This window comes from Lactobacillus kullabergensis (assembly GCF_000967195.1).
GTDB classification, from domain to species: Bacteria; Bacillota; Bacilli; order Lactobacillales; family Lactobacillaceae; genus Lactobacillus; species Lactobacillus kullabergensis.
The window spans coordinates 456,761-504,953 of the sequence record NZ_KQ033871.1; the positions used below are offsets into that span (position 1 = coordinate 456,761).

General features: G+C 35.1%; 46 protein-coding genes, 2 tRNA genes, 1 pseudogene and 1 other annotated feature (1 of these 50 only partly in view). Of the genes and pseudogenes, 44 read left to right on the forward strand and 5 right to left on the reverse strand.

The features are described from left to right. The 15 genes from JF76_RS02800 to JF76_RS02870 form a co-directional block, all read left to right on the forward strand. Nucleotides 1-23 carry the end of a CDP-glycerol--glycerophosphate glycerophosphotransferase gene (locus tag JF76_RS02800; RefSeq protein WP_045927713.1) on the forward strand. It extends 1,120 nt beyond the left edge of the window, so only the last 23 of its 1,143 coding nucleotides appear in the window; its start codon lies off the left edge, out of view; it ends in the stop codon at nucleotides 21-23. Nucleotides 24-26: 3 nt separating this feature from the next. Next, entirely contained in the window at nucleotides 27-1,457 is a 1,431-nt protein-coding gene (locus tag JF76_RS02805; RefSeq protein ID WP_045927714.1) for an oligosaccharide flippase family protein, read from the forward strand. Between the two features lie 3 nt (nucleotides 1,458-1,460). Further along, nucleotides 1,461-2,159, forward strand: coding sequence for a glycosyltransferase family 32 protein (locus JF76_RS02810; RefSeq protein WP_045927715.1), 699 nt, complete (start codon nucleotides 1,461-1,463; stop codon nucleotides 2,157-2,159). A 1-nt stretch (nucleotide 2,160) separates the two neighbouring features. Continuing rightward, nucleotides 2,161-2,616, forward strand: a complete 456-nt coding sequence (locus tag JF76_RS02815; RefSeq protein ID WP_045928908.1) for a SprT family protein — start codon at nucleotides 2,161-2,163, stop codon at nucleotides 2,614-2,616. 110 nt (nucleotides 2,617-2,726) lie between these two features. Further along, nucleotides 2,727-3,401 (forward strand): MarR family winged helix-turn-helix transcriptional regulator, encoded by a 675-nt coding sequence (locus JF76_RS02820; protein ID WP_045927716.1) that lies wholly within the window; start codon nucleotides 2,727-2,729, stop codon nucleotides 3,399-3,401. Between the two features lie 86 nt (nucleotides 3,402-3,487). Then, nucleotides 3,488-5,239, forward strand: coding sequence for an ABC transporter ATP-binding protein (locus tag JF76_RS02825; protein WP_045927717.1), 1,752 nt, complete (start codon nucleotides 3,488-3,490; stop codon nucleotides 5,237-5,239). A 72-nt stretch (nucleotides 5,240-5,311) separates the two neighbouring features. Next, a tRNA-Leu gene (locus JF76_RS02830) sits at nucleotides 5,312-5,397 on the forward strand. 164 nt (nucleotides 5,398-5,561) lie between these two features. Continuing rightward, complete coding sequence (locus tag JF76_RS02835) at nucleotides 5,562-6,209, forward strand: glycoside hydrolase family 73 protein (protein WP_045927718.1); 648 nt, start codon at nucleotides 5,562-5,564, stop codon at nucleotides 6,207-6,209. A gap of 80 nt (nucleotides 6,210-6,289) precedes the next feature. Beyond that, a complete protein-coding gene (gene pcrA / locus JF76_RS02840; protein ID WP_045927719.1) occupies nucleotides 6,290-8,542 on the forward strand; it encodes a DNA helicase PcrA in 2,253 nt (750 codons plus the stop codon). A 47-nt stretch (nucleotides 8,543-8,589) separates the two neighbouring features. Then, nucleotides 8,590-10,602, forward strand: coding sequence for an NAD-dependent DNA ligase LigA (ligA, locus tag JF76_RS02845; protein WP_045927720.1), 2,013 nt, complete (start codon nucleotides 8,590-8,592; stop codon nucleotides 10,600-10,602). 13 nt (nucleotides 10,603-10,615) lie between these two features. Next, the gene (locus tag JF76_RS02850; protein WP_045928909.1) at nucleotides 10,616-11,755 is read left to right on the forward strand and encodes a CamS family sex pheromone protein; all 1,140 of its coding nucleotides are present in this window, start codon (nucleotides 10,616-10,618) and stop codon (nucleotides 11,753-11,755) included. A 14-nt stretch (nucleotides 11,756-11,769) separates the two neighbouring features. Next, nucleotides 11,770-12,072 (forward strand): Asp-tRNA(Asn)/Glu-tRNA(Gln) amidotransferase subunit GatC, encoded by a 303-nt coding sequence (gene gatC / locus JF76_RS02855; protein ID WP_045927721.1) that lies wholly within the window; start codon nucleotides 11,770-11,772, stop codon nucleotides 12,070-12,072. Then, entirely contained in the window at nucleotides 12,072-13,511 is a 1,440-nt protein-coding gene (gene gatA / locus JF76_RS02860; protein ID WP_045927722.1) for an Asp-tRNA(Asn)/Glu-tRNA(Gln) amidotransferase subunit GatA, read from the forward strand. Before gatC ends, gatA begins: the two co-directional genes overlap by 1 nt. 3 nt (nucleotides 13,512-13,514) lie before the next feature. Next, complete coding sequence (gene gatB / locus JF76_RS02865) at nucleotides 13,515-14,945, forward strand: Asp-tRNA(Asn)/Glu-tRNA(Gln) amidotransferase subunit GatB (protein WP_045927723.1); 1,431 nt, start codon at nucleotides 13,515-13,517, stop codon at nucleotides 14,943-14,945. A gap of 30 nt (nucleotides 14,946-14,975) precedes the next feature. Then, the gene (locus JF76_RS02870; protein ID WP_045927724.1) at nucleotides 14,976-15,896 is read left to right on the forward strand and encodes a diacylglycerol kinase family lipid kinase; all 921 of its coding nucleotides are present in this window, start codon (nucleotides 14,976-14,978) and stop codon (nucleotides 15,894-15,896) included. Nucleotides 15,897-15,963: 67 nt separating this feature from the next. Here the strand turns inward: JF76_RS02870 and JF76_RS02875 are convergent, their stop codons facing one another. Next, nucleotides 15,964-16,674 (reverse strand): Bax inhibitor-1/YccA family protein, encoded by a 711-nt coding sequence (locus tag JF76_RS02875; protein WP_045927725.1) that lies wholly within the window; start codon nucleotides 16,672-16,674, stop codon nucleotides 15,964-15,966. Between the two features lie 173 nt (nucleotides 16,675-16,847). Between JF76_RS02875 and rlmD the strand changes: the two genes are divergently transcribed. The 6 genes from rlmD (at nucleotide 16,848) to JF76_RS02905 (ending at nucleotide 21,307) form a co-directional block, all read left to right on the forward strand. Beyond that, nucleotides 16,848-18,200 carry a 23S rRNA (uracil(1939)-C(5))-methyltransferase RlmD gene (rlmD, locus tag JF76_RS02880; protein ID WP_045927726.1) on the forward strand — a complete coding sequence of 451 codons (1,353 nt, stop codon included), beginning with the start codon at nucleotides 16,848-16,850 and terminating at the stop codon, nucleotides 18,198-18,200. Between the two features lie 191 nt (nucleotides 18,201-18,391). Beyond that, nucleotides 18,392-18,931: a TetR/AcrR family transcriptional regulator gene (locus JF76_RS02885; RefSeq protein WP_052697053.1), complete on the forward strand. Its 540-nt coding sequence runs from the start codon at nucleotides 18,392-18,394 to the stop codon at nucleotides 18,929-18,931. Continuing rightward, nucleotides 18,928-19,509: an NAD(P)H-dependent oxidoreductase gene (locus JF76_RS02890; protein WP_045927728.1), complete on the forward strand. Its 582-nt coding sequence runs from the start codon at nucleotides 18,928-18,930 to the stop codon at nucleotides 19,507-19,509. Before JF76_RS02885 ends, JF76_RS02890 begins: the two co-directional genes overlap by 4 nt. A 188-nt stretch (nucleotides 19,510-19,697) precedes the next feature. Continuing rightward, nucleotides 19,698-20,450: an AbrB/MazE/SpoVT family DNA-binding domain-containing protein gene (locus JF76_RS02895; RefSeq protein ID WP_052697054.1), complete on the forward strand. Its 753-nt coding sequence runs from the start codon at nucleotides 19,698-19,700 to the stop codon at nucleotides 20,448-20,450. 117 nt (nucleotides 20,451-20,567) lie between these two features. Beyond that, nucleotides 20,568-20,948 carry a YbgA family protein gene (locus JF76_RS02900; RefSeq protein ID WP_045927729.1) on the forward strand — a complete coding sequence of 127 codons (381 nt, stop codon included), beginning with the start codon at nucleotides 20,568-20,570 and terminating at the stop codon, nucleotides 20,946-20,948. Then, nucleotides 20,945-21,307 (forward strand): TIGR02328 family protein, encoded by a 363-nt coding sequence (locus JF76_RS02905; protein WP_045927730.1) that lies wholly within the window; start codon nucleotides 20,945-20,947, stop codon nucleotides 21,305-21,307. Before JF76_RS02900 ends, JF76_RS02905 begins: the two co-directional genes overlap by 4 nt. A 134-nt stretch (nucleotides 21,308-21,441) precedes the next feature. Here JF76_RS02905 and JF76_RS02910 read toward each other — a convergent pair whose 3' ends face one another. After that, a complete protein-coding gene (locus JF76_RS02910; protein WP_045927731.1) occupies nucleotides 21,442-21,900 on the reverse strand; it encodes a DUF3021 domain-containing protein in 459 nt (152 codons plus the stop codon). After that, entirely contained in the window at nucleotides 21,897-22,331 is a 435-nt protein-coding gene (locus tag JF76_RS02915; protein WP_045927732.1) for a LytTR family DNA-binding domain-containing protein, read from the reverse strand. Before JF76_RS02915 ends, JF76_RS02910 begins: the two co-directional genes overlap by 4 nt. 597 nt (nucleotides 22,332-22,928) lie before the next feature. On the opposite strand from JF76_RS02915, the gene JF76_RS02920 reads away from it, so the two are divergent. The 11 genes and pseudogenes from JF76_RS02920 to JF76_RS02960 all read left to right on the forward strand — a co-directional run bounded on the left by JF76_RS02920 (nucleotide 22,929) and on the right by JF76_RS02960 (nucleotide 34,176). After that, nucleotides 22,929-23,615 (forward strand): hypothetical protein, encoded by a 687-nt coding sequence (locus JF76_RS02920; RefSeq protein ID WP_045927733.1) that lies wholly within the window; start codon nucleotides 22,929-22,931, stop codon nucleotides 23,613-23,615. Between the two features lie 499 nt (nucleotides 23,616-24,114). Then, nucleotides 24,115-24,390: pseudogene (locus tag JF76_RS10540) on the forward strand (DUF7010 family protein). Nucleotides 24,391-24,439: 49 nt separating this feature from the next. Continuing rightward, nucleotides 24,440-24,652, forward strand: coding sequence for a DUF7010 family protein (locus JF76_RS10545; RefSeq protein ID WP_379854151.1), 213 nt, complete (start codon nucleotides 24,440-24,442; stop codon nucleotides 24,650-24,652). Nucleotides 24,653-24,673: 21 nt separating this feature from the next. Then, nucleotides 24,674-25,957 (forward strand): KAP family P-loop NTPase fold protein, encoded by a 1,284-nt coding sequence (locus JF76_RS02930; protein WP_045927734.1) that lies wholly within the window; start codon nucleotides 24,674-24,676, stop codon nucleotides 25,955-25,957. A 133-nt stretch (nucleotides 25,958-26,090) separates the two neighbouring features. Next, the gene (locus tag JF76_RS02935; protein ID WP_045927735.1) at nucleotides 26,091-27,668 is read left to right on the forward strand and encodes a type I restriction-modification system subunit M; all 1,578 of its coding nucleotides are present in this window, start codon (nucleotides 26,091-26,093) and stop codon (nucleotides 27,666-27,668) included. 16 nt (nucleotides 27,669-27,684) lie between these two features. Beyond that, nucleotides 27,685-28,848, forward strand: a complete 1,164-nt coding sequence (locus JF76_RS02940) for a restriction endonuclease subunit S (protein WP_052697055.1) — start codon at nucleotides 27,685-27,687, stop codon at nucleotides 28,846-28,848. Between the two features lie 18 nt (nucleotides 28,849-28,866). Continuing rightward, nucleotides 28,867-31,875 (forward strand): type I restriction endonuclease subunit R, EcoR124 family, encoded by a 3,009-nt coding sequence (locus tag JF76_RS02945; protein ID WP_045927736.1) that lies wholly within the window; start codon nucleotides 28,867-28,869, stop codon nucleotides 31,873-31,875. A gap of 216 nt (nucleotides 31,876-32,091) precedes the next feature. Then, complete coding sequence (locus JF76_RS02950; protein ID WP_045927737.1) at nucleotides 32,092-32,976, forward strand: restriction endonuclease; 885 nt, start codon at nucleotides 32,092-32,094, stop codon at nucleotides 32,974-32,976. Between the two features lie 54 nt (nucleotides 32,977-33,030). Next, the gene (locus tag JF76_RS02955) at nucleotides 33,031-33,291 is read left to right on the forward strand and encodes a hypothetical protein (protein ID WP_045927738.1); all 261 of its coding nucleotides are present in this window, start codon (nucleotides 33,031-33,033) and stop codon (nucleotides 33,289-33,291) included. 217 nt (nucleotides 33,292-33,508) lie between these two features. Then, nucleotides 33,509-33,649, forward strand: a complete 141-nt coding sequence (locus JF76_RS10550) for a type II toxin-antitoxin system YafQ family toxin (protein WP_084600323.1) — start codon at nucleotides 33,509-33,511, stop codon at nucleotides 33,647-33,649. Nucleotides 33,650-33,825: 176 nt separating this feature from the next. Further along, on the forward strand, nucleotides 33,826-34,176 hold the full coding sequence (locus JF76_RS02960) for a YbaK/EbsC family protein (RefSeq protein ID WP_279625416.1): 351 nt from the start codon (nucleotides 33,826-33,828) through the stop codon (nucleotides 34,174-34,176). A 70-nt stretch (nucleotides 34,177-34,246) separates the two neighbouring features. On the opposite strand, the gene JF76_RS02965 is transcribed toward JF76_RS02960, so the two are convergent. After that, complete coding sequence (locus tag JF76_RS02965) at nucleotides 34,247-35,068, reverse strand: MurR/RpiR family transcriptional regulator (RefSeq protein ID WP_045927739.1); 822 nt, start codon at nucleotides 35,066-35,068, stop codon at nucleotides 34,247-34,249. Nucleotides 35,069-35,207: 139 nt separating this feature from the next. On the opposite strand from JF76_RS02965, the gene JF76_RS02970 reads away from it, so the two are divergent. The 10 genes from JF76_RS02970 to JF76_RS03015 all read left to right on the forward strand — a co-directional run bounded on the left by JF76_RS02970 (nucleotide 35,208) and on the right by JF76_RS03015 (nucleotide 46,194). Then, nucleotides 35,208-35,909 carry an N-acetylmannosamine-6-phosphate 2-epimerase gene (locus JF76_RS02970; protein WP_045927740.1) on the forward strand — a complete coding sequence of 234 codons (702 nt, stop codon included), beginning with the start codon at nucleotides 35,208-35,210 and terminating at the stop codon, nucleotides 35,907-35,909. Between the two features lies 1 nt (nucleotide 35,910). Next, a complete protein-coding gene (locus JF76_RS02975; protein WP_045927741.1) occupies nucleotides 35,911-37,974 on the forward strand; it encodes a glucose PTS transporter subunit IIA in 2,064 nt (687 codons plus the stop codon). A gap of 1,047 nt (nucleotides 37,975-39,021) precedes the next feature. Beyond that, nucleotides 39,022-39,261, forward strand: a binding site (T-box leader). Nucleotides 39,262-39,309: 48 nt separating this feature from the next. After that, nucleotides 39,310-40,494, forward strand: coding sequence for a metal-dependent hydrolase family protein (locus JF76_RS02980; protein WP_045927742.1), 1,185 nt, complete (start codon nucleotides 39,310-39,312; stop codon nucleotides 40,492-40,494). Nucleotides 40,495-40,585: 91 nt separating this feature from the next. Next, the gene (locus JF76_RS02985) at nucleotides 40,586-40,957 is read left to right on the forward strand and encodes a hypothetical protein (RefSeq protein WP_045927743.1); all 372 of its coding nucleotides are present in this window, start codon (nucleotides 40,586-40,588) and stop codon (nucleotides 40,955-40,957) included. Nucleotides 40,958-41,113: 156 nt separating this feature from the next. Then, nucleotides 41,114-42,115, forward strand: coding sequence for a D-2-hydroxyacid dehydrogenase (locus tag JF76_RS02990; protein WP_045927744.1), 1,002 nt, complete (start codon nucleotides 41,114-41,116; stop codon nucleotides 42,113-42,115). Nucleotides 42,116-42,239: 124 nt separating this feature from the next. Next, complete coding sequence (locus tag JF76_RS02995; protein ID WP_045927745.1) at nucleotides 42,240-42,947, forward strand: GH25 family lysozyme; 708 nt, start codon at nucleotides 42,240-42,242, stop codon at nucleotides 42,945-42,947. Then, nucleotides 42,944-44,179: a DEAD/DEAH box helicase gene (locus JF76_RS03000; RefSeq protein ID WP_045927746.1), complete on the forward strand. Its 1,236-nt coding sequence runs from the start codon at nucleotides 42,944-42,946 to the stop codon at nucleotides 44,177-44,179. Before JF76_RS02995 ends, JF76_RS03000 begins: the two co-directional genes overlap by 4 nt. Further along, nucleotides 44,176-45,504, forward strand: a complete 1,329-nt coding sequence (locus tag JF76_RS03005) for a PTS sugar transporter subunit IIC (RefSeq protein ID WP_045927747.1) — start codon at nucleotides 44,176-44,178, stop codon at nucleotides 45,502-45,504. Before JF76_RS03000 ends, JF76_RS03005 begins: the two co-directional genes overlap by 4 nt. A gap of 53 nt (nucleotides 45,505-45,557) precedes the next feature. Beyond that, nucleotides 45,558-45,630, forward strand: a tRNA-Arg gene (locus JF76_RS03010). 123 nt (nucleotides 45,631-45,753) lie between these two features. Continuing rightward, nucleotides 45,754-46,194, forward strand: a complete 441-nt coding sequence (locus JF76_RS03015; protein ID WP_045927748.1) for a hypothetical protein — start codon at nucleotides 45,754-45,756, stop codon at nucleotides 46,192-46,194. 167 nt (nucleotides 46,195-46,361) lie between these two features. On the opposite strand, the gene JF76_RS03020 is transcribed toward JF76_RS03015, so the two are convergent. Continuing rightward, nucleotides 46,362-46,598, reverse strand: a complete 237-nt coding sequence (locus JF76_RS03020; RefSeq protein WP_045927749.1) for a DUF2188 domain-containing protein — start codon at nucleotides 46,596-46,598, stop codon at nucleotides 46,362-46,364. Nucleotides 46,599-46,770: 172 nt separating this feature from the next. On the opposite strand from JF76_RS03020, the gene JF76_RS10490 reads away from it, so the two are divergent. Together JF76_RS10490 and wecB are read left to right on the forward strand one after the other, a co-directional pair. Then, nucleotides 46,771-46,905: a hypothetical protein gene (locus JF76_RS10490; protein ID WP_261982431.1), complete on the forward strand. Its 135-nt coding sequence runs from the start codon at nucleotides 46,771-46,773 to the stop codon at nucleotides 46,903-46,905. Between the two features lie 102 nt (nucleotides 46,906-47,007). Then, on the forward strand, nucleotides 47,008-48,150 hold the full coding sequence (gene wecB, locus JF76_RS03025) for a non-hydrolyzing UDP-N-acetylglucosamine 2-epimerase (RefSeq protein ID WP_045927750.1): 1,143 nt from the start codon (nucleotides 47,008-47,010) through the stop codon (nucleotides 48,148-48,150). Nucleotides 48,151-48,193: the final 43 nt, after the last annotated feature.

Below are 48,193 nucleotides of genomic sequence, written 5' to 3' on the forward strand. Positions count from 1 at the left end.
AGTCGTTAAAAAATAGAGGGTAAGTTGTGAAAAGAACATTTTTAAACATTCTATATAATGCGGTTTACCAAATATTTTTGGTATTAGTACCACTAATAACCGTGCCTTACCTTTCCCGAATTTTGGGCCCTAAAACATATGGTATTTATAGTAATGTGAATAATATTGTTCAGTTCTTAATGATATTCTGTACCCTGTCTGTGTCATATATTGGTATGAGGACCATTTCGCAGATTAGAGCTTTTGGCAGTGGTCAAGATTTAACCAAAGCCTTTTGGGGATTGTGGTACTTTCAGGCCATAGCTGGATTCGTCACAATAGTGATAGTGATTGTTGTTACCAGTTTTTTCCATATTAAGTACGGTCAATATTTGTTATTAATGGTGCCTTACCTTATTTCAGCACAAATAGATATTTCCTGGTTCTTTCAGGGACTGGCCGATTTTGGCCGGGTGGTTTTAAAAAATACTGCCGTTAAGCTAGTATCTGTTATATTGATTTTATTATGGGTTAAAAATCCGGGTGATCTTTGGAAGTATATGTTGATTATGTCGGTTTCAACTATGTTAGGATCATTTGTCTTTTGGTTTGACATTCACCGCTATGTTGGTGGGCCGGTCAAACACTTTTATCAATATCGCGCGACTGTTAAAGCAATTATTACTCTCTTGATTCCGCAAATTGCCACGCAAATTTACACTTCACTCGACAAGCCTATTTTAGGACTTTTTCAAAATTCGACGCAGGTTGCCTTTTATGACAACTCCCAAAGAATTTCCAACATGGTTTTGGGAATTGTAACCAGTATTTCCTTAGTGATTATGCCTAAAATGGCGGGTGAAGGTAAAAAAGAACAACGGATAGTTTTAAAAAAATCCCTGGAAGCGACAGTGATGCTGGGAACTTTGTTTGCAGTTATTATTATGGCGAATACTAAAGAATTTGTGCCTTTCTTTTTTGGACATAAATTTATCCCGATGACGCCGTTAATGTTTTTCTTCACTTTGACTATCATAATGATTCCAACTGGTGGGGTTTTTGCCAATCAATTTGCCCTTGCCAATCATCGAGACCGAGATTATGCTATTCCCGTTATAGTGGGAGCTATTTTAGAAGTAGTATTAAGCTACTTTTTGGATCAACTGTACGGTGCAACAGGTGCTATGATTGCAATTTTAATAACTGAATTTATAGTTTTGCTTTTACGACTATGGATTGTTCGTGATGGCTATGATTTTAAATATTCTTTTCGTGAAATTCCTAAATATTTCCTAATTGCAATTATTGTTTTGACAGCGGGGATGCTTTTGCCACAATTGTTTTCATCAGCATTTCTTAATATGCTAGTCAAATCAATCATTATGTTTGTTTTGTATATAGCTCTAATGTTCTTGTTGAAACTAGACTTTAATCAAGACATAATTTTGTTATTGAAAAAATTTTTTACCAGAGGTTAATAAATGATTCCCAAAATAATTCATTATGTGTGGGTAGGGGGTAACCCTAAACCACAAAATATTCAGCGTTGCATGAAGACCTGGTCAAAGCACTTGCAGGATTATCAAATTATTGAATGGAACGAACACAATTTTGATATTCACGAAAATAAATATGTAGAACAAGCATATCAAGCTAAAAAATGGGCCTTTGTTTCAGATTACATTCGAGCTAAAGCAGTCTATGAAATGGGCGGTATCTATATGGATACGGATGTTTTAGTTTTGGATAATTTACACGATTTGTTAAATAATAAAGCTTTTGTCGGTTTTGAAAATAAGGAGAATCCCTTCACAGCAGTATTTGGCGCAGAAAAAGGTCATCCACTGATTAAAGACATGCTTTCTTATTATGATGACCGTAATTTTACGTTTGACAAACAAGACCAATTAGCAGGAGTCAATACTGTATCGGTGTCTGACATTTTAAAAAATAAATATGGTGCTCAGCCTAATAACAAGGAGCAGCAATTGCAGACCGGTATACACGTTTATCCTGACGGTGTTCTTTGTAATCCTTCTGCGCAGTCAAAGACTATCCATGTTTTTACCGGAACATGGATGGAAGGAGCTAAGCCACTGAAAAGAAAAATAGTGACAGCTCTTAAAGTCAGGATCAAAACGAAAAAAGAGGCAGCTCTTTATGCCAGATTTTTCAGGTAACATGACGGAAGAAGAATTACAGAACCTGGTGGCAGAAGTTTCTCTTAAGTATTTTGGCAGACAGTTTAAACACCAAGTAAAAATTAATAAGCGCATGACAACAACTGGTGGTCGGTATCATTTGGATGATCACCACATTGAAATTAATGCGCATTTTTTAGTGCCGCAATATTATCAAGAATTGATTGGCATAATTAAGCACGAATTGACGCATTACCACTTACATTTAAATCACAGAGGATATCGTCATCAAGACCATGATTTTAAAGTTTTACTTAATAAAGTTGGTGGTTCAAGGTATGCCCCGGACATAGGTCTTAAACGCAAAAGAAAAGCAAAATATTTGTATGTTTGCACTATATGCGGTCAACAGTTTGTGCGGGTTCGGCGCGTTAATGTACGTCGTTATGGCTGTGGCAAATGCGGCGGCAGGTTAAGATTAGTCAGCTATAGATAAAATAATAAAATTTATTTTGACATTTTGTTTGACAAACTGTTAGGTATCAAACTATAATTTAATTGTAAATTATATTAGGTACCTAACTTTTTATTTAAAGGAACTTAATTATGAGTCAAACAAGTGATCAATTAATGAGACAACTTCATTTTATTTTGCGGGCTAGTCGTTACTATATGTTTCAAAACAAAGAACCGATATCGGGACAAAAACGGGTATTGGCTGTTTTAAAACTTGAAGACGGTTTAACCCAAAATTATTTAGCTGAAATTTTGGCTTTGAAACCTGGGTCTTTAGCTGAATTATTGAAAAAAATGGAACTAAAAGGAGATATTTCACGTGAAGTTGATGAGCAGGACAAACGAGTTAAACGTGTTTATCTCACAGCAGCTGGGAAAGAAAAGGCTGCCAAGCTGGCTGAATTAAAAGACAAGCAAGATACCGAGCCTTTCTTTGCCGGTTTGACTGCGGAAGAGCAGGAGCAATTTGGTCAATATCTGCAAAAAATTGCTGCTGGCTGGGATGAAGATTTTAAGGAAAAAGCCACTGATTTTGTTGATCCTGCCTACCGTATGGAAAGGATTAAAAAATGGCGTAAATATGCTGCAGACCATGACTTCTCCAGGTCTGATATGCGAGACATGTGCCGCCACATGTATAGGAAGCATCACTGCCATCATGACTTTGAACCAGGTGATTTTACCAAAAATTGTTACAATTATGATAAGATGCATAAATATGATAGGGACTTTTGGCGCAAATTCTGGCATAATGAAAATGAATGATTATAATTAGCAAGATAAAATAAAGAGCTTTTCAATTATTGAAAAACTCTTTTATTTAGTCTAACTAAGGAAAGCCGGTATCTTTTATGGCATTCAAGTCACTTAAAGATAAAACACAAGGTGTTAAATTCAGTGATTTTTTAAACTTGCTAAAAAGTTTGAATGTTAAAAAATCGTTATTTGCACTAGGGCTGTTTCTCAGTCTGGTCACAAGTGTAGCAAATTTGGTCTTACCACTATTAACCAGAGAATTAGTGGATACGAGCAAGTGGGATAATTTTAATTATTCGAGCCTAATTATTATTATCATTGTGTTTGTCCTGCAATTAATTTTAGGAACAGTTGGCGGATTTGTTCTGCGCTATTTTGGTGAAAGTGTAGTTAAGAGCCTTCGTGAACGCTTATGGGGACATCTTTTAAAACTACCTGTAAGTTATTTTGATGTTACCAAAGTAGGTGAAAGCAGTTCTCGTTTGGTTAATGATACGGGAATTATTAAAGATTTGCTGGCTTCTCAATTCCCTAACTTTATTACTGGCGCAATTCAACTCTTTTTCTCATTAATCATTTTATTTGTGATGGATTGGCAAATGGCCACCTTAATGTTTACTGTAATTCCTATTGTGGTAGTAATTTTATTGCCAATTGGTCGCATTATGGTCAGACTTGGTCGCAAATTGCAGTCAGAAACAGCTAAATTTAACGGTGATGTCAGTGAAAAATTGTCTGAAGTACGTTTAATTAAATCCAGTAATGGCGAAAAGTATGAACAAGAATCGGGTAACCACAGGATCAAGAAGATTTTTACTATTGGCGTATTGGACGCTCGTGTTGAAGCTATTTTGCAGCCGATTATCATGACTTTGATGATGGCGGCTTTTGCAGGCATTCTGGCATTTGGCATTATTCGCGTAGGTCAGGGTTCTTTGACCAGTGGTTCTCTTGTAGCATTCTTACTATATCTGTTTAACGTGATTGCACCAGTTGCTAATTTTGCAACTTTCTTTTCACAGATACAAAAAGCCTTGGGTTCAACTGAACGCATACAAGCAATTTTACAAATTGAACCTGAAAAGAATTTAAGTCATCGTACTTTTGATTTGAGTAATAAAACATTGACAGCACAAAACGTTAGCTTTAACTATGTTAAAAATGAACCCGTTTTACAATCTATTTCATTTGTTTCAAAACCTAACTCTGTCATTGCCTTTGTGGGACCTAGTGGTGGTGGCAAATCTACGATTTTTGCCTTACTAGAACGCTTTTATCAGCCTGAAAGTGGCAAATTCACTATTGGGGATGAAAATATTCAAGATATTGACCTGGCAAATTGGCGCTCCCAAATAGGCTATGTTTCTCAGAACAGTGCTATTTTTTCCGGAACGATCCGGCAAAATTTGGTTTACGGTTTAACCAGAGATATGACTGACGATGATCTTTGGCATGGACTCGCTTTGGCTTATGCCGATCAATTTGTGCGTGAATTTCCTGATCAAATGGAAACTGAAATTGGTGAACGGGGAATTAAACTATCTGGTGGTCAGAAACAACGTTTAGCTATTGCCAGAGCCTTTTTGCGTAATCCTAAAATTTTGATGCTGGACGAAGCGACTGCCAGCCTTGATTCAGAATCTGAGGGAAAGGTGCAACAAGCACTTGATAAACTAATGGTCAATAGAACAACCTTGGTTATTGCACACCGCCTGGCTACAATAGTTAATGCTGATCAAATTTATTTTGTAGAGAACGGTAAAATTACAGGTCATGGTACTCACCACGAATTAATGCAAAATCACAGTTTGTATGCCAAGTATGTAAATGAGCAAATGGTCAATTAAAGCTTTTTAGCTAAAATGAGTAAGAAAAGTCTTGTGTTAAATTTAATTTTGGGTTATAGTATTGAATGTGCTGCGGGCATGGCGGAATGGCAGACGCGCAAGACTAAGGATCTTGTGATCGCTTTTAGATCGTGGAAGTTCGAGTCTTCTTGCCCGCATTTTTTAATGGAGCTTTGGCTCCATTTTTTTGTATACTTAATTATAAATGAGCAAAATTGTTATGTCAGCTTACTACTTTTATTTTAAAAATTAATTACATTGCATAATTTATATCCAAGAGAGGTTATACTTAAGAAGAGATTTTTAAAGCAAGGGAAAACAAATGGCGAGAAAACGAAAAAGCAAAAAATTATCTAATACAGCGATCATCATTCGAACATTTATAATTCTATTTTTATTGATTATTGCTTTTGCAACTTTTCGTTATTATCGCAGACAGGCAATTCAATCAGAGCAGATTAGACAGGAGCAGCTTGCTCGAGAACAGGCCAGGCAGAAAATCATCAGGCAACACAAAGCTTTTATCAGAGAAATAGGTCCGATAGCTAAAGAAGTGGATAAATCCTTTGACCTTTTGCCAAGTATTACTATCGCTCAGGCTTGTCTTGAAAGTGACTATGGCAAAAGCGACCTTTCACAAAAATACAATAATCTGTTTGGCGTCAAAGGAAATAATCCTAATACTTCGGCAGTACTTAAAACCAAAGAGTTTGAAAAAGGTAAATGGATAGTTGTTAAAGCTCGCTTTCAAATCTATGATTCCTATGAAGCTTCTATAAGGGCTCATGCGCGCTTGTTCCAAAAGGGGACAACTTGGGATGCAAAACAATATCGTCACGTTTTAGCTGCTAAGAACTATCAAACGCAGGCTCGAGCTCTAGTTAAAGACGGCTATGCGACTGACCCCAATTATGCGGACAAATTGATTAAGTTAATCGAAGAGTATGATCTTGCGCGTTTTGATAAATAGAATGCAATCAACTCAAATTATGGTCATGATTTTTGGTACAATAGAATAGTTAAAAAATTTTTGGGGTGAAAGAATTCAAAATGAGCGCAGAATCAATTTTAGCAGGTTTAAATCCACAGCAGAAAAAGGCAGTACAAATCACCGAAGGACCATTATTAGTGGTTGCAGGAGCAGGTTCAGGGAAAACTTCTGTTTTAACCAGAAGAATTGCTTACCTTGTTGCTGAAAAAGGGATTGCGCCATGGAATATTTTGGCTATCACTTTTACCAATAAGGCTGCCACTGAAATGAGAGAGCGTGAGCATAAATTATTGGGACAGCAGGCTGACAGTATTTGGATGTCTACTTTTCACGCTCTTTGTGTGCGAATATTACGGCGAGACGCAGAAAAAATTGGTTATACCAGTAATTTTTCGATTGCTGATTCGGCAGAACAGCTCACTTTAATTAAACATATTCAAAAAGAACAAAATATTAATCCTAAAATGTACGAGCCACGCAGAATTTTGTCTGCTATTTCTAATGGCAAAAACGATTTACTCACTCCAGATGCATATTCTGCCAGTGCTGCTTCACCTTTTGAAAAAGTAACTGCGCAAGTGTATCAAGAATATCAAAAACGCTTAAAGAATGATCAAATTATGGACTTTGATGATTTGATCATGCAGACTTTAGTTCTGTTTAAAACCGATCCCGTTGTTTTACATTATTACCAAAATAAGTTTCGTTATTTACTGGTTGATGAGTACCAGGATACCAACCAGGCCCAGTATGAATTGTGTCATGCATTAGCTGCACAATATAAAAATATTTGCGTGGTGGGAGATGCGGATCAGTCTATCTATGGTTGGCGTGGCGCTAATATGGAAAATATCATGAATTTTGAAAAAGATTATCATGATGCAGGCGTGCAAACCGTTAAGCTGGAACAAAATTACCGTTCAACTGGACATATTTTGGCTGCCGCTAACGCAGTCATTAAGAATAATAGTAACCGTAAAGCTAAAAAATTATGGACAGACCAAGGTGAAGGTGCAAAAGTAACTTATTATCGCGCTCAAAGTGGCGACGATGAAGCGCACTTTATCATTTCTAAAATTCAAGAAGAGGTAAAAGAGAAAAAACGTTCCTACCATGATTTTGCGGTATTATATCGTACTAATGCCCAGTCTAGAACGGTCGAAGAGTCATTCGTAAAGTCGAACGTGCCTTACCAAATTGTCGGTGGTCATAAGTTCTATGACAGAAAAGAAATCATGGACATTATGGCTTATCTGAAGTTAGTGGCTAATCCCAGTGATTCCATGAGTTTTAACCGCATTATTAATACCCCTAAGCGCGGTATTGGACCGGTTAGTGTGCGGCGTTTTATGGACTTTGCCCGTGATAATAATTTATCAATTCTAGGAGCCTTTGATCACCTTAATATGTCGGGTGTTACTGCACGGGCAGCGGCCAAACTAAGTGATTTTGGTGCTAAATTACGTGATGCAATTAATTTTGCTAAAGATCATAGCGTTACTGGTCTAACGGAAAAAATACTGCAGGATTTTGGCTATACTGCTGCCTTGAAAGCTGAACACACAATTGAAGCTGAAACCAGACTAGAAAACCTGGATGAATTTTTGTCTGTTACGAAACGTTTTGATGACGAATATGAAGAAAATGACGACAGTGATGAGACCGAAAATGCTCTGAGTGACTTTTTAGCGGAAGTATCTCTTTTAAGCGACCAGGATGATTTAGCTAATAATGATGATCAGGTGGCATTAATGACGTTACACGCTGCCAAAGGACTGGAATTTCCAGTAGTCTTTTTAGTGGGGATGGAAGATGGACTTTTTCCTTTATCACGTTCATTAATGGAAGACGACCAGTTAGAAGAAGAACGTAGATTGGCATATGTTGGAATTACCAGAGCTAAGCGCGAACTATTCTTAACTAATGCATATTCGCGTATGATGTATGGTCGAATGCAGAATAATCCGCCATCCAGATTTTTGGAAGAAATTAATCAAGATGATCTGGATATTGAAAATTCAGTTCCAATTACTTTCTCAAATGACAATTACCAGACACAAACTGCTCCCTTTGCTAATAGCGATGAACGAGCCCGTGCACAGGTTTACACTCCTAAAATCAAACCCGCTGGTGCAGTTGGTGCTGAGAAAAAGGGTTGGAATGTCGGTGATCAAGTAGAACATAAATCTTGGGGCAAAGGCGTTGTGACTAAGGTTAACGGTAAAGGTGAAGACATGGAGCTTGATATTGCATTTAGTGGCAAAGGAATCAAGCGGCTTCTAGCAGCATTTGCACCAATTAAAAAGGTATAATTAAGGTAGAAGTAAAAAAATACTATTTTTTAATCAGGAGGAAGAAAATGGCAGATTTAACTCTTGATGAGGCCAGAAAAGAAGTTGCTGCGCTGAGAGATAAACTGGATGATTGGGCAAATGCATATTATACAAATGACACACCTGAAGTTGAAGATAATGTGTATGATAAAAACTATAATCGTTTAGTTGAGCTTGAACAGGAATTTCCGCAACTGGTGTCCCAAGATTCAATTACCCAAAAGGTTGGGGGTCAGATTGACAATCAGTTTGCTAAGGTTAATCACGAAATTCCGATGTTATCAATGGGTGACGTCTTTTCAAAAGAAGAACTGCAGCAATTTGATGACAGAGTGCAAAAACAGGTTGGTCATGAAGTTGCTTATAACGTCGAATTAAAAATTGACGGTTTATCAATTGCACTTGAGTATACTAACGGTAAATTAACCAGAGCTTCAACTAGAGGTAACGGTCAAGTAGGTGAAGACGTTACTCCTAATGCACGCTATATTGCAGATATTCCCCAAACTTTACCTGAAAAATTGACAACGGAAGTACGGGGCGAATGTTATATGGGCAAAGAGCCTTTTGCAAAGCTTAATGCAGAACGTGATGAAAAAGGCGAAACAACTTTTGCCAATCCGCGTAACGCCGCATCTGGGTCTTTGAGGCAACTGGATGCCAGTATTACCAAGCACCGTCATTTAAGTACGTTTATTTATACTTGGGTTAATCCACCAGCAGAGATTACCAGTCAACACCAGGCTATTGAGAAAATGACTCAGCTTGGTTTTCACACCAACCAAACTGGGCGCAGAATTGCTAAAATGTCTGACATTTTTGCTTTTATTGATGAATATACTGCAAAAAGAAATTCACTCGATTATGGCATTGATGGCATCGTCTTAAAAGTTGACGACCTGGATTTACAACAAGAACTGGGAAACACGGTCAAAGTGCCTCGGTGGGAAATAGCTTATAAGTTTCCACCAGAAGAGCAGGAAACTGTGGTTCATGAAATTAAATGGACCGTTGGTCGTACTGGTGTCGTAACGCCTACCGCTATCATGGATCCTGTGCAACTTGCTGGTACTACAGTTTCTCATGCTGTTTTGCATAACGCCGATTTATTGCAACAAAAGGATGTCCGCATTGGTGATACCGTTATGTTGCATAAAGCGGGTGACATTATTCCTGAAATTTCAGAAGTGGTGCTAGCAAAACGGCCTAAGGATGCCCAGCCGTATCCAATTCCGACAACGTGCCCATCGTGTGGTGAAAAACTGATCCATCTAAAAGATGAAGTGGCACTGCGCTGCGTTAATCCTTCTTGTCCTGCTCAAATTGAAGAAGGAATTACTCATTTTGCCTCAAGACCTGCGATGAATATTGATGGTTTGGGACCAAAAATTGTGCGACAGCTAATTAAGAACGATTTGGTACATAATGTGGCTGATTTATACCATTTAAATGCATCTGATTTGGCAAAACTAGATCATTTCAAGGATAAGTCCATCAGCAATTTATTAAATGCAATTAATAATTCGAAAAGAAATTCAGTGGAATTATTGTTAACAGGGCTGGGTATTGATCATGTTGGTGCTAAAGCTGCACGTTTGATTGCACAAAAGTTTAAAAATATGGCAAAGATTATGGCAGCGGACGTGCAAGATGTGGCTGCAATAGATACAATAGGCATGACAATTGCAGAATCTTTGACTACTTATTTTGCTCAGGATGAAGTCGTAGATTTAGTCAATGAACTTAAAAATAGCGGCCTTAATATGGATTATCTTGGTGCAGGTCCAGAAGAAACTGAGTCTATTCCAGATAATTACTTTAAAGATAAGACTGTTGTTTTAACAGGGACTTTGGCTCACTATACTAGAAGTGAATTTACTAAAAAATTGCAATCTTTAGGTGCAAAAGTAACTAGTTCTGTTTCTGGTAAAACAGACTATGTCATTTATGGTCAGGATGCTGGTTCCAAATACTCCAAGGCTCAGAAACTGGGTGTACCATTATTGACTGAGGAAGAAGCAATTGCTCAAGTTAAATAAAGGACCATTTAAAGTGAAAAAATACTTGCATATATTAGCGCTTTTAGGAATATCATTATGTTTGACGGCTTGTGGAAACTTGAAAAATTCTGACTTGGCGAATAATGCCAAAACATCTTCTAATTCCAATTCTAAAACTTATCAGACTACTGATACTGGTAACAATGGATATACTGTTTTGCTTAAAAACGGACACTATGTAACTAGCCCAATATCTGGTTTAACAGCAACTAATAATGATAATTCGGTGGATACCAGAGAATTAGAACGAGGTTTGGTTCAGATTTCTAAGGGTGTTTATTCAACCAATTCTTATGTTTTTCAAGAAGGTCAGTATATTTCTGCCAACATGGCTAATGAATGGTTAGGGCGCAAGTCAAAGTCAAATCCCAATGGTCTGAATCCTGAGGCTGGAACTAAGAAAAATTATCAGCCGTATTACATAGAAGAAATACTTGAACAAGATTTTTTGACAGGATCCGGTTCGAATTATCATATTGGCGGTATTAGCGTTGGTCTTGCTCTTAATTCTATTGATTACTATCAAAAGAAAAAAGATGGTCCTGAATATCAAGCCCAAATATCGCGTGCAAAGCAAAAGCAATATGGCCAAGCAGCAGCTGAACAAGTCGTAGCTCGCTTGCGGAAGAAAAAATCGTTAAAGAAAATTCCAATCACTGTTGGTCTCTTTGCTAAAGAAAGCAAGGATTCGTTAGTTGCTGGAACTTACTTTTTGAGTGGGACAGCGGCTGCTAATAGTAGTAAAATAACTAAATGGAAAACTATTAATACTCAATCTGAAGTTTTGCCTACTGTTGGTGGTAAAAAAGCAATCAACAGCAGTGATGCTTCCAATTTCAATAGTTTTAAAGAATCTATTCAAAATTATTTCCCTAATATCAGTGGTGTAACGGCAACTTTACGATATGAAAATGGTAAATTAGCTCAGGAAAATATTTCAATTACTACCCAGTTTTATGGGTATGAGCAAATACAAAGTTTCACGAGACTTGTTTTATCAACTGCAAAGAAGTATTTAGCTAATAACGTGCCAATTGAAATTAAAATTGGCTCTGTTAATGACATCCAGGCTTTAGTTGCCAAGGAAACAGGGGATAGTAGTTATCAAGTCCATATTTATGGTGGCGAATAAGGAGGTATATTTGCGTGGAAATTACAGAAGATACAATTAAACACGTTGCGACTTTGTCGCGACTTGAAATTGATGAAAAAGATATCGGCAAAGTAACTGAACAAATGAGTTCAATTATTAATATGGCAGATCAATTGTCAGAAGTTAATACCGATGGCGTTAAGGAGACAGTTCAGGTTGTTGATCGTGATACTGTTTTTAGAGAAGATAAGCCTGAACACTGGCAAGACAGAGATGAATTAATGAAAAATGTTCCTGATCAAGCCAATGGCTTCATTAAGGTTCCAGTAATTATTAACAAGGATGAGGACGAGTAATGAATTATTTAAATGAAGATATTGACTCTTTAAATGAAAAGCTTGCCCAAGGAACTTTGTCTGCAGACAAATTAGCGCAAGATACAATCGATAATATTAAAAAAACAGATGACAAGTTGAATGCCTGGATTACTGTTCAAGAAGATGCCAAACCTGCAAGTAATCTTGATTTTGATCAAAATAAACTTGCTGGTATTCCAATTGCTATTAAAGATAACATTATAACTGATGGTGTTAAGACCACAGCTGCCAGTCATATTTTGGATAATTATATTCCGGTATATGATGCAACGGTTATTGAAAGGCTGAAAAAAGCACAAGTGACTTTCGTGGGCAAAACCAATATGGATGAATTTGCGATGGGTTCTTCTACTGAACATTCATACTTTGGCATTACTCATAATCCGTGGAATCTGGATAAGGTACCGGGTGGTTCATCGGGCGGTTCAGCTGTTGCTGTTGCTTCTGGACAAGTTGTAGCTGCTTTAGGTTCAGACACTGGTGGTTCAATCAGACAGCCTTCTGCATTTAACGGTATTTTTGGTATTAAGCCGACATATGGTCGAGTTTCACGTTGGGGTTTAATTGCATTTGCTTCTTCATTAGATGAAATCGGTGTGATGAGTAAGCGAGCAAAAACCTCGGCTCAAGTTTTAAATGTTATTGCAGGTAGTGACGATCACGACTCTACTCTTTCAACTAGGGCAGTTCCCGATTTTACCAAGTATATTGGTCAAGATGTTAAAGGGATGCATGTAGCAGTTGTTAAAGAATATATGGCTGCAGTTGATGGCGATATGCGTGCTGTTCTGCAAGAACAAATTGATGCTCTGGAAAAAGCAGGTGCTATTATCACTGAAGTATCCTTACCTTTAACAAAATATGCAGTTCCCGACTACTATATCATTGCCTCAAGTGAAGCTTCATCAAACTTACAAAGATTTGATGGGATTCGTTACGGCTACCGTGCTCAAAATACTAAGAACTTACTAGATGTTTACGTTAAATCTCGTTCAGAGGGTTTTGGTGAAGAAGTTAAACGGCGGATTATGCTGGGATCCTTTGCACTTTCAGCTGGTTCTTATGATCGTTTCTTTAGACAAGCATCTAAAGTGAGAACTTTAATTTGTGATGAATTCGATAAGATTTTTGCTGAAAATGATGTTATTGTGGGACCAACAACGACAACTCCTGCTTTTGGCATCGGTAGTGAAATTTCCGATCCAATCAAAATGTACAACAATGATATTTTGACAATTTCAGCTAATTTAGCCGGAATACCGGCTGCCAGTGTTCCAGCTGGTTTAGTTGACGGAATGCCTGTAGGTCTGCAGATTATGGCCAAAAGATTCGATGAAGGCAGTATTTTCCAAGTAGCTGACTTTATTGAAAGAACTAATAAGTTTTATGAAAAAACACCAACTGGAATGGAGGATTAACTGATGAATTTTAAATCAACGATTGGGTTCGAAGTTCACTTTGAATTAAAAACTAAAAGTAAGATTTTTTCACCTTCACCAGTAAGTTATGGTGCAAAGCCCAACACGGAAACAAATGTAATTGATTGGGCAATGCCGGGTGTTTTACCTTACGTTAACAAAGACGTTTATCGCTTAGGAATTATGGTTGCATTGGCAACGCACGCTCATATTTTGCCAACAACTCATTTTGACCGGAAAAATTACTACTACCCAGATAGCCCTAAGGCTTACCAAATCACCCAATTTTTCCAACCACTAGCTCGTGATGGTTATGTTGAAATTGAATCTCATGGTAAGAAAAAGCGCATTGGAATTCATGAAATGCATATTGAAGAAGATGCCGGCAAGAATACTCACGGTACAAACGGTTATTCTTACGTTGACTTAAACCGTCAAGGTGTTCCTTTACTTGAAGTTGTTTCTGAGCCAGAAATTGCTGATCCTGATGAAGGATACGCCTACCTTGAAAAATTACGTAAAATTGTTCAGTTTACAGGAGCTTCTGATGTTAAGATGGAAGAGGGATCAATGCGTGTTGATACCAATATTTCCATTAGACCCGCTGGTCAAAAAGAACTGGGCACTAAAGTTGAAATGAAGAACTTGAACTCATTTGAGCATGTGCGTAAGTCTTTGGCATATGAAGAAAAGCGTCAAGCTCAAGTTCTCCTTTCTGGCAGCCGCGTGCAACTTTCAACTCGCCGTTTTGATGAAGCAACTGGTAAAACTGTTTTGGAACGTGTCAAAGAAGGAGATGCAGATTACCGTTACTTCCCTGAACCTGATATTGCTCCTGATCATATCAGCCAAGAGTGGATTGATGAAATCAAATCAACTTTGCCACGCTCAGCTGAAGAACGATACAACCAATACGTGAATGAATTTGGTCTGAAAAAATACGATGCTAATGTTCTTTTGCAAACTAAAGAAAGTTCAGACTTCTTTGATCAAACTGTTGCTGCTGGAGCTGATCCTCAGCTTGCTGCCAATTGGATGAATACCCAAGTTAATGGTTATTTGAATGATAATCGCGTTGAACTTGCTGATATTAAGTTGACACCAGAGCATTTGGCTGCCATGATTAAGTTGATTAAAGATGGCACGATTTCTTCCAAGATTGCTAAAAAGGTTTTTGCAGAGACAATTGCTAATGGTACCGATCCTAAGAAATATGTTGAAGACAAGGGTATGGTGCAGTTATCTGATACCAGCGTCTTGGCACCTATGGTGAAAGAAGTTGTTGATAACAACCCACAATCAGTAGAAGACTTTAAGAACGGTAAAGACCGTGCAATTGGCTATCTTGTCGGCCAGTTGATGAAACAGACCAGGGGCAAGGCAAATCCAAAGGTAATTAATAAGTTACTGAATGAAGAATTGCAGAAGCGTTAAGTAAGTTTTGAAATAATAAGGGTAGAAATTATGACTGAAAAAGCAAGATTGATCTATAATCCTGTATCTGGTCACGAACAGATGCCTAAAAATGTCGCGGATATATTGGACGTTTTGGAACAAGCTGGATATGAGGCAAGTGCCTTCAGAACTACACCAGAAAAGCAGAGTGCGCAAAAAGAAGCAACTCGTGTAGCTAATGAAGGTTTTGAATTGATTGTTGCCGCTGGTGGTGATGGCACTATCAATGAAGTAGTAAACGGCATTGCTTATTTAGAGAAAAGACCTAAGATGGCAATTATTCCTGCCGGTACAACTAATGATTATGCTCGTGCTCTACATATTCCCCGAAATGATATTGCCGAAGCGACAAAAGTTATTCTCAAAAATAAAACTCGTAAAATGGACATTGGTCAAGCGACTTTTGCCAAAGATATTCAGTATTTCGTCAATATTGCAGCTTGTGGCTCACTAACCGAATTAACTTATGGAGTTCCTTCAGAAGTAAAGTCTGCTCTGGGTTATACCGCCTATTTAATTAAAGGTGCTGAAATGTTGCCTCATTTAACTGAAAATGAATTGCGTCTGACATATGATGAGGGCGTGTATGAGGGCAAGCTTTCAATGTTATTGCTCGGAATGACTAATTCTATTGGTGGTTTTGAACAAATAATGCCTGATGCTGAACTAAGTGATGGTTTATTCCAACTAATAATTGTTAAGCCGTCTGATCCAGTAAAATTACTGAAATTGATGGCTTTGGCATTAAACGGCAAGCATGTTGATGACCCAGACATTATTTACACCAAGACACGTAGCTTAAAGATTGAATTAATGGGTAAAAGCAAGGGAGAGAAGTTGCCAGTTAACCTTGATGGTGAAATTGGTGACTATTGTCCCGTTACCTTTAAAAATTTACAACAACGAATTGAATTTTTTGTTGGTGAATAATTAAAACACAAAGAAAGAGCAACTACTGTTACTAGCAGCTGCTCTTTTTGCTTGTTAATAAAATCTATTAGTTGCGGCTATTGCCACTGCCACCAAAGATTTCTAGCAAGAACATAAAAATGTTAATGAAATCAAGGTAAAGTTGTAATGCGCCAAGCACTGCTAAGCCATTGGTTGAAACTTGATCGCCGTAATTGCTGTAAATTGCTTTCATTCTGTTAGCATCACTAGCAACTAAGCCGGTGAAAAGAATGACACCGATAAATGAGAAGACATAGGTAACGGCAGGGCTACGTAAAAACATATTAACCACCCAAGCAACAACGAAACCAAGTAAAGCGGCACTCAAGTATGAATTCCAGTTGCTAAGATCTCTTTTAGTAAAAGTGCCAAACAAAGCCATGGCAATGAACACCGCTGCTGCTGAAACGAAAGCAGAAGTGATTTGCGTACCGGTATAAAAGCCTGCAATTAAGGCAAACTCAAAGCCGTAAATTGCTGATAATATCGTTAACATCACTAAACTGGCAACTGGATTGCGATCAGCTTTAAAACTAATACCCATTGATAAGCCAAAAGGTACAAATAAGATGAGCCACATCATAGCCACTGGCATGTTCATCACAGCGCTTCTGAATACGGTCATTGTTAAGTAAGCTGCTAATGCAGAAATCAGCACGGCACCACCCATGAGAGCATACATTTTAGTTAAAAAAGTATTAGTTTCGGAAATGGTGTGGATTTGGCGCCTATCTGAATTGGTATCATAATTATTCATGAAAAACGTCCTTTCTTTAAGTTATTAGTATTAAAAGTAACACAGACAACAATAAGTGTGAAGGGATAAAGTTGAAATTAATCCAATATTAAGAAACCGACTTGTGCATTACTTTTGCTAGGATTTTTAGTAAAATAAAGATATTAATTAGTGTTTGTAAAAAAGGACAAGGTATGGAAAAAAATAAAATTATTAAGTTAGAAATTACCGATTTATCTTATGAAGCAATGGGTGTGGCTCATTATGAAGGGATGACAGTGTTTGTCAACAATGCTTTACCGGGAGAAACGGTGGAAGCCAAGATTTTAAAAGTAAAGAAACACTTTGCTTTTGCTAAAATCGAGCAAATCATTAAGGAAAGCCCTGACCGTGTTAACATTAAACTTAACCAGTGGGTTCAAACAGGCTTAGCTTCTTTAGCACATATCAAATACGATAAGCAGCTGGAGTTTAAACGTAATCAAGTAGTAAATTTACTGCAGAAAGCACATTTAGATGATGTAAAAGTAGGCGAGACTTTGCCTAGTCCTGAAGAAACGGGCTACCGTAACAAGGCACAGGTCCCAGTGCGTGAGGTTAAGGGTCAGCTTGAGATTGGCTTTTTCAGAAAGCATTCGCACGATTTAGTGCCTCTGACCAATTTCTTTACTACTGATCCTGAAATTGACCGCGTTTTAGTCGCTGTGCGTGACATTTTAAGACAATATCATGTTCCAGCATACGATGAAATTCATAATCAAGGTGAAGTCAGGTACTTGGACGTTCGCCGGAGTAAAGCGACTGGCGAAATTATGGTCATCTTAGTTTGCCTGCATAAGGATTTTCCGCAGCTACCTAAAGTAGCAGAGGCAATTAAACAAATTGAAGGTGTAACTAGCCTAGTCTTGAACTATAACCCGAAGAAGACCAACGTTATTTTAGGTAAAGTTGATTACTTAATCTTTGGTAAGCCACAAATTACGGACAAAATAGGTGATGTTAAGTTTAAGATTTCCCCTGAAAGTTTCTTTCAAATTAATTCACTGCAAACTCCCCGCTTATATGACTTAGCTATTAAAAAAGCTGATTTAAAGGCTGACGATATCGTGATTGATGCTTATTCTGGTATTGGAACTATTGGTTTAAGCGTTGCTAAACACGTCAAATCTGTTCGCGGAATTGAAAGTGTGTCTGACGCGGTGAAAGATGCCAATAATAATGCTAAGTTGAATGGTATCAATAATGCCAAATATGTGACTGGTAAAGCTGAAGAAGTGATGCCAAGATGGGCTGCTAAGGGGATGAAAGCCGATGTTATCTTTGTCGACCCACCAAGAAAAGGATTAACATCAGAATTTATTGAAGCAGCAGTAAAAACAAGTCCGAAGAAGATTGTTTATATCTCATGCAATCCTGCAACCATGATTCGTGACCTGCAGGAATTTATAAATGAAGGCTACACCTTTAATCAAATCGATCCTGTTGATATGTTTCCACAAACGCCACATGTTGAGGCGGTGACGGTACTGGAACGGACTAGGAAATAAGTACTAAAAGCTTGTATAGTGGGCATTTTAATAGAATAAAAGCGTACTAATTCATTTTTAATGATTTGAATTAGTACACTTTTTGTTTTCTACTTGGTAATATCTTAATTTTTTGGACTTCTTGACGTTTTGAGATAACAGTGTTATATTGCAAATTGCAGATAACGATGTTATTCAAGGAGGTATGTAAATTGGACAACACACAAGATAAAATCATTCAAGCAACGGTAGAATGGATTAAAACAGATGATTATAAGAACTTATCGATGCGAAAATTAGCAGCAAAAATAGGAATGACTACTGGCGCCATTTATAAATACTTTCAAAACAAGGATGAGTTGTTTTACCAAGTGTCGATTAAATTATCACAGCAATTTGCTGAACAACTGATTACTACTTCTGAGAGTTCCCCAAAAGATGAACTACTTTCATTAGCTAATAAATTCTGTAAGTTGAGCCAAGAACAGGCGAAGCTGATCAACTTCCTATTTTTTAATTCGAGTTTGCAGAATTTTTACCAACATGCTAATCATGATTTTCAATTTTACGATCAGGTAATGAGGTTAGTTCATCAGATAAATAGTGGAAGAGTTACTGATCAACAATTCTTTACTCAGATTTGGGCTTTTATTCAAGGATATTCGTTGTTAATCATAAACGGGGTTGCTGAATATGAACCTATTTTAGTTGAAAAAACTCTCAATGAAATGATTGGAGGTAGTAAAAAATGATTTTGATAATCTATTGTCATCCCTATGATCGGAGCTTTAATCATGCGGAACTAGAAATAATTAAAGAAAATCTAAGTGCTGCTCATCAGAAATACGAAATAATAGATTTATATGCGGATCATTTTAATCCAGTATATTCAAAGGAAGAATTGAGACTCTATCATCAGGGTCAAACTACCGACCCTTTAGTTAGTAAATACCTAAAACTATGTCAACAAGCGAATACTGTGATTTTTATTACTCCTTTTTGGTGGAATGATATTCCAGGGATGTTAAAAGGCTTTGTTGACAAGGTGATGAAAGAAGGAGAAGGTTTATCACACACTGTTACTAAAATAGGAGTGAAAGGTGAGTTGACTAATGTTAAACATTGCTATGTGCTAACCACTTCAACTTCACCAACATGGTATATCCGTTTCTTTTTAGGTAATGCTATTAAAAAAATTCTCATTAACAAAACTTTGCGCCAATTAGGGTTTCGGCATTGTTATTGGCAAAATTTTGGTGGTATTACTAATTCTTCTCTTGAACGAAGGAGGAAATACTTAGACCAATTAACTAAGAAGACTTTTAGCTAAAAAGTTTTCACTTGTTTTTTCAATTGTTTAACAAACAAGAGAATTTTGTTCTAAATAATTTATTCTTAAGCGATGCTTTATTGATGTCAAATACTTTGATAACAAAATTAATTGATATAATTTTGGGGATTAACAGGTATTTTTTGGTAAAACAATTAATAGAAGTAAACTAAAAAGGAGGCATAGTTATGAACCGCGTTTTGATTGGTAAAGTTTCACAAAAAGGACAAGTAGTTATTCCAATACAAATCAGAAAAGCTTTAGGTTTGAAAAATTTCTATCAAAGTGATTATTACAGTTGGTTGGAAACTAATGATCCTAAAATGGTCAAAAATGTTGAAGATACTCTATATGAAGATCCAGATGAGTGTGATGTTGAATTATACAAAGATCTATCTCTTAAGTATGATTTAGAGTGCAAGAAATGTAATTTATTTGTAGACGTCAATAATCAAAAAATAAAAATGTCAGCAAATATTGTTTGTGGTGTTAAAAGTTTAAAAGATTTTGGGTCAACTATGCCAGAATTTTTATCAAACTATGCCAAAATTAGATCAAGTATAAAGTTACATTTCATATGGCCCCAGCATAAAGTTCCGACAATAAATACTTATCGCTATCAAATTTATCACGATCGCATTGATTACTTGTTATATGATTTGAAACATTACTTTATGGGTAAAGAAACACCGATGCAAAAAGCCTATCAAAATAATAATACTAAGATTTGGCTTGATGCTTTTAACAATGATTTTCCAAAATTCGTTCAGGCAATGCATTTCGAAAACTTTGTTAATGAAAATTTTGAAGTTTTAGATATTGAATTTGGACGAAGAAAAACTGTTACTGGTGATTTACAGCAACTTAAGAGTAAAGCTAAGAATAAAATTGTCCAAAAACGATACATGGAACAGCTGTTAACTTTGGACAAGTTGTTTTAATAAATTTAGTTTGAATCGTTTGTTGTGAAATAGTATTTAGTAATAAAATTTAGTTAGGTAGAATTTATTATTAATAAAGCCACGCATGTAAATGCATAAAAAATAGGACAAATGAAAATGGATAAATGGCAACAAGAGTGGGCTTATAATAAATATTGGGTGATGGCTCATTCGCAACAGTGCTATGAGCAGATTAGGCTGCTGGCTAAGGACAACGAATGGTCAGAACAAGAAAATGTTGAATTTAAGGACTTATTAGAAAAAGCAGCCAGTCAAATTCCAACAGTTAAAACCTTAACCAACGCCTATCAACATGTCTGGGGCTATTTTAAGAAAATTTGTACGCCAGAGGAAAAGCAAACTTACTTACATTTATTGCAAGAATTATCACCAACAGAAGATGAATTGGGTCCATTTTTAAGTCGTTTAGCTGAAAAGTATCAAGTTTCTTATTTATTAAATTCACGTTTAATTCAGGAGAATGAAGCAAAATTATGAGATTGTGGCATCAAGACTTAATTTGGCGATTGCCTAGGCAACAGTTATTAGGGCAACATCGAGAAATTGCGGCTTTGCGCGGACGTGGCTGGGGCAAGCCCCATGCTACTGTTAACTATGTTTTTCAACATTCACCTTACAAATTGTATCAATTTCATTTGTTAGTATTAGCTGAAATGCAACGTCGTCATTATCATCCAGATCTTAAATGGTTTGATCCATATTATAGAGGACAGTATTGTCCTAAGTACGAAAGTTTACCAGCTATTCCGTGGACTGATCCAATTTACCCAGAGCACGACGATGCATATTTACAAAGTTGTTTGGATAATTTGCACCAAAAAGGAATAGATTTGTAATAAATTTAGTTTGCTAAAAATTGCAAGATTGACACTGGATGATGACATTTTTCTAAATTTCTTTTTAAGAAACGTAAGAAAAAAAGTTGAGCACTTTGATATGAATGCTCAACTTTTTTGACATTGTAATTAGATTACTCTTTTTTGATTTTATGATTAATATTTGCAATTTCCTTTGCAATTTTATGGTAATTATAATACCAGCAAATTAAGTAGATGATGACAAAAATCACAGTAAATTTTGTGAAGTTAATCAAGTCTAACGAAACCCAACCAGCTAGAAGGGCCAAAAAAACAAACCCAAAATAGTAGGTGAAGAAATTTATAACTGTTTTCTTTAATAATGACCAATGGTTAATAGTGAAGATAAAACTGCCAAAACCGAAAAATATTCCAGTGACCGCCCAAAGAATAATTGAAGCGGTAAAAGCATTAAGCAAATTGCTAAAGTTTGTCGTAAAAGATGGACTGGATGGAACATAAACTGCGCTATGTGATGCATAACTGCAAAAGATAGAAATCATTAAACCAATGAAGATGCCTTCAGTAGCAAAAGTAAACAAATAATTGATAAATCTCTTGGTGTTTTTCATATTCCTAACCTCTCTTTCAGGTTCTTAATATTTCTTCTAGATATCTGCACTCTATGATTATTAGTCAAAACTACATCAATTAACCCATTATTAAGTAATTCAAGGTGATCAATGTGTTGATAATTAAATATAGCGCTGCGTGAAGCTTCAATAAAATAGTTCGGTAGATCTGCTTTCAAATTTGATAAACGATCATTATATGTAAGTAGCTGCTTTTCTGTATAAACATTGATATCTCTATTAGCAACCTCAAGTGAATAAATATCTTCAAAATTAATCGGATAAATTTGAGATTGATAATGGCACCATAAAGAATTTTCTGACTGCGATAATTTTTGCAAAAGTTCATTAATTGCTGGTGTCATTTTTTTGATCCATAATTCACCGTGTTCTTCACTAATATTAGGATCGATGTGACAATTAATTTTCATTCCTGGCGCTCCTTTCTGTTAGTAAGTATAGTAGATGAATTTCACTTTTATACGTGGAAACTGCAAATGGTGGAATAAATGTCATTAATGGTTACAAAATTTGTGTTTTTGGCTAAAATTTAGCTTTTATAATTAAAAGAGGGTTTGAGTGCATGAATATACTAAAGTATAATTTAAAAGAAAAAGTTTTTTACTTAAAAGGATGAAGATGATGCAAGAAATTAATGATTTAAGGTTAGATTGTGCGCTGAAACAAAAAAGAAGGCTGCATATAATACTGGCTTTAATTATTATTTGGCTAGCCGTTTTAATAGGTCAATTTTATGATAATTCCAACAAATAAGCTTTCATTTAAAGCAGATTTTTTTGTTGATGTAAGAATTATCAGAGCAGATAAATTAAATTAGCTTAAAAGTAATATTGAAAATATATTAACGGGTTAGCAAATTATGATTTATATGATATTGACTCTGAAATTTTAAAACAACTTTTAGATCAAAATTATCTTGACATAGGTTCTTTAGAAAAAGACTATAGTGAAGATTATTATCACAGAAAAAGATAAATTTAGTTCAGAATAGAAAAGGTGGAAAATAGATGACCAAAAATATAGCGGATGCAATAGTATTTCTTCTAAAATACGTTAAAAACAGGCCGAAATATATCAAAGATTTTAAAAACGGCAATTTATATTTTACAAAATTACAGTATTTTAATGATTTAGAGAATAAGGAAAATAATGATAAGACGGGCGATAAAAATGAAAGTAAATTTCATTGGGAGATTAATGATTTAAAGTCTCTAACTATAGCTGGTCACAAGATAAACCCAGAAGACATTACTAAAATTTCTTTGGATCTTGAAATGAATTCCATTGATAAGGATAACTGTGGAATTTGTAGTTTCTTTGCAGTTTATTTTAGAGATTTAGAAAAAGACAAAGATAATGAGAATGTGTATCGAATTAAACCTGAGGTTATAGAAGATATTCAAAAGTTAAAAGATGGTGATAGGAAACTATTTGTCGTTAAAAATGTAAAAGGTTTAATTAGAGAGAGTAACGAATACAAATTAGAACATGGACCAGTCATTTATTATGATCCTAAATATTATGAAATAAATAAAGTTTCAACGAATCACCTTATGTTTTACAAAACTAATAAGTATAAATATCAACATGAATATCGATTTGTTAAAAAAGATATTGGAAAAGGTAATTTGGTACATTTCAATTCTTTAGAAAAAGATATTCTTGAGATAAAATTTAAAATAAAGGAAAATTAATTCAAAAATATCATGCACCATAGTCTATTTAATGTGTATATTTTAAAAATAATCTTTCATATAAAATCAAAAGTATATAAATAATTTGGCTTTTATCATAAGTTTAACTTCTCTTTAAAGTTTTTAGTATTTCAACGAGAAATTTCCACGTTATAGTTGCTGGTCATAAAAACATCAATTGGTGAATTGCCCAGTAGTTCGAGATATTCATTATGTTGATAATTAAATATAGCGTTGCGTGAATCTTCAATAAAAAGGTTTGGTAGATCTGCTTGCAAATTTGATAAACGATCATTATATGTGTTGCTGCTTTTCTATAAAAACATTACGTCCAGTTAGCAACCTCAAGTGAATAAATGTCATCAATGGTTATTAAATTTGTGTTTTTGGTTCAAGTTTATCATTTATAAAAAAAAGAGGGTTTTAGTGCATGAATATACTAAAGTATAATTTAAAGTAAAGTTGTTTTACTTATATTACGCAACAAAGGATGCAGATGATGAAAGCAATTAATGAACTAAGATTAAATTGTGCGCTTAAGCAAAAAAGAGGACTGCATATAATACTGGCTTCAATTATTATTTGGCTAGCCATTGCAATCGTTTAATTTTCGTCTATTACAATATTAACGAAAAACCTCGTTACTTTTGTTTGTGCTGCAATTATACTGCCGTTATCTTACTTTGTTTCTAGGCTGATTAATGTTGATTTTCAAAACAAAAGTAATTCACTAACAGAGTTAGGAATACTATTTTCTGTTAACCAAGTACTGTAATTGCTAATTGCGATGTGGATTTATCCAACTATACCAGAAAAAAATACTTATGATATTAGCAATTATTTTTGGCGCTCATTTACTACCATACTACTGTCTTTATAGGTCTCGGGTTTATTTTACCTTGGCGATTTTAATACTATTTTTAGCTTTAATCGTCGGATTAAACTTTGAGCCAGCAATTTTGGCCTTGACAGTGAAGGGAATTGAAATTATCTTTTCTTTGGCTTTAGTATGGGAAATTAGAAAATTGGAGTTTTAAGTTTTTAGAAAGGAAAAAAGTTTGAGAAGTATAGATTTAAAACCAACTGACGAAAATATAATTAATACCGTTCTTACTAATAGTATGGGCAGAAATGATGGTGTTTATAATTTTGTGAAAATGCTTAATTCACAATATGGATCTATTTCGATTGCTGTTGATGGCAAATGGGGATCTGGAAAAACCTTCTTTATTAAGCAATGTAAACTGGTTTTAGATTGCTTAAATGATGAAAATGATAGCAGTGAAAAAAGAAAAATCTTAGAAGTAGTTACACAAGGAAAGACGGAAAAACTTTCCAAAATTAGTTATAAATCAGTATATTTTGATGCTTGGAAGAATGATAGTGATATTGATCCAATTGTTTCTTTGTCTAAAAGCATAGCTACAACGACTTTTAACATTAAAACAAAAGCTAAGAGCATAGCTTTTAAAGCAGGAGAGCAACTTGTTAAAATAGCGGTTGAAAAAATTGCTAAAATTGATATTGGCAGTCTTTTAGATATATTTCAAACAGAAGAAAATACTGAAGCTGAATTTAAGAAAGAATTGGCTTCTTTAATACCTAAAGATGGTCGTCTTGTTATTTTTATTGATGAATTGGATAGATGTCGCCCAGTATATGCTGTTAAGCTGTTAGAAAGAGTACAACATTTTTTTGATAATGAAAAAATAACTTTTGTGTTTGCTGTGAATCTTTACGAATTGAAAAACACGATACAAAAACTTTATGGCTCAAATTTCAACGGTGATCGCTATTTGGACAGATTTTTTGATTTTGTTATGTCAATCCCAGAGCCGGATCTTGAGTTATATTATCAAAACATGGATGATTCAATGAATATTAATACTAACTTTCCAGTGTATTATAAAGAACTAGAAACAAAATTTGACTTTAGTGCAAGGGAACGCAGCCATTTTGAAAATCGTGTCAATACTGCTATTTATAAAACTCGCTCTAAACGGGACAGTAGCTTTTTCCCATTTAATGATAGTTTTGAAATGGTAGATTTATTTGTGATTCCATATTTAATTGCTCTGAAAATGATTGACGGCCATAAATATGAAGACTTTATTTCTAATGAAGATGGCACAGATTTTATAGATTTTTTATCTGCAAATAGGACATATTCAAATATAAAAAGAACAAAAGATATTATTGAGTTGAAAAATAAAGCCCAAAAATTTTATGAAAGTATATTTGTCGAAGATAATGGTTATAAAAAACACATTAGCGAGGTTTTGAGTTTAGTTTCCAATTTTTCTAATTATGAAGATAAAGATACCAAACCCACTAAGAAATAAGCATATTAAAATTTATCTGATTGATAAATATATAATGGTACAATTAAATAGACGTTGATTGAGCTAATTCCAATCAACTAATTAAATTAGGAAATAACTTTGAATATAAATTTTAAAATTAAAGGAGATAACATTGTCAAATACGACTACAAGTTTACAGCAAGGGCTGTTCAGTGCGGCAGATTCATTACGATCGAAGATGGATGCAAGTCAATATAAAAATTATTTATTAGGCACTGTCTTTTATAAATATTTATCTGATCATATGCTTTACAACGTTTTGGAATTATTATCTGATGAACCTGATGGAACGCTGGATGAAGCCCAAAAAATTTATGAAGATAATGCTGAGGATACAGAATTAGTTAATGAGTTGCGGGTATCATTAGGTTATGTAATTGAACCTGAATACACATATAATAGTATTTTAAAAGCGGTCAACAATCATACTTTTCAGGTCAAGCAATTAGGTGATGCTTTTAATAAACTAGAAAGCTCGGATCAAGACTTTGAAGGGCTATTTGATGATTATGATTTGTATTCTAAAAGTTTAGGAAGCACAGCGCAAAAAAGAACAGATACTATAGCTGGAGTTATTCAAGCAATTGGCAAAATAGAATTGGTTAAAACTCCCGGTGATAGTCTGGGCGATGCTTACGAATATTTAATTAGTCAGTTTGCTTCAGAATCTGGCAAAAAAGCGGGTGAGTTTTATACACCTCAACAAGTTTCTGAGCTGTTAACCCGTTTAACTTTGGTAGGCAAAGATTATTCAGCAGGAATGACGGTTTATGATCCTGCTATGGGGTCTGGGTCTTTGCTCTTAAACTTTAAAAAATATGGTTCAGCTCATGATCGAGTTACTTACTATGGGCAAGAAATTAATACCTCCACTTATAACCTGGCCAAAATGAATTTAATCTTGCACAACATTGACCAAGCAAACAGGCATTTGCGTAATGGCGATACCTTGGACGAAGATTGGCCAGCAGAGGAAGCCAATAACTTTGACGCGGTAGTTATGAATCCACCGTATTCATTAAAATGGTCAGCAAACAAAGGTTTTTTAGATGATCCTCGTTTCTCTCCTTATGGGGTTTTGCCTCCTAAATCGAAAGCAGATTATGCTTTTTTACTTCACGGTTATTATCATTTAAAGCATAGTGGTGTGATGTCCATAGTTTTGCCTCATGGCGTTCTTTTCCGTGGCGCTGCTGAGGGCAAGATCAGACAAAAGCTGCTTGAAAATGGTGCTATTGATGCAATTATTGGTTTGCCAGCAAATCTGTTTTATAGTACTGGCATTCCAACAGTGATTCTAGTACTTAAAAAAGATAAGCAAGACCGTGATGTCATGTTTGTTGATGCTTCTAAAGGTTTTGAAAAGGTTAAAACGCAAAACAAATTGCGTGAAGAAGATATAAACCGGATTTTGACTACTTATTCTGCACGTCAAGATGTTGAAAAATATGCTCATTTAGCAAAATTTGATGAGATTAAAGAAAATGATTTTAATCTAAATATTCCACGTTACGTTGATACTTTTGAAGAAGAACCACCAGTTGATGTGCAAAAACTAGTTGCAGATATGGCCAGCATTACAAAAGAAGAAAAAGAAACAACTGCTGAAATTAAGCATTCTTTGGATGAATTGGTTGGTACTGATTCAGATGCTCAAAAAATGTTAGATCAATTAAAGGATATTCTTTAGTAAGGTTTGATGAAAAATGAATGAACATAAAGCTGTACCTAATATAAGATTTAATGGTTTTGAGGATGTTTGGAAAAGTATGAAATTTAAAAATATTCTTAATTATGAAAGACCTGATAAGTACATCGTAAAATCAGATAATTATTCGAATAATGGAATTCCAGTTCTGACTGCAAATAAAAGCTTTATTTTAGGTTATACTCTAGAATCTAGTTTTTATGAGAAACCACTACCAATTATAATTTTTGACGATTTTACTCTTGATTGCAAATTAGTTAAGTTTCCATTTAAAATTAAATCTTCTGCTATTAAAATTCTTAGTTCAAATAATTTTTCTGATATTTGGTTTGATTTTTATCTTTTGAAAGCTACTTCTTTTATTAAAGAGGGTCATGCTAGACATTACATATCGATTGTTCAGAATAAAAAAATTAATGTACCCGATAAACAAGAGCAACAAAAAATCGGTAACTTTTTTGCTAAATTAGACAAGCTACTTGATTTGCAGCAGCAAAAGATTGACAAGTTGGAGCTGCTAAAAAAGACTTTGTTGCAAAAACTTTTTCCTAAGCATGATGCCAAAATACCTGAATTGCGATTTAAAGGCTGTAAAGAAGATTGGAGAGATAAGAAAACATTAGAATTAGTTTCGGAAAGAAATTCTAAAATAATTCCAAATGATGATTATCCACTAAAGGCATTCATAGCCAAAAAAGGAATTTCTGAAAAGGGAGAGAAGTATAATAGAAGTTTTTTAGTTAAGAGTAGACAGAAAAAGTATAAAAAAACTGAATATGGAGACTTGATATATAGTTCTAATAATCTCGAAGTTGGATCTATTGGAATAAACAGATATGGAAATGCGTGTATTTCACCTGTATACAGTATTTTTAAAGTAAACAATTCTTTAACGTACGATTTTCTTGGATATCTTATCCAAAGAAAAGAGTTTATTTTCAATATGATCAGGTATAGACAGGGTGTTACTTATGGACAATGGAAAATACATGAATCAGACTTTTTAAATATACAAGTATTAGTACCGGAAACCATAGATGAACAACAAAAGATCGGCAACCTCTTGTCTAAAGTTGACCAATTAATCGAATTAGCAAATAAGAAATTGCAAAATTTTCAACAAATTAAAAAGTGTCTTTTACAAAATATGTTTGTTGAATAGTTTGGAAAGGAGATAAATATGTCAGTGGCAGCAGTTAAAGAAGCTCAAATGGAAAAAACTTTAATTGATCATTTAACTAAAGATGCAAATCAATGGCGTTTACGTGAAGATTTAAAAACAATTCCGCAATTATGGGCTAACTTTTTCCAAATTCTTGAAGATAACAACCGCGATCAACTTCATGATGTTCCACTAACACAAAATGAAAGGGAAACCATTCGTACGCAAATAACTCAGCCTAATTTTTACCAAGCTGCTAAATTCTTGGCTGGTGCTAACAGACAGGTTAGGCATCACTTAAAGCGTGATGATTCTTCTTTACCAGATGCCGATTTATTGATTTTAGATAACACCAATATTGCCGGTGGAACTTCCGTTTATGAAGTGGTACATCAAGTAGAAGTTAATAAGTCGAGCTTGTCACCGCTTGATCAAGATAGGCGCTTTGATGTTACTCTCTTGATTAACGGCTTACCCTTAATTCATATTGAATTGAAAACACCAAACTTTCCTTTTATGGATGCGTTTCGCCAAATACAAAAGTATATAGACGAAGAAAAATTTAGTGATATCTATAATTTTGTGGAAATGTTTGTTGTTACCAATGGTACCAATACCCAATATATTCCTGCTGGACAAACTCTGCGTGCTAATTTTTTAATTTCGTGGATTGATCAAGACAAGCAACAAGTTAGTGACTACTTAGATTTTGCACGTGAGGTATTATCCATTCCGATGGCACATCACATGATTGCTGACTATACAGTTTTAGATGACAATGCTCAGAGAATCATTCTGCTGCGTCCCTACCAAATTCAAGCGATACAAGCAATTTTCAAAGCATCACGTAAAGGAAAGTCTGGCTTTATTTGGCATGCTACGGGTTCAGGTAAAACTTTAACTTCGTATAAAGTCGCCCGCAACTTATTACAAATACCAGCTATTGATAAGACGATTTTTCTAATTGACCGCAAGGACCTTGATATGCAAACTGTTACTGCATTTCAGACTTATGCAAATAATGACACGATTGATGTGGATGAAACTTCGAATAGTTTTGAATTGGTTAAACAACTGGGTGATGGCAACCGCAATGTGATTGTAACTACCAGACAGAAACTGCAAACAATTTTTAAACGAATGGAAAATTCACCTGAACTTGCTAAAAAATATGAAAAGTTGAAAGACTTAAGATTAGCTTTTATTGTTGATGAATGTCATAGAGCCGTTACGCCAACCCAAAAAAGAGAACTAGATAGATTCTTTAATCGTCAACCATTATGGTATGGCTTTACCGGTACCCCAATTTTTGCGGAAAATGCGCGGGCTGAGAATGGACAAGATGCTCGTACCACTGAGCAACTTTATGGTCCAATTTTACACAAATATACGATTGAAGACGCAATTCATGATAAAAAAGTACTAGGCTTTAAAATTGATAATGAAGGAAATTCAAATCAAACGGATAACGATGATATTTATCTCACAGATGCTCACATGAAGGCAGTTGTCAAGCAAATTTTAGATTTAGCTTATCGTAAACAAGGTCTTAGCAATGGCAACAGATATTCCGCACTGTTTTCAACATCCTCTATTAAGCAGGCACAAAAATATTATCACCTTTTTCAGGAAGCAATTGCTAGTGGTGAAGTTCCTAATCGTATTCAAAAAGTGGTGCCAGATTTTCCCCGCATAGCTATTACCTACTCAATCTCCCAAAATGAAGATGAATCAATGGCTAATCAGGCAGAAATGAAGCAAGCTTTGGATGACTACAACAAAATGTTTAACACGCAGTTTTCTATGGCAGAGCTTGGCAGTTATAATCGCAATGTCAATGATCGTTTAGCATGCAAAAATAAAACATATCAAACGCGAGACCAACAACTAGACATAGTGATCGTAGTTGATCGGTTATTGACTGGATTTGATGCACCAAGATTATCCACACTATATCTTGACCGACCACCAATGAATTCCCAAAATCTCATACAAGCTTTTTCAAGAACAAACCGTATTTATGATGATGGCAAAAAATGGGGTCAAATAGTAACTTTCCAATATCCTAATCAGTATAGTGATGAAATAGATAAAGCGTTGACGCTTTATGCGAATGGTGGCACTAATGGCGTTCTTGCCCCAGATTGGAATACGTCACGTAAGCGTTATGTACAAGCACGTAAGAAACTAGACAAATATGTCGATAATCCACAGATATTGGCTACGCTCATTGATGCCCCCAAAAAAGAACAGAAACAGTTTGCTGAAGCTTTTCAAAAATATGATCAGGCACTTGCTGCTATTAAAACATATGATGAGTTAGATAAGCAGGATAAACTGCCTGCTTCTGCACAAGTTAATGTTGCTGATATCCCACCTGAAATAGAAAATGCTTTAGAAGGCACATATCAAAATATTATCGATAATTTAAAAGCAGAAAATAAAAATGATGATGATCCAGTAGACGTTGATCTTGACGAAGATTACGAGCTTGAATCAATTCATATTAAAGAAGTGGATGAACGTTATATTATGTCACTCATTCAAGATTATATTTCAACTGCTAACCAGCGGGTAAGTGCATCACAAAAATCTGAAGATCAAAGTGAAACCTCACAAGTTGGTGATTACATTGATCAATATGCTAAAACTAATGAGCCACGTGCGAACCATATTCGTTCGATTTGGCAAGATGTTCAACTTAATCCACAAAAATATTCTGATCAAAAAGTTGAAGATGTATTAGAAAACTCTATCAAGCAGGAAAATAAAAAAATTTTAAGTCAACTGGCAGATGATTTCGGTCTTGATTATGGCAATTTGAACTATGTTGTTAACAATTATAAGCCTGATGAAATCAATCATAAAGGTATGGGAGATTTGGTAAGTAAAAGATATTTTGATAGGTTCAAAGAGACTCATCCTGATAGTAAATTAAAGAATTGGCTTAGCTGGAAGACTGAGGTACGCGAAAAGGTTAAGGTAGTCTACAATACAAAGATTAAACCTTTAGAATCTGAAGAGTAACAAATAACCTAGTACCAGTTTTTTAAAAAAACTTTGACTTAAAAATAGTTAAAAGCCTATATTTGAGTATTGGATTATCATTTATCCAATACTTTTTTGCTAATTCGAATTTTGAAAAAACTTTAATTAGTATAATTTTTCTTACATAGTCTGTTTGAGTATATATGAGCTTCAAATTATAATAAGAGTAAGCATCTAACTAGGAGAATAAAGTGAATGGCTAATCGACAAATTAATATAGAAAATGTAACTATGAAAGAAATTCTGATTTCAATGCGTCGTCTTGGTGGTCAGGTAACAAGGCGTGAAATTTGTTCAGATATTCGTGACAATTCCACCGCAATTTCTGAACAAGAAGTGAATGAAGTTAAGGTATCTAAGAAAACTGGTAATAAGTATAAACCATTTGACTATACATTTAATTATGCAGTTATGTATTTAGTAAGAACTGGTTTTTTAACTGAAGATGATCATCAAGTAGAATTATCTGAAAAAGGTCGTAAAGTTAATCTCGATATTTTTAATCCTGAAAAGGATGTTCGTCCCTTTTTAGAAGATAATAATTCTCAGGAATTAAAGAAAAAAAGCTTGTCTGAAATTGATTCTGCTAAGGATTCAACGGATGAAGTCACAGAAGAAGATCAGTGGAGACAAGATTTGCTAGATGCCCTGATGAAAATGAGTCCGAAAAAGTTTGAACTTTTTTGTCGCGGTTTATTAACCAAAATGGGGATCGACGTTGATAAGACGATTGGCGTTAACTACGTTGCTGACGGTGGTCTTGATGGTTTTGGCTATGTTCGTTCAAATGATTATCGGACTACCAGAGTAGCTCTACAAGCAAAACGCTGGCAATCCAATGTGCCCGCTCCTGAAATAGATAAGTTTCGCGGAGCAATGGATAAATACAACGCTGAATTTGGCATTTTTATTACGAATTCTGATTTTACTCGCGGAGCAATTAAGACAGCACGTCAGGGCACCAGAATTATCACTTTGATTGATGGTGAGGAAATCTGTGACCTAGTGGCAAAGTATAATTATTACGTGGAGCCTGTAACTACGTATCGGTTGAAATCATTTTATACTGATAAAGATTAAACAACCTTTATGTTAACTGATTTATCGTTATTGCTTTACAGATAAGGTGATACTATGTCGACTATACAATTTGGAATTAGATTAGATAAGAAAGAAAAGCAAGAATTAGATGATAATGCCAAGCAAATCGGCTTGACGGCTGCTACGGCAGTTAAAATGCTTATCTCTCAGTTTAACCATGATAAAGGATTTAGTTATCCTGTAAATCGTAAAGAGGATAATACATCAGATACAAATTTACCTTCCGAAGTTGAAAAGGCTATGGTAATAGCTAAAGCTGAAGAGTTAGGATTGATTAAGGATAGTAGTATTTAAAGTAGATAATCTAAAAGTAGATAATCTAGATGATTGGAAAAAGCGGTGGACAGAAAATTAAAATATGAAGTTCGTTTTGAAAAATCTTTTGTAAAAAGGATGGATAATTTACAAAGTATGTTTAATCTTTCTTCTGTTGATACAATAGATGCAAGGATGATAACTAGGTATGCTTTTGAAATCCTAGCTATTTAAAAAATATACTGTTCATAAAGTTTTGAAAAAACTCTGGAGTGAATACCACGAATTTCATGTTATTAATGATTTACTAGTAATTTATTATCAGGTGGATGCCAAAAAGCGTTTAAGGATGGTAACTATCACCAATCATAAGGAACTTTCTACTGGTAAGTTATGAAGTAAGATTAAAAATAGCGTCTTTTAAGAAAATAACACCAAATGAACAAAAGCGAGACATTACATTACTTAGATCAACACGGAATTAAATATGAGATAGTGGAGCACCAAGCTGTCTACAATATGGCAGAAATGGAGCAGATTAAACTGCCACACCCTTAAGCAGATGCTAAAAATCTGTTTGTGAGGGATGACAAGAAACGTGACTACTACCTTTTGACGATTAAGGGCGATAAAAGAGTCAACTTACAGCAATTTCATGAGGAAAATGACACTCGCAGGCTTAGTTTTGCCTCACCGCAAGACCTAAAAGAAAAATTAGGATTAGAACCAGGTTCCGTCACACCTTTGGGGTTGTTAAATGACTCTCACCACGAAATCCCCTTTTACTTAGATTCATATTTTAGTGACCAGCCTAGAATCGCTATTCATCCCAACGATAATACAGCTACTATTTGGCTAGATCCGCAAGACTTGCTTAAAATCATAAAAAGTTTGGGAAATCCTGTTAGGGTAGTAAAGATGTAATTTTTATTCTGAGTATTATAAAAGATGGTAAATCTAAAAATAGATTTACCATCTTTTTTTATAGCAACTTTTAAATTTCTTTTTTTAATATTTCAGGTAGGACTTTTTCCTTGATGGAATTGCTATCAATTTTAGTATAAATTTCGTACCCGCGTGCTAACACATCGCACAGATAAAGTTGAGAAACTTGTCCGGCTACAGAACCAATATTTATAAATTCTCCCACTGCTGTTTGTAATTGAACGTCGCCTAAATTTGCTATGGGCGAACTCAATTCATTAGAAATAGTAATGATTTTTGCCCCGTTCTTTTTAGCTAGTTTTAAAGAGTCATATGTATCTTTGGTATGACCCGAAAGAGATAGGCCAATAACAACATCTTTTTTTGTTAGTAATGAACTAATTTGTACTTGAATGTGTGGATCAACTTCGGCATGTGCTATTAGACCTATCCTTAACCATGTTTTAGCAAAATCTTTTGCTGACTCTCCAGAGTGCCCTAGGCCAAATAAATAGACCCGCTTGGCTTTAGCCAGTATCTTAACCGCTTTAAGTAAATTTTGGGGAAATAATAAACTTTTAGTTTTGTTGATTGAATCGATTAATAAGTTTGCACTTTCAATATAAAAGTTGCTATCCCCACTAGTGGTAGCCAATTTATTCTGCGAAATTGATTCTTGTGCTAAATAAATTTTTAGTTTAGAAAAGCCTGAAAAGCCAAGTTTCTTGCAAAGGCGAATAATGGTAGCATCGCTGGTACCTGAAGCTATAGCCAATGATTTTATCGTATCGTAAATTACTTGTTCTGCGTGACTAGCAATGTAATTAGCTAATTTTACTTCAGATTTGGTCAACTCTTTTTTGTTCTCATTAAATAATTGAATAAAATTCATTTCTTAAAAAGCCTCTTTCGCTAATGAGTAAATTATATCATCCTTTTTCAAGAAAACGATTGCATTTCCCGCCAAAAAATAATATCATACTTTAGGAAGTAAAACTTCAAAAAATAATATTAATGGAGTAAAAATACATATGGAAAAAGAAAAGTTCATCAATAAGATCCATAAGGGATTGATTGTTTCTTGCCAGGCTTTACCCGGAGAACCTTTGTATACTGAAAAAGGAGGGATAATGCCTCTTATGGCGAAGGCTGCTGAAGAAGCGGGTGCGGTAGGTATACGTGCAAATTCAGTACGTGATATTAAAGAAATTCAAGCTACGGTTAGTTTACCTATAATCGGAATCATTAAAAAGGACTATCCCCCTGAAGAGCCGTACATTACACCAACGATGAAAGAAGTAGATGAATTAGTTGAAACCAAGGTTGACGTTATAGCTTTTGACTGCACTTTACGTCCTCGGCATGATGGACAAACCATTAATCAATTTATCAAAGAAGTTAAATTGAAATATCCGCATCAGTTAATGATGGCTGATATATCAAACTTTGAAGAAGCACAGAATGCTTATGAATGTGGTGTAGATTTTGTTGGTACTACCTTGGCTGGTTATACTGCTGAAAGTGAAAACAAGTCTGGACCAGATTTTCAATTAATTAAAAGAATTGTGGATGCTGACCTGCCACTAATTGCGGAGGGTAAAATTCATACTCCAGCTGAATTAAAAAAGGTAATAGACCTTAATCCGCTTGGAATTGTAGTTGGTGGTGCTATTACTAGACCTCTGCAAATTGCTAGGACGTTCACTTCAGTATTTAAAAAAGGGAGAGAATAAAATGACTAAAAATAAGAGATTCACTGCAATTGGTCAGTGGTTTTCCCAATTAGGGCAAGCTTTCATGTTGCCAATTGCTATTTTGCCGGTTGCCGGTTTATTGTTAGGACTTGGCGGAGCTCTAACAAATGATGCGGCTGTTTCAGCTTTTCCAGTTTTAAATCAAGTTTGGTTACAAAATACATTAAAAATAATGAATTTTGCTGGTAACGCAGTTTTTAGTAACTTGGCTTTAATCTTTTCGATTGGTTTGGCTGTTGGTTTAGCTAAAGGTGATAAGGGTACTGCCGGTTTAGCTGGTGGTGTAGCTTATCTTGTATATACTGCGACAATTTCTGGTTTGCTACAATTGTTTAACCCTAAAAATACAATTGACACTGGTGTTTTAGGTGCGATCGTAATTGGCTCCGTTGTAGCATATTTGCATAACCACTACCGTAAAATTCAGTTGCCACAATTTTTAGGCTTTTTTGGCGGATCGAGATTCGTACCAATTATTTCTGCAATTGCTGCTATAGTTATCGGTGCAATATTTTACTTAATCTGGCCTCCAATTCAAGGTTGGCTGACTACTGCTGGACATGCAATTGCTGCAATGGGCAGTTTTGGTAGTTTCCTGTACGGATTTTTATTACGGCTGACTGGAGCCGTCGGTTTACATCATACTATTTATCCGATGTTCTGGTATACGGCACTCGGTGGTACAGCAGAAGTAGCTGGAAAAACCGTTGTCGGAGCTCAAAATATTTTCTTTGCCCAATTAGCTGATCCAAATTTCCATGGTTTATTCACTTATGGTACTCGGTTTTTCGCTGGACGTTTTGCAACCATGATGTTTGGCTTGCCTGGAGCTGCTTTAGCAATGTATCTTTGCCTGCCAAAAGCTAACAGGAAAAAAGATGGTGGATTGTATCTTTCAGGTGGTCTTACTTCTTTTCTTACAGGTATTACCGAGCCTTTAGAATACTCATTTCTATTTGTAGCTCCTTGGTTATATTTAATTCATTCATTTCTTGATGGTTGCTCATTCTATCTTGCAGATATTATGAACATTAGAATTGGTAATTCATTTTCTGGTGGATTAATAGATTACCTGTTGTTTGGTGTTTTGCAAGGAAAAGATAAAACAAACTGGCCTAATGTATTAATTATTGGTGTTATTTGGTTTTTCCTCTACTTCTTTGTTTTCACTTTTTGTATTAAAAAATTCCATGTCAATATTCCTGGAATGCAAACTGAAGTTGATAATGACGTTGAAAAAACTGATTACAAATCAGGAAATGTCACCAGTCTACATACAGAGTCTGAGCAAATTATTGCAGCTTTAGGTGGGGCTGAGAATATAAATACTATTTCTGCTTGTGCTACCAGATTAAGAATTTCACTTAAAGATAACAGTCAAGTTAATGAACCTGTATTTAAAAAATTAGGTTCTCCGGGTGTTTTAAAAGTCGCTGGTGGACTTCAAATTATTTTTGGTGGTAAAGCCGATCTTTATAGTCAAGAAATAAATGATTTGCTAGCTCATCCTCAAAGGAAAAATGAGACCACAACTAGCCATGATGCTGAAGATAATATAGTAAGTGAAAATAATAAAATGACAATTGACTTTACTGCACCCGTTAACGGTAAATTTAAATCTTTAGTTGATGTTGATGATGAAGTCTTTTCTAAAAAAATGATGGGGGAAGGCTTTGCAATTGAACCAACTGATCAACATATTTTCAGTCCAGTAGAAGGTGAAGTTGTTTCAATTTTTAAGACCAAGCATGCAATTGGACTTAAAACGAAAGACGGTCTGGAAGTATTATTACATATGGGAATCGATACTGTTGATCTGGCAGGGAAACCGTTTACTATTAAAGTCAAAGAAGGAGAGAAAGTTTCTCCAAAAAGTGAGTTGGCTGAAGTTGATCTTGAGCAAATTAAAGCAAGTGGTAAAAAGCCAACAATTATTACAGTAATTACAAATTCAATAGATCATGTTATACAAGCAAGTGACGATGCTAAAACAGGCGATAAGATTCACGCTCAAGATGATGTTTATCACGCTTTAGTCAAATAAATCAAATTAGTAGATAAGATGATATTGGTTAGCAAAAGATTAGTCCTTTGTTGATTGTGATTTTATTTTAGCCAGAATTAAAAAGATATATTTCTCAAATTGGAGTATTTAAAAATAATGTAAATTAAAAGCTATTTTGTTGATAAACCATACAGCAATTTATTTGTATATATTTATAAAATAAATACCACTAAATTATTAACAAAAGGTAAATATTTTTATTTATGAATGTAATTGGTTAAATTATATCAACTTTCATTGTAGAATCTTTTTCGTTGCCGTTAATCTCTGGTCAGGACTAGGATATTGCTTTTAAAAGCACCAAGAAATTAAGACCTGAACGCAGCCAATAATGGTAACGAATCTGATGTTAAAAATATAGTTATCAGTTTAATCTTGACTTTAATTAAACATTTACATCATTGTTAATTAAGTATCTTTCTTTCTTGTGTATAAATCTAATTTCTCAATAAACTGTTGTTTTAGTTAGAATAATTCATATTCATTTAATCATTAAATTACTTTAAATTTCATCACTTTAGTTTTTATTTGAATTTGCTAATATCTCATCAACGTTAAAATAAAATAGCGGATGATTAAAGCAAAAAGTTGAGGCTCTTGCCTTTTACCCCTTTCAGGAAAAAGGATTGTTAGTTGATCACTTAAGCTAATACTAGTTGCAAACTAGTAGAAAAAACGCATATGAGTAGGGATAGATTAATTATTAGCATTCTGGCTTAACGACTAAAAACAGTGGTAATCAAAACTAATTTAAAGTCGTAGTTGGAGGTGTGGCATCAAAGCGGTTATCGATTACCTGTTACTAAAATTTTACCTAGCATAAACTTAAAAAAAGCAATATCATCAAGTTAAACAAAATAACTATTATAAAAACATCAGAAAAGTAAGGCTAAGATGATAAAATTTTTTACCATTCTTAGCCAAATAGTTAATGCTATACCCCCAAGTGAACTGCCGATTCTTCATTTTTACTTCATGGTGTTGACATAATTAATAAATAATGATAGATTAAAAGTCAATTAAATAAACAACATCTTGAAAAGCAGAGTAACTATTTTGTTGCTGATAAAGAGAGCTGATATTTGGGTGAAAATCAGTTAGCAGTAAGTAGCGAACATGGGCTTCTAATTGATGTCCATTGGTGATAATCAGCCAGTGGCGGAGTTGCATCCGTTATTTCTGCAAGCTATTGTTTGATAGTTAATGAGGTTTATTACGTGAGTAATAAATGAATAAAAGGTGGTAACGCGAGCACTCGTCCTTAAGAAGAAAAGGATGAGTGCTTTTTTTATACAAAATTTTGGAGGTTTCTAAATGACAAAAACTGCTTATACTAACGTTAATTTGTTTAATGGGATTGATGATAAAATTCAGTCTAATACAACATTAGTGGTTGATGACGAAAGTGGTAAGATTACTGAAATTGATACAGGTACTGCACCTCAAGCAGATAAAACAGTTGATTTACAAAATAAATATGTGATTCCTGGTCTAATCAATTGCCATACACATATTATTATGGATCCCTTAACCCCTGATGGTGGTAGTGAATCTGATGTAGTTTCTTCAACTGTGCGTGCAGTAAAACATTTGCATGATTTATTAAAATCCGGTGTTACCTATATTCGTGAATGTGGCAGCACTTATAATATCGATATTGCTCTTAATAATTTAATTAAGAAAAATAAGTTAACCAAAGTGCCAGAAATCGTGCCAGCAGGACACCCGTTTTCTATGACTGGAGGACACGGCGATTTGCCTAATTTTGGTGTGCTGGTCGATTCACCAGATGAAATGCGCAAAGCAGTTCGTCAGGGAATTAAAGCCGGCGCCAAGGCAATTAAAGTCATGGCCACAGGTGGCGTCATGACTGAAAACGATTCTCTTGATGATCCTCAATTAAGTGAAGCTGAAATGCACGTTGCAGTGGAAGAAGCTCACCACAAGGGTTTAACTGTGGCCGCACATGCGGAAGGCAATCCGGGAATTTTGAATGCGATTAAGGCCGGCGTTGACAGCATTGAGCACGGCTTCTACGTTAATGATGAAGAAATTAAGCTGATGATTGAAAAAGGAACATATTTGACGCCAACGATAGTTGGAGCTTGGGCATTTATCGAATATGCACCGGGTAAAATTCCAGACTGGGAAATGAATAAAATTGCGGCAGCTTGGAAAGATTTGCGCGGCAACATTACTAAGGCCAAAAATGCTGGTGTCAAAATCACTTTGGGCACTGATGCCGGCACACCATTTAATGACTTTACGATGACTCCTGAAGAACTGCCTTTACTAGTAGAACAAGGCTTTACTAATTTTGAAGCTTTAGAAACCAGCTATAATTCCGCTAAACTACTTAAAATTGCTGACGAATATGGTTCGCTAGAAGAGGGCAAATACGCAGACTTTTTGGTACTTGATGAAAATCCGCTAGAGAAAATCAATGCTGTTGTGCAAAAAGATAAAGCAGTTTATAAAAAGGGTAAGAGAGCTTACTAAATAAAAGCAAATGATTTTGCAATTTCGAACAAGTGTTCCATAATAAAAGAAGCTACTGAAAAAGTAGCTTTTTTATTATGGGGGAGAAAAAATGAATCAAAAATTTTTAGATGTCATGAATGATGAAGGACCAGTTACCATTGTTACTATTAATGCCAACCCAGCCAGTGTGGTAAATACGTGGATGTCGTATGTAAAAGTCGACGAGGCAAACAATTGCCTTTATATCCCTGCAGCGGGAATGCACAGTATTGAGAATGATTTTAACCAAGACAATCATATCCTATTAACTATGGGTTCAAAAAAAGTAGAGGGTACAGCTGGCCCAGGAGCTGGATTTCATGTTAAAGGAACCGGAAAATTTTTGGCAGAAGGACCAGAATTCTCTGAAATGCAGGCACGTTTTCCCTGGTTAAGAGAGGTTTTACGTGTTAATATCAACCAAATTGAACAAAAAATTTAATTTAGCACTTTAAAATAATGTGCAAATCTGATGGTCTTATTAGCTTTCATATGATTAGGCTTAAATTATTATTTTTTGAAATTTATCTTTAATTTTATTCTAATTTTAGATACAATAAGAGATATAAATTTTTTATCCAAAAAAGGAGGATTAATAATGAAAGCTTTACTTTACAATATGACCCCGGAGCAACAGGTTTATGCTGACAAGTGGAATAAAGATCATCCTGAAGATGATTTAGTTTCAACTGAAGACAAGCTTGATGCTAAGACTGTTGAGATGGCGAAAGGCTATGATGTTGTCAGCGTTTTGCAGGTCTTTGACATAGATGAGGAAGAGGTCTATCGTAAATTGAGCTCATATGGAATTAAGCAAATAGCTTTAAGGTCTGTTGGGTATAACATTGTCAATTTTGATTTTGTGCACAAGTATCATATGATCGTAACTAATACACCGGCATATTCTCCTCGTGCAGTGGCGGAGAACACTTTGACTTCTGCAATGTACTTGTTGAGAAAGTGGGGTCCTATTTTAGATAATGAAAGAGAGCACCTCAATTTTGTTCGGTCTGAAGATTTGATGAGTGATGAAATCTATAACCAGACAGTTGGTATTATTGGTGTTGGGCGTATCGGTTCTTGCGTTGCAGAAATGTTTCATGCTTTAGGAGCCAAAGTACTCGGTTATGACTTGGTTGAAAATCCTGCCAATGAGGCATTTTTGGAATATACCGATTTTGATACTGTAGTCAAAAATGCGGACATTTTGACATTGCATACACCTCTTGAGCCTTCAATGGAAGATATGATTAGTGCAAAGCAATTTAAAGAAATGAAGAACACCGCATATCTCATTAATGCAGCTAGAGGTCCATTGGTTAATACTCAAGACTTGATTGATGCATTGAAGAACAAAGAAATTGCTGGTGCTTCATTGGATGTTATGACTGGTGAAGAGGCAATTGTCATGAAGAAATTCAAAGATATTTCCGAATTGCCATTTGAGTACCAGGAATTAGCAAAAATGCCTAATGTGGTCTTTACGCCGCACTCCGCATATTACACCAAGACCTCTGTTAAAAATATGATTGAACACAGTATGACTGATGTTAAGCGCGTTTTAAATGGTCAAAAGCCAGTATATTTAGTTGAAGAATAATTTTTGTTTATTAAGTGATCGACTTTATGGTCGATCACTTTTTTTATTGCTAAGATTGTAGTTAGCAACTGTAGCTGAAAAATTGCTATAATGTACAGGTGTAGAAAAATAAACGGAGAAAAAGATGAAAAGGTTTCATCATAAGTTTACTTTACCTGCGATTCTAATATTGCTAATTGTTGCAATTGGGCTTCTTATCGTTGGTATAACCAATATGCATAAGCAAACTACTTTACCGCCAAATGGCAATTCAAGTGCAATTGGCGTTGAATTAAACCAGAATTATGGTTATGTTGATTTACATGAACTGCAGTCTAACGGCATTTCATTTGTCTATTTGAGAAGTACACAGGGGCGCTCGTACTTTGACGATGATTATTTGTCTTATCGTGATCAAATATTAGGAACTAAACTTGCTTTTGGCACCATCGTTGCTTACAGCAATGAATCAACACCATTGCAGCACTATCAGTATTTTCTGAAAAAGGTGGGCACAGACACGGGAAGTTTACCAATTTGTATAGAACCAGCTATTGATAGCTATGATTTATCATATATTAAACAAATGGCTCAATTTGCTGGCATGCTTCAAGGATTAAATAAACGCGTCATGATAGATATCCCAGTTAAATATAAAAAATATTTTCCCCATGGTGTACAGTTTATTACTGGCGGTAAAAAAGCCCCAAATAAAATGCAATATTCATTTTGGCGCTATAACAATGACGGACGGGTAAAGTCTGTAAGAAATTTAGAAAGTGGGGTAGTTATGCTGACATACAATGGTACAGTTACCCAGTACAAGGAGAAATACGGACAATTAACACAATAATGAAACAAGAAATTCAATCAGTTTTAACAAAATTAAAAATGGCTGAACCAACTTTGATTCAGCAAGAAACGCGAACTCCAATTTTAAATGGTGCAAGTTGTATTGCACTTGCAAAAACGGGAACCGGAAAGACCTTGGCTTATGCTTTACCCGCACTGGAAAAAGTAGAAAAAGGCAAACCCAATAGTTTAATTATTATTGCACCAACAACAGAATTAGCGGTGCAGATTCGCCATGCCATTAATCCCTTTATTCATGCTCTCGCTTTAACTGGAATTACACTTATTGGGGCAGGAAATCGCAAACGTCAGGAAGATAATTTAAAAAAGAAACACCCTGAAATTGTCGTTGCTACACCCGGAAGATTTTTTGATTTCTTTTCCGCTAATCGCATAAAAGTTAATCAGATAAGAACTCTGGTAATAGATGAGGCAGATGACGTTTTAGAATTCAATAAAATGGAATTATTAAGTTCTTTAGGGCAGAATATGACAGCTGACTCGCAAATCTTGCTTTTTGGTGCTACTGAATCTGATATAACCAAACAGGCAGAAGATATTTTTGCCCGCAAATTTATCACTATTGATGTGCGACCAGAACAGAAATCAACTGTTAAAAATTATTTTTTGCGAATAGATAATGCGCATAAAGTTGATTTTATTCAGCGGTTAATGCGCCTTGATTGTTTTAAAGGTATCCTATTTTTTGATTCAAACCAAACAATGATGCGTTTTGCCGGTATTTTGGCACATACTAAGACTAAATTTGGTATTTTAGCTAATGACTTCGGCAAGCAGAAAAGAGAGGCAGCTCTCAATAATTTTAAAGTTGGTAAAATCAAATTGCTCCTAGCAACCGACTTGGCTGCCCGTGGTTTAGACATTGCTGGTGTAACATATGTGATAAATTACGACATTCCTAGTGAAGTTAACACATACATGCATCGTGCCGGAAGAACTGGCCGCATGGGTGCCAAAGGATTTGTGGTTACCCTGGGTGATGATCATGATTTGCGCGATCTTAGGAAGCTGCTCGAGCAGAGTGTTAAAATTGAACGTGTATATTTTGCAGGGTTTCATTTAACTACTAAAAAGCCACGTAAAAAGGAAAATAAGAAACAGGACGCAACTAAAGAAAAGAAGGTTAGTGGATCAAACAAAAAACATAAAAAGCATAAGAATAAAAACAAGGGCTATCATCCCCATTATTTGAAAAGAAAGGAGCAAAAATGAGTCGATTAGTAGCTTGGCTGGAAGACTATATTTTGCCTTTAGCAAATAAATTAGGGCAAACTCACTGGCTGGTGGCATTAAGGGATGCATTTGTCTCAGTAATGCCTATTACTATTGCAGGTTCCCTTGCTGTTTTGGTCAAAAGCCTGATTGCTGCAGCTAAAACTGAATTAGGCTGGCAAACTTTTGCTTGGGCAATGCAGCCACTCTCACTAGTGTGTAATGTGGTTTGGCGCGGTACCTTTGCTTTATTTGCTCTCTTTTTGTCAATGTCTTTGGGCTATCATTTAGCTAAAAGCATGGAAGTTGATCCAGTTGCTGGAGCAATTGTTTCTTTATCTTCTCTGGCCATGAGCATTGCTAATTTAACTAAACTTAAAATTAACGGCAAAGTAGTTCCTGTTCAAAAAGCTTTTAACATTTCACAATTTTCAACTACCGGCATTTTTACTGCAATTTTATTTGGCTCAATCGGTGTTGCTATCTTTGCCCTTTGTTTTAGGGCGAGAATCAAACTTCACCTTTCTGCTAATTTGCCTTATGCTGAACAAATGGCTTTTGATTCACTCATTCCCGCAATTATTGCGATATTTTGCGTTGGTATGATTAATTTTGTCTTTCAGACAATCACGGGAACTTTTTTTGGCAACTGGCTGCTCAATTCGATTCAAACCCCTTTAGTAAAATTAGGCCAAGGCTTCGGCATGGTAATGCTTGTGACCTTATTAGTTCAGATTTTCAGCTTTTTTGGTTTTAATGGCTTAAGCGTTTGGGCTCCAATTTTAGATTCAATTTGGTTAACTGCCCAGAATGTCAACGTCACAGCTGCTCGTGCAGGAAGAGAAGCACCTTTTATTTGGGTTCGCGGATCGTTTGATGCATTTGCCTGGTTTGGAGGAACAGGGGGAACATTGATGTTAATTGTGGCCATACTGCTGTTTTCCAAGAGGAGTGACTACCGGACAATTGCTAAAGTTGCACTAGCTCCAGGAATTTTTAATATCAATGAACCAATTATTTTTGGCTTGCCTGTAGTTCTTAATCCCGTTTATTTTATTCCATTTGTCCTTGCCCCATTAGTCAATGTGGCTTTTTCTTACGGTGTCAGCATGATGAATTTAGTTAATCCTGTCCAAGCAGCAGTTCCTGCCGTTGTGCCCCCAATCATCGGGCCATTTTTAGCCTGTAATTATGATTGGCGTGCTATCGTATTGTCAATTGTTAACATGCTGATAGCCTTAGCCATTTGGACACCTTTTGTTTTTGCGGCAGATAAAATCGCTGATTCTAATGCACCACAACCATATTTTACTCGTCAATATTAGTTACTAAAAAAATTGGCTTTTATCACTCAAATTTGGTAAAGTTAATCTATTGCGACCCTGTAGTTTATCTGGATAGAACAATGGTCTCCTAAACCGTAGAGGTGAGTTCGAATCTCACCGGGGTCATATCAAGTATAATTTATATGTAAATTTCGGAATTTATTAGCTAATTTGATTGGCAGGCTATTTTTACTTAAGGTTCTGTTTTAAACGAGATTGGCTTTTTTAGTTTAATTAGAATTTTTAAAAATGAATCCACACAAAATGTCTTTACCCGAAGTTTTAGCTAATTTTCGGGCTCGTAATGTAACTTTTGAATTAAAAGATGGTACTAAAAGAACAATTTTTGTTAATGAAATTGAGGACGAAGATGATGACCAGCCTGAAATGATTTTTATGGCTGATGATCCAAAAGATGATGTTTTTATCTCTCAAGTGGTTGATGCAATTCCAGGCAGTGCCAATTTTTCTTTGGCTATACATCAAATGACATACTTTGAATTAAAATTTGTCCTAAAAGGTAAAAAAGCTGCATTTAAACTTAAAGATGGTGCAATTAAAACTTTTATTGTAACGAATGTTTTAATCAAAAATGCAGCAAAGACCAATTTCACATTTGTTGGTAACAAAAAAGAAGATAGTATTGATAGTTCAGATATTTTAGGGGTAAAAATAATTGTGGACAAATAAAAGTCTGATTACCAAGAAGATAATCAGACCAGAATTTGAAAGATTTGTTATTTATGTAAATATGAATAAAATAAAGTTTATATTTTAGTTTGAGAAATATAGATTAATTAAAATGTCAGATTAGATAAAATATATGAAAATAGTAGTAATAACAATGTATCGATATATTAGCCTGCGGCTTTGGGACTGTCACGACCATACGAATTTTTAAGATTAATACGCCCGTTTCTTTTTTGACTAATTAGTTCGGTCTTTTTCTTTTGTGCCAGACTTTTTGCATATTCTAAAGCATCAGCTTTTCTGTCAAAAGTTTTAGAGAATTTGTCGCTACCAGCAATTTTAACAGCCCATTTATCGCCGTGAGTAGTGACCCAAACATTTTTAGTGACTTCCACCTTGCCCATAATTTATTCACCTCTTTTCAAAATCATTATACAGCGAATTAATATATAAAGTGAAAGAATAAACACTTTTATAAAATAAATATTTGTGTAGTTACTGATCTAGAGCATTTTCTTACTATATTTTTAATAGAAAGGTGATTTCAAAATACGAATAACTAAAAAGATAATTAATATGAATAGAATTACTGCTATTCCAAGTAAAATTCTTCTGCATTTGACTGTCTTTCTGCCGTCAAAACTAAAGACAAAACAAAAAGCTGCTAAAACTATTAACAGTCCTGTAATTAGTAATAATTTAAATCCATGATACATTTCTTCACCAACTTTTGTTATTCAATAGTTATTAAACCATAATTTACTTGTTTTTTTGCCGCTAATTTACTAATATATTAATAAAATGGAGGAAATTATGAGCAAAATTAGGGTAATGACTGTTTTTGGTACCAGGCCTGAGGCCATAAAGATGTCTCCGTTGGTACAGAGACTAAAAAAAGATGATCGATTTGAAGAAGTTACGGTGGTTACAGCACAACATCGAGAGATGCTGGATCAAGTTCTTAATATATTTAAAATCAAGCCGGAGTATGACTTTAATATTATGAAGAAAAACCAAACTTTAGAGAGCGTGACAGCCAAAGTATTAATCGATATGACAAAAGTTCTAAAAGAAGTTAAACCAGATATTGTTTTGGTTCATGGAGATACAACTACCAGCTTTGCTGCTGGTTTGGCCAGCTTTTATCTTCAATGCCCACTCGGTCACGTTGAAGCTGGCCTTAGAACCTGGAATAAGTATTCACCTTTTCCCGAAGAAATGAATAGGCAAATGACAGATGATTTAACTGATCTTTATTTTGCACCAACTGCGGTAAGTAAGCAAAATCTGATTAAAGAAAACCACAATTCTGATAATATTTTTATCACTGGTAATACAGCTATTGATGCCTTGGAAGAAACTGTTCAAAGTGATTACCACCATGAGGTTTTAGATCTGATTAAACCCGCAAGCAAGATAATACTTGTGACCATGCACAGGCGGGAAAATCAGGGAGAACCTATGAGACGGGTTTTTAAGGTGATGAAGCAGGTCGTAGACAACCATGATGATGTTGAAATTATTTATCCTGTGCATTTATCACCAAGTGTCCAAAAAGTTGCTCACGAAATTTTAGGTAATGACTCGCGAATTCATTTGATTGCCCCTTTAGATGTGGTTGATTTTCATAACTTAGCCAAATTAAGCTACTTCATCATGACAGATTCTGGAGGAGTTCAAGAAGAAGCTCCTGCTTTAAACAAGCCAGTCCTAGTTTTAAGAGATACTACAGAGAGGCCAGAAGGTGTTAAAGCTGGTACACTCAAATTAGTGGGAACACAAGTTGATAATGTTAGAAACGCAATGTTGGAGTTACTTGATAATAAGAAGGTATATGAACAAATGGCTAACGCCAAGAATCCTTATGGTGATGGTCATGCATCAGAACGAATAATGGATGATATTGCTTACTATTTTGCTCAAAATAAGGGTGAAAAACCAGCTGATTTTAAATGAGCTATCTAAATTTTGTTATACAAAAAGCCAAGAAAATTTTTGG

Excerpts from the sequence above, each read along its gene's own strand:
- JF76_RS02810 (WP_045927715.1), top strand. The coding sequence starts at position 1,461 with ATGATTCCCAAAATAATTCATTATGTGTGGGTAGGGGGTAACCCTAAA.
- JF76_RS02815 (WP_045928908.1), top strand. The coding sequence starts at position 2,161 with ATGACGGAAGAAGAATTACAGAACCTGGTGGCAGAAGTTTCTCTTAAG.
- JF76_RS02820 (WP_045927716.1), top strand. The coding sequence starts at position 2,727 with ATGAGTCAAACAAGTGATCAATTAATGAGACAACTTCATTTTATTTTG.
- JF76_RS02825 (WP_045927717.1), top strand. The coding sequence starts at position 3,488 with ATGGCATTCAAGTCACTTAAAGATAAAACACAAGGTGTTAAATTCAGT.
- JF76_RS02835 (WP_045927718.1), top strand. The coding sequence starts at position 5,562 with ATGGCGAGAAAACGAAAAAGCAAAAAATTATCTAATACAGCGATCATC.
- pcrA (WP_045927719.1), top strand. The coding sequence starts at position 6,290 with ATGAGCGCAGAATCAATTTTAGCAGGTTTAAATCCACAGCAGAAAAAG.
- ligA (WP_045927720.1), top strand. The coding sequence starts at position 8,590 with ATGGCAGATTTAACTCTTGATGAGGCCAGAAAAGAAGTTGCTGCGCTG.
- gatA (WP_045927722.1), top strand. The coding sequence starts at position 12,072 with ATGAATTATTTAAATGAAGATATTGACTCTTTAAATGAAAAGCTTGCC.
- gatB (WP_045927723.1), top strand. The coding sequence starts at position 13,515 with ATGAATTTTAAATCAACGATTGGGTTCGAAGTTCACTTTGAATTAAAA.
- JF76_RS02870 (WP_045927724.1), top strand. The coding sequence starts at position 14,976 with ATGACTGAAAAAGCAAGATTGATCTATAATCCTGTATCTGGTCACGAA.
- JF76_RS02875 (WP_045927725.1), bottom strand. The coding sequence starts at position 16,674 with ATGAATAATTATGATACCAATTCAGATAGGCGCCAAATCCACACCATT.
- rlmD (WP_045927726.1), top strand. The coding sequence starts at position 16,848 with ATGGAAAAAAATAAAATTATTAAGTTAGAAATTACCGATTTATCTTAT.
- JF76_RS02890 (WP_045927728.1), top strand. The coding sequence starts at position 18,928 with ATGATTTTGATAATCTATTGTCATCCCTATGATCGGAGCTTTAATCAT.
- JF76_RS02895 (WP_052697054.1), top strand. The coding sequence starts at position 19,698 with ATGAACCGCGTTTTGATTGGTAAAGTTTCACAAAAAGGACAAGTAGTT.
- JF76_RS02900 (WP_045927729.1), top strand. The coding sequence starts at position 20,568 with ATGGATAAATGGCAACAAGAGTGGGCTTATAATAAATATTGGGTGATG.
- JF76_RS02905 (WP_045927730.1), top strand. The coding sequence starts at position 20,945 with ATGAGATTGTGGCATCAAGACTTAATTTGGCGATTGCCTAGGCAACAG.
- JF76_RS02910 (WP_045927731.1), bottom strand. The coding sequence starts at position 21,900 with ATGAAAAACACCAAGAGATTTATCAATTATTTGTTTACTTTTGCTACT.
- JF76_RS02915 (WP_045927732.1), bottom strand. The coding sequence starts at position 22,331 with ATGAAAATTAATTGTCACATCGATCCTAATATTAGTGAAGAACACGGT.
- JF76_RS02920 (WP_045927733.1), top strand. The coding sequence starts at position 22,929 with ATGACCAAAAATATAGCGGATGCAATAGTATTTCTTCTAAAATACGTT.
- JF76_RS10545 (WP_379854151.1), top strand. The coding sequence starts at position 24,440 with ATGATATTAGCAATTATTTTTGGCGCTCATTTACTACCATACTACTGT.
- JF76_RS02940 (WP_052697055.1), top strand. The coding sequence starts at position 27,685 with ATGAATGAACATAAAGCTGTACCTAATATAAGATTTAATGGTTTTGAG.
- JF76_RS02945 (WP_045927736.1), top strand. The coding sequence starts at position 28,867 with ATGTCAGTGGCAGCAGTTAAAGAAGCTCAAATGGAAAAAACTTTAATT.
- JF76_RS02950 (WP_045927737.1), top strand. The coding sequence starts at position 32,092 with ATGGCTAATCGACAAATTAATATAGAAAATGTAACTATGAAAGAAATT.
- JF76_RS02955 (WP_045927738.1), top strand. The coding sequence starts at position 33,031 with ATGTCGACTATACAATTTGGAATTAGATTAGATAAGAAAGAAAAGCAA.
- JF76_RS02965 (WP_045927739.1), bottom strand. The coding sequence starts at position 35,068 with ATGAATTTTATTCAATTATTTAATGAGAACAAAAAAGAGTTGACCAAA.
- JF76_RS02970 (WP_045927740.1), top strand. The coding sequence starts at position 35,208 with ATGGAAAAAGAAAAGTTCATCAATAAGATCCATAAGGGATTGATTGTT.
- JF76_RS02975 (WP_045927741.1), top strand. The coding sequence starts at position 35,911 with ATGACTAAAAATAAGAGATTCACTGCAATTGGTCAGTGGTTTTCCCAA.
- JF76_RS02980 (WP_045927742.1), top strand. The coding sequence starts at position 39,310 with ATGACAAAAACTGCTTATACTAACGTTAATTTGTTTAATGGGATTGAT.
- JF76_RS02985 (WP_045927743.1), top strand. The coding sequence starts at position 40,586 with ATGAATCAAAAATTTTTAGATGTCATGAATGATGAAGGACCAGTTACC.
- JF76_RS02990 (WP_045927744.1), top strand. The coding sequence starts at position 41,114 with ATGAAAGCTTTACTTTACAATATGACCCCGGAGCAACAGGTTTATGCT.
- JF76_RS02995 (WP_045927745.1), top strand. The coding sequence starts at position 42,240 with ATGAAAAGGTTTCATCATAAGTTTACTTTACCTGCGATTCTAATATTG.
- JF76_RS03005 (WP_045927747.1), top strand. The coding sequence starts at position 44,176 with ATGAGTCGATTAGTAGCTTGGCTGGAAGACTATATTTTGCCTTTAGCA.
- JF76_RS03015 (WP_045927748.1), top strand. The coding sequence starts at position 45,754 with ATGAATCCACACAAAATGTCTTTACCCGAAGTTTTAGCTAATTTTCGG.
- JF76_RS03020 (WP_045927749.1), bottom strand. The coding sequence starts at position 46,598 with ATGGGCAAGGTGGAAGTCACTAAAAATGTTTGGGTCACTACTCACGGC.
- JF76_RS10490 (WP_261982431.1), top strand. The coding sequence starts at position 46,771 with ATGAATAGAATTACTGCTATTCCAAGTAAAATTCTTCTGCATTTGACT.
- wecB (WP_045927750.1), top strand. The coding sequence starts at position 47,008 with ATGAGCAAAATTAGGGTAATGACTGTTTTTGGTACCAGGCCTGAGGCC.